Genomic DNA, 56,134 nt, shown 5'->3' with positions numbered 1-56,134 from the left:
CGCGATGTCGTCGGTGCCGCCGTCCTCCTGGGGGCCGAGGAGGACGGACGTGACGAGGGCGCGTCCGGACGGGGCGCGGGAGGGGTCGAGTTCGCTGGCCGGGAGGGTGTGCGAGACGGGACCGTGCCGGTCGGCGTCGAGGACCAGGAGGGGCTCGCGCAGCGGGGACCGCGGCGCGGCGTGGTGGACGACGGTCACGGCGTGGAAGCCGGGTACCCGCAGCCCGGGGAGGAGTTCGCCGGCGGCGCGGGCGCCGGTGGCCACCACCACGGCGCGGCAGGGCAGTTCGCCGGTGCCGCGGCCGTCGGTGGCGACGGTGTTGACGGAGACGGCGGTGGCCCGGACGCCGAGCCGGACGGTGCCCGGCGGCAGGGCGGCGGCGAGGTGTTGCGGGACGGTGGCCGCGCCGGAGGCGGGCAGGCACGTTCCGCCACGGGCGAAGCCGCGCAGCACGAGGTCGGCGCACCGGCTGGAGGTGGTGAGCTCCGGGTCGCAGAGCAGGGCGTTGAGCAGCGGCCGGACGAAGCCGTCGAGGAGGCGGGGGGCGAAGCCGCGGGCGGCCAGTGCGGCGGCCGTGGTGGTCTCGGGCCGGGCGAGGAGCCGGGCGGTGGAGGTGGCGGCCAGCCGGTTGAGCGCGGTGCCGAGCCCCGCCCGGTCGAGGGTGTCGCCGAGCGGGGTCCTGGCGGCGGAGAGCACGGCCCGGGCCCGGGTGCCGCGGGTGTCGCCGACGCGGTAGCCGCGGCCACCGGCCCGCACCAGGGCGCCCGGGGCGAACGGGCGCAGCCGCAGCCCCTGGAGCCCCGGGGTGCGCCGGAGTTCGGGGTACGACATGTTGAGCAGCTGTGGACCGTGGTCGAGCCGGAAGCCGTCCACGGTGTCGGTGGCCATCCGGCCGCCGACCCGGGATCCCGCTTCCAGCACGGTGACGGTCAGCCCCGCACCGATCAGATGGTGCGCCGCGGCGAGGCCCGCGAGCCCGGCCCCGATCACGACGACGTCCGCTTGCCGTGCTGTTGAGAGCACGATGCCCCTCCCGGAGGTTGGCTTCGTTCCCCGCTCGCGTCAGCTGGCGCTGGTAGGGGTCATGCCCTCATCACACGTGGCTGATGCACCGGGTGCACGGTGCGATTCAGCCTTTCGGCACTCAGTGCCCGCGCGCGGCCCGGATGCTGTCCTCGATGCCCGGGAACGCGAAGGAGAAGCCCGAGTCGAGCAGCCGCCGCGGCACCACGCGCTGGCTCATCAGGACGTCCTGGGAGAACTCGCCGAGCGCGATGCGCAGGGCGAACGCGGGGACGGCGGCGAGGGTGGGCCGGTGCATGACGCGGCCCATCGCGGCGGTCACCTCGCGGTTGGTGAGGGGTTCCGGTGCCGTCAGGTTCACCGGTCCCGAGAGGCTCGCGGTGTCGATGATGTGGCGGAACGCGGCGATCTCGTCGTGCAGGGAGATGAAGCTCCAGTACTGCCGCCCGTCGCCGAGCCGGCCGCCGAGACCGGCGTTGAAGAGCGGGAACAACCGTCCCCAGGCGCCGCCCCGGCGGGACACGACGAGCCCGGTGCGGGCGAAGACGGTCCGGATGCCGGCCGCGGCCGCGGGTTCCGCGGCGGCCTCCCAGTCCTGGACGACACCGGCGAGGAAGCCCTCGCCGGCCGGGCCGTCCTCGTCGGTGCGGCGGTCGCCGGTGTCGCCGTAGTAGCCGAGCGCGGTGCCGCAGACGAGGACCTTGGGCGGGGTGTCGAGGGACGCGACGGCCCGGGCGATCGCCGTGGTGCCGAGCACCCGGCTGTCGTGGATCTCCTTCTTGTACGCGGCGGTCCAGCGGTGGTCGCCGACGCCCGCGCCGGCGAGGTGGACGACCGCGTCGCAGCCCGCCAGCCCCTCGGTGTCCACGGACTGCCGCGCGGGGTCCCAGCGGACCTCGTCGGGGCCGGCGGGTTCCCGCCGGACCAGGCGGACCACCTCGTGCCCGTCGGTGCGGAGGGAGTGGACGAGGGCGGAGCCGATCAGGCCTGACGCGCCGGTGACTGCGATACGCATGGGGCCCATTCTGCCGCCGCCGGGACCCGGCGGGGCGCTCTGGGGGCGCGGCGCCGCGCGTGGCAGAGTTGCCGGCATGTCAGATGTGATTGTCCGTTCGGCGAGCTACGCCGACGAGGCCGACCTCGCCGGGATCGACGTCCGCACCTGGTCCTCGCTGCACGCGGTGCAGCCGCCGCCCGACCCCGGCAAGCCGTTCTACGACGAGCGCCATACGCCGGAGGAGATCCTCATCGCGCAGGTCGACGGGCGGGTGGCCGGTTATGTGCGGATCGTGCCGCCCACCCCGCTGCCGTGCAACGCGCACGTCCGCCAGATACAGGGGCTCGCGGTGGACACCTGGTGCCGCGGCCGCGGCATCGCCCGCAGGCTGATGGACGCGGCGCTGCACGAGGCGGGCCGGCAGGGCGCGACCCGGATGACCCTGCGGGTGCTGGGCCACAACGCCCCGGCGCGGCGGCTCTACGAGTCGATGGGGTTCGCGGTCGAGGGCGTGCTGCCGGGCGAGTTCCTGCTGGAGGGCGCGTACGTGGACGACGTGCTGATGGGCCGGCCGCTGGGCTTCGCCGCGGCGTAGCGCTTCCGCGTAGCCGGGCCGGTCAGCCCGCCCGCCCAGGCGGTCCGCTCGGCCGGCCTGCTCGGGCGGGCCTGTGGGCGGTCCGGTAGGCGGTTCCTTCAGCCGGGCCGGCCGGTCAGCCGAAGCGGGCCCACAGCTTGGGAAAGCGGTCCGCCATGAGGTCCGTGTCGTCCATGTCCAGCTGCTCGCCCTCCGGGTCACCGGGCGGCGGCAGCTCCAGGTCGGGCAGCCGCACCCCGGTCAGCTGCTCGTACGCCTCGTCCGCCGCGTACCCCAGCTCCTCGGCGTCGCCGTCGACCTCCGGGTCGAACTCCGCGACGAGGAAGGCCAGGTCGTCGGGGCTGTGCAGGGCGCCCTCGAAGACATGCCGGCCCTGTCCGATCAGCCAGCAGCGGAAGAAGTCGAACGCCTCGTCGTCGGCGCCGCCCAGCATGATGTCCGCGGCGTTCCACACGTCCCAGCGGAAGGCGCGCGCGAAGCGGGTCTCGAAGTGCCGCGCGAAGTCCGTGACCGAGTCCGGATCGAGCAGCGCGAGCCGCTCGATCAGCAGATCGGCCTGTTCCTCCGGATCACCGTCCGCGGCCGTGCGCGTACTGTCGATGATCTCCCAGAACTCCGTCTCGTCCATCACGCGTCCAGCTTCCCGGTTGCCGGGGCCGGACGCACGCGGAGTGCCCCGTATGCGCCCGTGTCGTTACGCACGTTTGGGCTCAATGGCCGGATGACGTCGCAGCGCGCTCCCCGGCGGTCGCGGAACGGATCGGAGGAAATCATTCCGCCAGGCTCAGCCGGTACTCCACCGTCTGCCGGACGGGCACGAAGCCGAGCCCCGCGTTGACCGCCACCATGTGCCGGTTGTCGTCGGCGTTGTCGGTCTCGATCTCCGTCACTCCGGGCAGCTCGGCGGTGATCCGCTGGATCATCGACGCCTTCATCCAGCGCCCGAGCCCGTGTCCGCGGTGGCCGGGGACGACGGCCGTGTCGTACTGCAGCGCGCGGCCGGCGCCGTCGGCCGGTACGACCAGCTCGGTGTACCCGGCGACCGAACCGTCCGCGGCACTGATCGCGGCCACGGTGATCAGCTGTTCGCCGCGCTTGGCGAAGAGCTCGGAGGCGGACCGGACCCGCTCGGCGTTCCACGGCACATGGCCGTGGGGGATCCCGCCGGCCGGCCCGGCGCCCATGGCCCGCTTGGCGAGCGCGAAGCCGTCGATCAGGGCATCGGGGGCGACGCCCTCCCAGGTCTCCAGCCGGTAGCCCGGGTGCTGCTCGCCGGCGAGCGCGCCGATCGCGGCGGTGTCCATGCTGTCGAACCGCAGCCGCCGCCAGGTGAGCTTCAGCGCCGGGGTGAAGGCGCGGGTGGCCAGGAACCGGTCGCCGGGGGTCCCGACCGTGGTTCTGGTGACGAGGCTGCGGCGCCCGTCGCCGCGGGCCGCGCCCACGGCGGTGTCCAGCAGCAGGGAACCGGCGCCGAGGCGCCGGTGGGCGGGGTGCGAGTACAGCTCCAGCGCGGCGAGGTGGGAGCGTCCAGGCTCGTCGAACAGCCGCAGCGCGGCGGTTCCCACCGGCGCCCCCGCGGTGTTCCGCGCCAGCCACAGCAGCGTGCGGCTGTCGGCGCTCGGCGTCGTGAGCTGGGCCGACACATCGTCCGACGAGGGCACCGGATCACCGGGCAGGTCATGGCCGAGGGCGGCGGTGAGCACCTGGTGCCAGTCGTGGAGCTGCGCGCCGGTGGGCTCGGTCAGCAGATCTATGTGAAGCGGCAAGATGCCTCCGGAGGAAACCTGGCACAGGGTGCCGGGTATGGCTGCGACGGTCATGCAGTACGTACCACTACAGGAGGTGCGGCGTGGCCGACAAGGCGAATGACAGGCCCGAGGGCAAGGTAGTCCGCTCTGCCGGAACAGTCCTCTCTGTCGGACAGTCCTCACCGCCGTAACGCCGACGCCCCCGTCCACCGCAACGCCGACGCCCCCGGCCCGGCGTACCGGGTCGGGGGCGTCGCACTGCGATCACCTCGCCGCGTCAGGGACGCGGCAGGAGTCTCAGAGACCGATCTCGGTCTCGAACTCGGCGGCTTCCAGGATCTCCTTGACGGCCGTCAGGTAACGGGCCGCGTCGGCACCGTCCACCAGGCGGTGGTCGTAGGAGAGCGCCAGGTACGTCATGTCGCGGACGCCGATGACGGTGCCCTCGGGCGTCTCGATGACCACCGGACGCTTGACGGTCGCGCCGATGCCCAGGATGGCGGCCTGGTTCGGGGGCACGATCACCGTGTCGAACAGCGCACCGCGCGAGCCGGTGTTGCTGATCGTGAAGGTGGCGCCGGACAGCTCGTCCGGGCTGATCTTGCTCGCCCGGACCTTGCCGGCCAGCTCCGCGGTCCGCTTGGAGATACCCGCGATGTTGAGGTCGCCCGCACCCTTGATGACCGGAGTCATCAGACCCTTCTCGGAGTCCACCGCGATACCGATGTTCTCGGAGTCGAAGTAGGTGATGGTGCCCTCGTCCTCGTTGATCCGGGCGTTGACGACCGGGTGGGCCTTCAGCGCCTGGGCCGCGGCCTTGACGAAGAACGGCATCGGCGAGAGCTTGACGCCCTCGCGTTGCGCGAACGCGTCCTTGGCCTTGTTGCGCATCTGCATGACCTTGGTGACGTCCACCTCGACCACGCTGGTGAGCTGCGCCTGGCTGTGCAGCGCCTTCATCATGTTGTCGCCGATGACCTTGCGCATCCGGGTCATCTTGACCGTCTGGCCACGCAGCGGGGACGCCACCAGGGCGGCCTTCGGAGCGGGCGCGGACGCGGCCGGGGCCGCGGTGGCCGCGGCCTTGGCGGCCTCGGCGGCGGCGAGCACGTCCTGCTTGCGGATACGGCCACCGACGCCGGTGCCCTTGACCGAGGACAGGTTCACGCCGTTCTCGGTGGCGAGCTTACGGACCAGGGGGGTCACGTAGGCGCCGTCGTCACCCGAGGTGGCCGGTGCCGGAGCGGCGGCCGGGGCCTGGGCGGGAGCGGCGGGTGCCGGAGCCGGGGCGGCGGGCGCGACCGGAGCCGGTGCCTGGGCCTGCGGGGCCGGGGCGGCCGGTGCCGGAGCGGCCGGTGCCGCGGCGGGGGCCGGAGCGGCGGGAGCCGGTGCCGGGGCGGCGGCCGGAGCCGGAGCCGCGGCGGCCGGGGCAGCCGCCGGAGCGGAACCCGCGGCGCCGATGATGGCGAGCTTGGCGCCGACCTCGGCGGTCTCGTCCTCGTTGATGAGGATCTCCAGGAGGACACCACCGGTCGGGGCCGGGATCTCGGTGTCGACCTTGTCGGTGGAGACCTCGAGCAGCGGCTCGTCGGCCTCGACGGTCTCGCCGACCGACTTGAGCCAACGGGTGACGGTGCCCTCGGTGACCGACTCGCCCAGTGCGGGCAGCAGGACCGGGGTGCCCTCGGCGGAACCCGAAGGAGCGGCGGCCGGGGCCGGGGCCGCGGGGGCCTCGGCGGCCGGAGCCGGCGCGGCGGGGGCCTCGGCCTGGACGGGAGCCGGGGCCGGAGCCTCGGCAGCGGCCGGGGCGGCGGCGGGCGCGCCCGAGCCGTCGTCGATGATGGCCAGCTCGGCGCCGACCTCGACGGTCTCGTCCTCGGCCACCTTGATGGAGGCCAGAATGCCGGAGGCGGGCGACGGGATCTCGGTGTCGACCTTGTCGGTCGACACCTCGAGCAGCGGCTCGTCTGCCTCGACGCGTTCACCCTCGGCCTTGAGCCAACGGGTGACGGTGCCCTCGGTCACGCTCTCGCCGAGCGCCGGAAGGGTTACGGAAACCGCCATGGTTGCGGTTGCTCCTAACGATCTGTGCGGATGGGGTGCGTGGTGAGGGGCTTAGTCGTGCGAGTGCAGCGGCTTGCCCGCGAGGGCCAGGTGGGCCTCGCCGAGCGCCTCGCTCTGGGTCGGGTGCGCGTGGATGAGCTGGGCGACCTCGGCCGGCAGCGCTTCCCAGTTGTAGATCAGCTGGGCTTCGCCGACCTGCTCGCCCATACGGTCACCGACCATGTGGACGCCGACGACGGCACCGTCCCTGACCTGGACGAGCTTGATCTCGCCCGCGGTCTTGAGGATCTTGCTCTTGCCGTTGCCCGCGAGGTTGTACTTCAGGGTGACGACCTTGTCGGCGCCGTACAGCTCCTTGGCCTTCGCCTCGGTGATACCGACGGAGGCGACCTCCGGGTGGCAGTACGTGACGCGCGGAACACCGTCGTAGTCGATCGGCACGGCCTTGAGACCGGCCAGCCGCTCGGCTACCAGGATGCCCTCGGCGAAGCCGACGTGCGCGAGCTGGAGCGTCGGGACGAGGTCGCCGACGGCCGAGATGGTCGGCACGTTGGTCTGCATGTACTCGTCGACGAGGACATAGCCGCGGTCGAGCGCGACACCGGCCTCCTCGTAGCCCAGGCCCTGCGAGACCGGGCCGCGGCCGACGGCGACGAGCAGCAGCTCGGCCTCGAACTCCTTGCCGTCGGCGAGGGTCACCTTCACACCGTCGGCCGTGTACTCGGCCTTCTGGAAGAAGGTGCCGAGGTTGAACTTGATGCCGCGCTTGCGGAACGCGCGCTCCAGGATCTTGGAGCTGTTCTCGTCCTCGAGCGGGGCCAGGTGCGGCAGGCCCTCGATGATCGTGATGTCCGCGCCGAAGGACTTCCACGCGGAGGCGAACTCGACGCCGATGACGCCGCCGCCCAGCACGATCGCGGACTTCGGGACGCGGTCCAGGACCAGCGCGTGGTCCGAGGAGATGATGCGGTCGCCGTCGATGTTCAGACCCGGCAGCGACTTCGGCACGGAGCCGGTCGCCAGCAGGAGGTGGCGGCCGGTGTAGCGCTCGCCGTTCACATCGACGGTGGTGGGGGAGGACACCCGGCCCTCACCCGTGACGTAAGTGATCTTGCGGCTGGCGACCAGCCCCTGCAGACCCTTGTACAGGCCCGCGATCACGTCGTCCTTGTACTTGTGGACACCCGCCATGTCGATGCCATCGAAGGTGGTCTTGACACCGAACTGCTCGCTCTCACGAGCCTGGTCGGCGATCTCGCCCGCGTGCAGCAGAGCCTTTGTGGGGATGCAGCCGTTGTGCAGACACGTGCCACCGAGCTTGTTCTTCTCGATCAGGGCGACGTCCAGGCCCAGCTGCGCCGCGCGCAGCGCCGCGGCGTAACCGCCACTGCCGCCGCCGAGGATCACTAGGTCGAAAACGGTGCTGGCGTCGTTCGCCACGTCACGTCCTCCATGCATGGGTACGCCGGAGCCGGTCTGTGGTGACCGGGCGGCGGCTGTTAATTCGGCCGCTATGTCTGAAAACTTTGAAAACTGGGCCCTGTCGTGCCGACCAACATCTTCGCACTTGTTCGCGGCGGACGGGCCACCGGGCCGGGGTCTGAGACGGACTTAAGCCTCATCCCGGGAGGCTACTGGCCCGTAAGGGGCACTCCGGGCGCTGGAATCTCGCTCAGGGCGAACACCTGCCCGGTCGCGCGTACGGCCCCGGGCGTGCTAGCCCGGGGCCGTACCTTCGTACGAACGAGCACTGGATTCCGGCTGAAACGCGGGGCCGGAAGCGCGTCCGCTCGGGGTTCCGTCGGGTGTCTAGAGGACGTCGCCCGAGGCGGTCTTCTCGACCAGCCGGACCAGGGTGCGGACCGCCGTGCCGGCGCCGCCCTTGGGGGTGTAGCCGAACGGCGCGCCCTCGTTGAACGCCGGGCCCGCGATGTCCAGGTGCGCCCAGGTGATGCCCTCGCCCACGAACTCCTGCAGGAACAGACCGGCCACCAGGCCGCCGCCCGCCCGCTCGCCCATGTTCGCGATGTCCGCGACCGGGGAGTCCATCGCCTTGAGCAGCTCCGGCGGCATCGGCATCGGCCACGCCTGCTCGCCCGACTCCGTCGCCGTCTCGTGCAGCACGGTACGGAAGCCGTCGTCGTTCGACATGATCGCGAACGTGCGGGTACCGAGCGCCAGCACCATCGCGCCGGTCAGCGTCGCCACGTCCACGATCGCGTCCGGGTTCTCCTCCGAGGCGCGCGCCAGCGCGTCCGCCAGGACCAGCCGGCCCTCGGCGTCGGTGTTGAGCACCTCGACGGTCTTGCCCGAGTACATCTTCAGCACGTCGCCGGGGCGCGTCGCGTTGCCGCCCGGCATGTTCTCCGCCAGCGCCAGCCAGCCGGTCACGTTGACCTGCAGGCCCAGCTTGGAGGCGGCCACGACGGTCGCGAACACGGCGGCCGCACCGCTCATGTCGCACTTCATCGTCTCGTTGTGGCCCGGGGGCTTCAGGGAGATGCCGCCGGAGTCGTACGTGATGCCCTTGCCGACCAGCGCGACGGTCTTCTTCGCCTTCGGGTGGGTGTACGCCACCTTCACCAGCCGCGGCGGGGTCGCCGAGCCCTGGCCGACGCCCATGATGCCGCCGAAGCCGCCCTTGAGCAGCGCCTTCTCGTCGAGCACCTCGACCTTGAGACCGTGCTCCTTGCCCGCGGCCTGGACCGCGGACGCGAACGCCTTCGGGTTCAGGTCGTTCGGCGGCATGTTGATCAGGTCGCGCGCCCGGTTGACCTCCTCGGCCACCGCGGTCGCCCGCTCGGCCGCGGCCTTGTGCGCCTTGTCGCGCGGCTTGGCGCCCACCAGGGCGATCTCGCCCAGCGGACCCTTGCCGCCGGCGCTGTCCACCCGGTACGCCGTGTACGCGTAGGCGCCCAGCAGTGCGCCCGTCGCCACCGCCTCCACGCCCGCCGCGTCCGTCGCCGGCAGCGCGAACGCCGCCTTCTTCGTCCCGCTCAGCGCACGCGCAGCGGCACCGGCCGCCCGGCGCAGCGCCTCGGCGTCGTAGCCGGCACCGTCGGCGGGCGTCTCACCCAGGCCCACAGCGAGCACCACCGCCGACTTCACGCCGGACGGAGCCGGCAGCTTCGTCACCTCGCCCTCGCCGCCCGAGGCGCCGAGGAGTTCCAGCGTCGCGGCGAGCTTGCCGTCGAACGCCGCGTCCACGGCTTCCGCACCAGCGGCGACCTCGGGGCCCTTGGCGCCCTTGGTCACTCCGATGACGACGGCATCCGCGCGCAACGCTGCGCCGGAGGAAGTGCTGAGTGTCAGTGCAGTCACGGTGACGGTGGTCCTGTTCCGTTGAATGGTGTCGGCCAAGGGGTGGGCCGGCCGCGCCCCTGGCATCGTATTCCGCCACGCCCGCGGGGCGGCACGCCAGGGCTGCGCCGCCTGTGCCGCGGTCGAGCCTACGCCTGGCGCGGCGCGTCGAGGGCCCCCGCCTTGACGCTGTCCAGGAACACCCGCAGCCGGGCGGGGGTGGTCGTCACGATCGCCCCGGGTTCGGTGCTTTCGCGTATGGATACGCGGGGGCCGACGGTGGCGAGCTGTATGCAGTTGCTGCTCTCGGCACAGTGCGAAGACTTCTGCCAGTCCGACGTGGACAAGGGTCCTGCCTTTCAGAGGCTCTGGGCGATCTCACGGATGAAGTCCCGGGACTCGCCGGGCTTGAGAGCCACCCGGTCCAGCCGGTCCAGAATGTCGCGGTACTTCGCCAGCTGGGCCTCGGCGTCCAGGAGCGACGGGCCGTGTGACTGGTCGAGCAGGACGGTGTCCAGCTGGGGGACGGCGCCCGACGCGTAGGCGATCGTCTGGCCGGAGCCGGGGAAGCCTCCGGCGGCGAAGGGGATCGCCATGACGGTGACGCCGGCGCGCTCGCTCATGTCCAGGATGTGCTGCAGCTGCTCGCGGGAGGCCGCCCGGCCGCCGAACTGCATCCGCAGGGCGGCCTCATGGATGACCGCGGTGTAGGGGAGCGGGGCGTCCCGGTAGAGGACGGCCTGCCGCTTGATCCGGTGGGAGAGCCGGTGCTCGATCTCCGGCGGCGGCAAGGCGGGCACCGCCTCGCGGAAGACGGCCCGCGCATGGTCGACGGTCTGCAGCAGGCCGGGCAGGCTCACGGTCTGCGCGGTCCGCAATTCGACCGCGTAGTGCTCCAGTTCGGCGATGTCGAGCATGCCGGGCGGCAGAACGCCCCGGTACTCCTCCCACCACTGGCGCTTGCGTTCCCCGGTCATCCCGGTCAGGGCCTCGATGAGCCCGCCGTCCGAGCAGTCGTAGTTGCAGGCGAGCGTCCTGACCCGGTCCGCGCTGAGCCCCACCCGGCCGGTCTCGATGTTGCTGATCCGCGCCTGGTCCCCGCCCAGCAGCGCTCCGGCCTCGCGAGCGGACATCCCCGCCTTCTCCCGAAGCTTGCGCATCTCGGCACCCAGGCGCTGCTGACGCGCAGTTGGCGTTGTCCTCGGCGGCATTGGCCCCTCTTTCCGATCACGGCCAAGTCTGCCGTTCTGAGTCCCGAGGGTCCATCGGACGACAGATCTACCGTGTTCGGTAGAAACCATCTAACTTTGGGCTCTACTGTGTGACCCACGCCACTCAACCCGGCCCGGAGGGCAACATGTATGCCGTGCAACCGTCGTGCCCCGACCCCGCCCGCCGCGAAGCGGAACCGTGGGAGTACTACCTCCAACTGCCGCACGATCCACGCGCGCCCGGGATCGCCCGGACGACCGTACGGGCGATCCTCGTGGCGCACGGCTTACGTGAACTCGTCGACACGGCAGCTCTGTTGACCTCCGAGCTGGCGACGAACGCGTACCGCTATGCGCAGGGCCCCGCTTCGCTGCGGCTCAACTGGGAGCCGCACCGGCTGCGGGTGGCGGTCCGGGACAACAACCCGGAGCTCCCGGCGGCGCTCGCGCCGGATCCGGACGCGGACGGCGGGCGCGGGCTCTTCCTGCTGGACCTGTTCTCGGACCGGTGCGGCGGATACGCGCTGGGGGAGGAGCCGTTCGGGCTGTGCGGCAAGCTGATGTGGTTCGAGCTGGCGGCAGGGTGACCAGCAAGGATGACCGGGGTGGAAATCCTGAGGAGAGGCGACACTATGACGGCCGAGGCAGATTTCGAGGCATTGATGCAGATCATGCCTCCCCACGCCGGTGCGGGCGATGTCGTGGACTGGGCTACGGTCGAACAGGGCTGGGGATTCTCGTTTCCTGCGGACTACAAGCGGTTCATAGAGGTGTACGGCGGGGGCGGCATCGACGATTACTTGGAAGTGATCCCGCCGGAGCCGTTTGGTTCGGACGCCGCATTTCAAGGCATGACTTCTGAGACGCTCAACGCCCGCGCAACCTGGGATCGCCGTCCCGGTGACCGTGAGCTGGTGGCGGCATCTTCGTCCCTCGTGACGTGGGGGATTGATGCCAGTGCCGACTTGCTCTGCTGGGTTACGGACGGTGCAGACCCCGACCGTTGGCCGGTGACGGTATGGAATCAGGATGATCGACAGTGGACCGTGTTCGACTGTGGCATGGCCGAGTTTCTACTTCGCGTGTTCCGGGCGGAGTTCGATGAATGTCCTTTGGGAGACCTCTCTATGTGGGGACGGGCCGATCCGCGATTCCTGCATGTGAATGAGGAAAAACGCCTGCGAGACGCTGGGCTAGATCCTTGGACCGGTGAGCCGGACCCGTTCGCCGATGAGGAGTACGGCTGAGCGGCGCAGGCGATGAGGTTCGGCGCCCCTAGTGCGACGGAATTGTCCGCAGCCAGGACCTGGAGAGGCCTGATGGCTCCCGGGTGTCCGGAAGAGGACGCTTGTCCTGTTCGCCCTCGTCCGGGAGGACTTCGGCTGGTGGGATCGGGGGGTCCCAGCAGACAGTCGAAGGGAATCGCAGATGTCTTCGCTCAAGCGCCGGATCGCCGCAGGAATCGGAAGTACCGCCATCGTCGTGGCGGGTGCCGTCACCCTCGCCCCAGCCGCGAGCGCGGCGCCCAGCGCGCCGGCGGCGTGCAGTACGAGCAACGCGGTGAGCAAGAAGGCCGTGCACAACGGCAGCATGTACATCGAGCTGCGGTACAGCACGTCCAGCCGGTGCGCGTGGGGGCGGATCAGCAACTCCGACGTGGGCAACAAGGTGTGGGTCGACCGGTCGAGCAACGGCGGGTCCACGTGGACCGGTCCGATGGGGATGACGACCCAGCAGTCGGGCAGCGACACCCACACACCGGCGTATGACGACGCGGGTTACGTCATGCGGGCGTGCGGATGGAACGGCACCACCGTGTGTACCGGCTGGTACTAGAGGGCCCAGTGGGCCTAGACGGCTCGCCGGTCGTAGGCCGGTAGCCAGCCGAGGCGGGCTGCGGCCAGTGCCAGGGTGAACCTGTTGCTGGCTCCGGCCCGTTCGGCGAGGGAGCCGACGTGGCGGCGGACGGATCGTTCGCTGACGCCTAGCCGGCGGGCGATCGCGCTGTCCTTGGTGCCGTCCGCGAGGAGCAGCAGGATGTGGCGCTGCACGAGCGTCGGCGGCAGGACTGGTGGGTCGCAGCGGGAGACTTCGGTCGGTGACGGTGCGGCGGCCAGGGCGGTGAAGGCCTGAATACGTTCCAGCAGGACGTTCTGCTCGGCGAGCAATCGGTTCTGGTCCGCGAGCAGTTCCTGGTACCGCCGCAGTGCCGCCGGAGCGGACGGGGCCGTTCTGATGTCGTACACCTCGGCAGGCTCGCAGAGCCGCGGTCGCGCCGTATTGAAGAAATTCGCACCCGCACCAGGAACGGTTCGGCGCAGGTCGGCGTCAGGTCAGGATGATGCTGGTGACCTGGCCGTCCACCCGGTCCACGGTGGGCGGGCCCGCGAAGTCGAGCCCCCGGGCGTGCAGGAACTGGCGGGGGGTGCGGCCGATCATCGCCTTGAACTCGCGGTTCAGGTGCGCCTGATCGCTGAACCCGCACTCGGCGGCGATGCCTGCCACCGGCAGGTCCGCCGCCATCAGCCGCAGCACCTTGCGCAGCCGCATGACGCGGGCCGCGCCCTTCGGCGTGAGTCCGATCTCCGCGCGGAAGCGGGTGTCCAACTGCCGCCAGCCCCATCCGGTGGCGGCGACGAGCTCGCCGATGGGCAGGGCGCCGGAGGTCCTGGCGAGTTCCCGCCAGGCGTACCGGACGCGGTCCGAGACGGGGAGCGCGTCCTCGGACCAGCGCAGGAACGCGGTGTCCAGCAGGTCGAAGCGCTGGGCCCAGCCGGGGGCGCAGGCGAGGGCGTCGGCGAGATCGCGGTAGCGGGGGCCCAGCAGGTCGATGGGGTCGGTGATGGTGTCGGCCAGCTCGTGCATCGGGATCCCGAACAGCGCATACGCCTGCCACGGCGAGAGGATGACCTCCAGGCCGTACAGCCGGCCGCTGTGCCGCCCGAGTCCGGCGGTGGTGCGCAGCCCGACCAGCATCGAGCGGTGGGCGCTGCCGGGGGCCGACGGCGTCAGGGCCTCCGTCACCCGCACTTCCTGGTCGAAGGAGAACAACAGCGTCACCGCGCCGTCCGGAACCTCCAGCCGCTGCCGCGGCAGGTCCAGGTTCAGCCGGTACCCCCGATACCGCTGCACCCCCGGCCGCAGCCGGGCGTGCGGCAGCGCCGTCGCCACCTCCCAGCGGCCCTCAGGACACGCCAGATGCTGCATCGTCCGTCCCCCGTAACGTCCCCCGAAACCGTGTACTCGCAGTCATCCTGCGGGGTGCGGTAAGGGAACGGACCACCGTTTCCGGTCAGATGTGCCGTCAGCCCAGGGTCAGGACGACCAGAACCGCCGTAGCCGCCGTTTCCGACAGGGCGCCGAAGACGTCGCCGGTGATGCCGCCGAAGCGGGTGCGGCAGTGGCGGAGGAGGAGTTCGGCCGTGGTGAGGGCGAGGAGGGCGGCCAGGGCGAAGTGGAGGGCGGGGGAGAGGCCGAAGAGGGCGCCGGCCGCCGCCGCGACCGCGAGGGTGGCGGGCATCACGAGGGCCGGGGTGCGCGGCGGGACGGCTCCGGCCACGGCGGCGCCCAGGCCGTCGGGGCGGGCCGGGGGGACGCCGTCGCGGCAGGCCAGGGTCATGGCGGTACGGGCCACCACGGCGGAGACGGCGGCCGCGGCGGCGCCGTGGGACCAGCTGTCGGCGTAGAGGGCGGCGAGGCAGGCGACCTGGGTGAGGAGGACGAAGAGCAGCGTCAGGACGCCGAAGGGGCCGATGTCCGACTGCTTCATGATCCGCAGGGCGTCCTCGGCGGGCTTGGCGCTGCCGAGCCCGTCGGCGGTGTCGGCCAGGCCGTCCAGATGCAGACCGCGGGTCAGGGCGGCGGGCACGGCCGCGGTGGCGACGGCGGCGAGCAGCGGGGACGCGTCCAGGAGCAGCAGCAGTCCGCCGACCGCGGCGGCGCACAGGCCCACCACCGCACCGACGACCGGCGCGCACAGCATCCCGCCGCGCGCGGCGGACCGGTCCCAGCGGGTGACGGTCACCGGCAGCGCGGTGAGGGTGCCGAAGGCGAAGCGGAGCGCGTCCGCGACGGAGGCGGCGGGCGCGGGTCCGGCCTTCGAGGGCTCAGCGGAGTCGGTCACCGCGTGAGGCTACCCCGGGGGGCTAACCCGGGGGCTGCCGCGGTGACTCCCGTTGCAGCTCCGCCTCCCGGCGCCGCCGGAGGTGGCCCTCCAGGGCGCACAGCAGGAGCGTCGCCACGATCGCCGTCAGATGCTCGAAGCCCGCGAGGTTCACGATGAGGACGACCTCGACGAGCATCGCGAGGATCAGCACGCCCCCCGTCCACCAGGCGCGGTACCGGCAGGCCACGTACACGCCGAGGGCGACGACCGCCGCCGACGGGCCGGTGTCGCGCACCACGAGGGTGGAGACCGGGAGCCCGAGGAAGCCGTCGGGGCCGACCGCGAGCGAGTAGCGGGCGAACGACGTGCCGGCGAGCGTCGCGAGGAGCCCGATCCCGAGGGTGTGCCGGCGGCCGACCGTCATCTCGGCGATGCCGAACATGAAGACGACCTGGGCGATCAGCCCCCACACCGGCAGGGACGGGTCGGGGACGAAGAGCGAGAGCGGCGTGCGCAGCAGCGCCTTCCACCACGGGAGCGTCGCGTAGACACCGCCGAGCCGGTTGACCCACTCCGTGCCGGTGCTCCCGGAGTGCTGGATCACCTGGAGGGTCAGGATGGACAGGCACGCGGAGAGCGTCAGCGGGATAGCGCGCAGCTTCTTCGTCCGCAGCTCGAACCAGACGTCTCGGGAGATTCCGCCCCATTCGACGTAGGCGAAGTCGCGGAGGCGCTTGTTGAAGGGGCTCACCGGGCAGCGGTCCGCTCTCGGTCGCGTCTGCGCAGCGGGGACGGCAGCCGCGGCGCTTCGAGGAAGCCCTCGGCACGGGCACTGGCGATACCGATCCGCGGCAGCTCGCTGCTCTTGCCGAACAGCAGGTAGCGCGGCTCCCAGATGGGCCGGTACTTGGCGTTGGCCCGGTACAGCGACTCGATCTGCCACCAGCGCGAGAAGAACGTCAGCAGGGAGCGCCAGAACCGCAGCACCGGCCCGGCGCCCAGCTTCGAGCCGCGTTCGAACACCGAGCGGAACATCGCGAAGTTCAGCGAGATCTGCCGCACGCCCACCTCGTCGGCACGCTGGATCAGCTCGATGACCATGAACTCGATCAGCCCGTTCTCGGAGTCGCGGTCGCGGCGCATCAGATCCAGCGACAGCCCCTGCGGACCCCACGGCACGAAGCTCAGCAGCGCGCGCGGCACGCCCTCGCCGTCATGGCACTCGACCATGACGCAGCGCCCGTCGGCGGGGTCGCCGAGCCGGCCGAGCGCCATCGAGAACCCACGCTCCGTCTCCCCGTCCCGCCAGGCGTCGGCGCGCTCCAGCATCGCGTCCATCTCGTCCGCGGGGATGTCGTCGTGCCGCCGCATCCGGACGGTGTAGCCGGTCCGCTTGACGCGGTTGTACGCCTGCCGCACGGTCCGCATGGCGCGGCCGTCCAGGGTGAACTCGGCGGTCTCGACGATCGCCTCGTCCCCGATCTCCAGGGCGTCCAGGCCGTGCCGGGCGTAGATCACGCCCGCTTCCTCGCTGGCGCCCATCACCGCGGGCACCCAGGCGTGCTCACGGGCCTCGGCGAGCCAGGCGTCGATGGCGCCGGGCCACGCCTCGGGGTCGCCGATCGGATCGCCGGACGCCAGCGACACCTCCCCGACGACCCGGTACGCGATCGCGGACTTCTCGCTCGGCGACCAGATGACGCTCTTGTCGCGGCGCAGCGCGAAGTAGCCGAGCGAGTCCCGGTCGCCGTAGCGGTCCAGGAGCCCGCGCAGCTTGGCCTCGTCCTGCGGGCCGAGCAGTGCCCGGCCGCGCGGCGAGCGGAACGCCACGTACAGCACGAGCAGGAAGAGCAACGCACTCATGACGTTGATGACGACATCCACCCACCCGGGCGTTGAGATGTTCGCGTAATTGTCGTCATTCGGGTCGAGCGCGATCATCCGCATGATCGCGTAGCGGAAGCTGGCGCCGAAGTCCGAGCCGTGCTCGCTGTTGGTCGCGGTGACCAGCAGCGCGCTGATCAGCGAGCCCACGATGAGGCCGCCGACGGCGGTCAGGATCGCGTGCTTCGGATTGGAGCGGTCGCCCTTGGCCCGGAACTCACGGCGGCCGACCAGCAGGGCGGCCACGAAGGAGCCGGTCAGCCCCAGGGTGATCCAGTTCTGGACGTGGTCCCGGTACTCGGGGAAGCCCATCGTCAACGCCAGCACCAGCAGGAACAACGAACTGAGTACGAGATTGAGCACCCAGGCGGCCCGTTTGCGCCGCCGCATCGTGATGGCGAAGAAGAGCGCGAACACACCCGTGGTGAAGCCCGCGGTCAGCAGATACGGGGTGAAGAGGTCCTCGATGTTGTGCCGCCGGATGTCGGCCCCGAAGGAGACCCACACCGCCCCGAGGAAGTTGAGGAAGGCGACGGTCCGCAGATACCAGACGGCGTAGGCGGCGGAGCGCTGCCCCCAGACATGCGGACGGCCCTCCCCGTCCTGCGGTGTGCGACCCGGTGTCGTGCTGCCCATTCCCATGGTTGTGGATCTTATGACGGAATGTCCGGATCCTCGTCGCAGGGGCGGTGGCCGGATCCGGCTACGCCCCGCAGGTCCCCCCGCAGGGGCGGGCGGAACGGCGCTCTACGGAGTGTCGGTCGCGTCGCGGGGCGGGTCCGCGGGCGGCTCCTCCGACGTGACGGCGACGGGCTCCCTGACGGGTTCCGGGGCCCGTTCCACCACCGGCTCGCCCGACACGTCCGGCAGCTCCGCCGCCAGCGCCGCCGCGGCCTGCAGCAGCGGCAGCGCGAGCAGCGCGCCGGTGCCCTGGCCGAGCCGTACGCCGTGGTCGAGCAGCGGCTCGATGGAGAGCCGGTCCAGGGCCTTGGCCTGCCCCGGCTCACCACTGGCCTGACCCGCCAGCCACCAGTCGGGAGCCCGGAACGCCACGCGCTGCGCGACCAGGGCGCAGGCGGCGGTGACGACGCCGTCCAGCACGACGGGCAGCTTGCGCACGGCGGCCTGCAGCAGGAAGCCGGTCATCGCGGCGAGGTCCGCACCACCGCTCGCGGCCAGCAGTTCGAGCTGGTCGCCCAGGACCGGACGGGCCCGGCGCAGCCCGTCGCGGATCGCCGCGCACTTGCGCATCCACGCCAGGTCGTCGATCCCGGAGCCGCGGCCGGTCACCACGGAGGCGTCCGTACCGCACAGCGCTGCCACGAGGATGCCGGCGGCCGTGGTGCCACCGACGCTGATGTCACCGAGCAGTACGAGGTCGGTCCCGGAGTCGGCCTCCTCGTCGGCGATGGCCATGCCCGCACGGAAGGCCAGTTCGGCCTCCTCGACGGTGAGCGCGTCCTCCACGTCCACCCGGCCGGAGCCGCGGCGCACCCGGTGCACGGTGACGTCGGCCGGCAGCTCCGCCGGATCGCAGTCCAGGCCCATGTCGATCACCCGGACCTGCGCCCCGAACTGACGCGCCAGCACGTTCACCGGCGCCCCGCCGTCCAGCACCGACCGGACCAGCGCCACCGCGGTACCGGCCTCGTGCGCCGACACCCCCAGGCTCGCGACCCCGTGGTCCCCGGCGAACAGCAGCACCCGCGGCCGGGCGATCGGCCGCGCCGGAACCCGCCCCTGAGCGGCCGACAGCCACTCGGCCAGCTCCGCAGGCTTGCCGAGAGCCCCCGGAGGGCTCACCAGACGCTGCCACCGGTCTTGCGCGTCACGCCGCACACCGGCGTCGGGACGCTCCACCAGGGAGCCGAAGTCATCGAGATTCAGGCCGCTCATTCGCCGCACAGTACCGGCTCCCCCTCGGGCCAGGGGAAGCGGGCGCCCGCCGGCGCCGGCCGGCACGGGCCGCGCGGGCGCGGGCCGGCCTCCGGCCGTGGGGTGCGGGCCGCAGGGCCGCTTGTCGGCGCGGGACAGACCGGCTGCGGCCCGGAGTTCCCACCTCCAACCCGCACGTGGCGCGGGCCCCTACCCACCACCACCGGGGCCTGAACGTGAGGGGCCGGTACAACCCGCACGTGGCGCGGGCCCGTCACCCAACCTCCACCGGGGCGTGGACGCGAGAGGGCAGGCATCCGCACGTGGCGCGGGCCCGTCACCCAACCTCCACCGGGGCGTGGACGCGAGAGGGCAGGCATCCGCACGTGGCGCGGGCCCGTCACCCAACCTCCACCGGGGCGTGGACGCGAGGGGCCGGGATCGCAGGCAGGGGGGTCCGAAATGCTGCCGAGCTATTTGTGGGCCGCTGGGGGCACCCCCGGCCGAAGGTTGGGGGACCGTAAATAGTCGATTTCGGACCCCCCTGCCGGAGAGCCCGGCCCCGACCAGGACACAGCCCCATCAGCCGCGCAGCGAAACCGCCTGACCCGCCACCACAAGAAGCACCTGCTCCGACTCGCCCGCAACACCGGCGTTCAACCGCCCCAACTCGTCCCTGAACCGGCGCCCCGACGCCGTCCCCGGAACCACCCCCGAGCCCACCTCATTGCTCACCGCGACCACCGTCCGCCGCGTCCCTCGCCACGCCGCCGTCAACCCGGCGACCCGGGCGTGCAGTTCGCGTTCGCCGCCCGACGACCACTTCTCGTCGTCCCAGGCGCCGACGGAGTCCATCGCGGACGTCAGCCACAGCGCGAGGCAGTCGATGAGCAGCGGCGGGCCGTCCACGGCGAGCAGCGGCACCAGGTCGCAGGTCTCCTGCGTCGCCCACGTACCCGGCCGGCGGTCGCGGTGCAGCGCGACGCGGCGCGCCCACTCCTGATCGCCCTCGCGGGCGCCGCCGGTGGCCACGTACAGGACGTCGGAGAACGCGGCGAGCCGACGTTCCGCCTCGGCGGACTTGCCGGAGCGGGCACCACCGAGCACCAGCGTGCGGCGGGGCACGTCCGGTACGTCGTGGTAGTCGCCGGCCACCAGCGTCGTGCCGTCGGGGACGGCACGCACGCCCAGCGCGGCGAGCCGGCGCCGCAGCTCGGCGCCGGGCGGTGCGCTGTGGTCGAGGTGCACCGCGACGACGTCGGTGGTCGGGCCGACGGCGCCGGCGGCGCGTAGGCGCCCCAGCGCGTCGGGCCGGTCGACCGCGTCGAACAGCACCACGTTGTACGGTGCGGCGGCCTCCTGGACTCCGGCGGGGGCGCAGCCCGGTGGCAGGTACAGGGCGCGCATGCCGTCCGGCCCCTCGATCTCGTAGCCGGTGCCGGGTGCGTCCGTGGGGACGGCGCGTACCCGGTGCCCGGTGAGGAGCGTCAGCTCCTGCCCGTCGGGGACGCGGCCGGGCGCCGGCAGGCCGACGGGGATCTCCACGGCGGGCCCGTCGTGCGGGTGGGACAGCAGTGCCTGCCGCACGCCGCCGAGGGAGTGCCCGGAGCGGGCGGCGGCGAAGGCCAGACCGGGGGTGAGGTCGAGCAGCAGCACGCCGTCCACGAGGACGGCGGTCGCGGCGCGCGGCCCGTCGCGGTCGCCGATGGCGCCCGCACAGGAGGCGCAGGGGCAGTCGGGCAGGGGCAGGCCCTCGGGGCCTCCGGTGCCGAGCAGTGTCAGTTCCACCCCCCGATCGTCTCGCGTCCGCGTACGGCGGGCTCGCCGGGTCCGCCATGCGGTTACCCTGCGGGACAGGCACACGACGGACAGCAGCAGCTGTGGACCGAGGACCGAGGAGAATTACATGGCGTGGACGTGGCGGTTCGAGAAGGCCGACGGCACCGAGGTTGCGCCCGCGGTGCAGCCGGAGGAGTTCACGACGCAGGGGGATGCGGAGTCCTGGATCGGTGAGCTCTGGAAGGACCTGGTGGAGGGCGGTGCGGACCAGGTCGTGCTCTTCGACGGGGAGACCAAGATCTACGGCCCGATGAGCCTGCACGGGAACGAGGAGTAACTCCGTAGGGGTTGCGGGTTCGGTACCGGCCGGTGCGGGGTCGGGGGCGGGCTCTCCGGCGTGGGGGTCCGAAATCGACTATTTACGGGCCTGGCGGCCCACAAATAGCTCGGCAGCATTTCGGACCCCCACGCCTGCGATCCCGGCCCCTCGCGTCCACGCCCCGGTGGGAAATGGGTGACGGGCTCACGCCACGTGCGGGTTGTGCGGCCCGGCATTCCGGGGCCTGGCTGTGACGTAAGGGGCGCTCTCCCTTGGCGGCGCCCCCTACGCCGTCAGATCGAGCCCAGTGTGACCTCCGCCGTCTTCGTCGCGCCGTCCCGTTCGTAGGTCACCTGGACCTTGTCGCCCGGTTTGTGCGCGGCCAGCGCCTCCGTGAGGGACTGCAGCGTCGAGATCCCGGTCGTGTCGATCTTGGTGATGACGTCGCCCGCCTTGAGTCCGGCCTTCGCGGCGGCCCCGCCGCCCGTCACCGAGACCACGGCGACGCCGGACGGCTGGAGGTCGTCGCCGATCACGGTGCGGGCGGTGATGCCGAGGGCGGCGCGGCCGGAGTCGGTGACGCGGCCGTCCTTGATGATCTGGCCGGCGATGTTGGTGACGGTCGAGGCCGGGATCGCGAAGCCGATGCCCGGCGCCGCTCCCGCGCCCATCTGGGGATCGGTGGCGGCCAGGGTCGGGATGCCGATGACCTCGTTGTCGAGGTTGACCAGGGCGCCGCCGCTGTTGCCGGGGTTGATCGCGGCCGAGGTCTGCACCAGGTTCGCGATCGTGGCCCCGGTACCGCCGTCGCCCTGGCCGCCTTCGCTGACGGTCCTGCCGACCGCCGAGACGATGCCCTGGGTGACGCTGCCCGAGAGTCCCAGCGGATTGCCCATGGCCAGCACGATCTGGCCGACCTCCACCTTCGCGGAGTCGGCGAACCTCGCGGGCTTCAGGTCCTTCGGGGGACTGCTGAGCTTGATCACCGCGAGGTCCTCCGCCGGGTACGAGGAGACCAGTACGGCGTCCAGCGGGTTTCCGCCGGTGACCAGGGTGACGCTGAACTTCTGGGCGTCGCCGACGACGTGCGCGTTGGTGACGATGTGGCCCTGGTCGTCGTAGACGATGCCCGAGCCGAGGTCCGAGTCCGTGGTGATCTGGACGACGGACGGGAGCACGTTCCTCACGACGCGCTGGTACTCGTTCTGCAGCTGGTCGGACGAGGTGGGTGCGGCGACGGAGGACGTCGCGGAGGACGAGCCCGTCGTGGAGGCGGCCGGTTCGTCCGAGCCGGAGGTGCATCCCACCAGCAGCGCCGCCGCGCAGAGGACGGCGGCGCAGGGGCGTGCCAGGCGGGTGGCCAAAAGGCGTGTCATGGATCCACTCATGACCGAAGTGTCCCTTTTGTAGGGGCGGAAAGAGTGGATCCCGTGGCCGGTCGAGACTAGGCGCGTACCCCGCACAGGTGCAGCAGGGCCGCCACCGCGCGGTACGGGTCCGTTCGCCCGGCCTGTTCCTCGGCGGCCAGCAGCGGTTCGAGATCCGCCGGTACCGGCGCGTCGTTCGGTGCGGCGTCGGTGAGGACCCGGACCCCGTACCAGGTGTGCACCGGGGTGCCCAGGCCGTTCAGGGTCGCGGTCACGGCCTCCCGGCGGTCGGCGCGCACGTCGAGGCCGATCCGGTTGGTGTACGTCTCGCTGCCGAAGGCGTCGAGCGCTCCGGGCCAGTCGCCGAGCAGCCCCGGCCGCATGGCCAGCGCGTCGGCGTTGCGCACGAGCAGCGACAGCAGACCGCCGGGCGCGAGTACCCGGGCCAGCGCGGCCAGCATCGGGTCGGGCTCGGCCATGTACATCAGCACCCCGTGGCACAGCACGAGGTCGAAGCTGCCGGGGCCGAAGTGTCGGCCGGTCTCCCGGCCGTCACCCGCGATCAGGGCGACCCGCTCGCGTATGCCCTCCGGTTCGACGGCCAGCGCGGTCCGCAGCGCGTCGAGCATCGCCGGGTCGGACTCCAGGCCGGTGACCTGGTGCCCCGCGCGGGCCAGCCGCAGCGCCTGGGTGCCCTGGCCGGGGCCGACGTCGAGCACCCGCAGCCGGCGGCCCACGGCGAAGCGCGCCGTTATCTGCTCGTCGAGCTGCCGCGCCACCAGTTCCTGGCGGACGACGTTGCGCAGTCCGCCGAGACCGCCCAGCCAGCCGGCCGCGCCGCCCTCGAACCCGGATCTGCCGGTGCTCAGAGCTTCACGCCGCGCTTGACCATCGGCTTCGGCAGCCGCAGCCGGCGCATCTGGAGCGTCCGCATCAGGGCGTACGCCACCGCACCGCGCAGGTTCTTGTCCGGGAAGCGGGTGCGCAGCTGCTTGCGCAGCAGGATCGTCGTGATGACGGAGTCGACGAGGATCAGGACGATCACGACCATCCACAGCAGCAGCGAGAGGTTCCGCAGCTGAGTGTTCTGGATCATGCTCAGGACGAGGATGACCACCGCGAGCGGAAGGAAGAACTCCGCGACGCGGTAGCGCGAGTCGACATAGTCCCGGACGAACTTGCGCACCGGTCCCTTGTCTCGGGCGGGCAGGTAGCGCTCGTCGCCACCGGCCAGCGCTTCGCGCTGCTTGGCCATCTCGGCACGGCGCGCTTCGCGTGCCTGCTTGCCGGCGGCCTTGCGGTCGGTCGGCACTACGGCACGGGTGCGGCGCTGGCCCTGGGCCTCGTTGCGCTTGGGCGTGGGGCGACCCTTGGGAGCCTGCGGGTCGCGGGGCTGGTCCTCAAGCACCGTGGTGGTTGAGGCCTGCTCATCTGGGGAACGACGTCGGAACACGACTCCAGGTTACGTGCCCCGGGGCGGGAACCCCAGCCTTCACCTACTCCTTGGGCCTTAGGTCACCGAACCGTGATCGTCCCTAGGGAGGAGCGCATCCATCGCCGAACAGTGCGGTAATGGAACCAGGGCCCGTACTGTGGGGTCTGTAGAGGTGCTGGAGCTGTAGTCCGAGAAGGGGGCGCGCGAGGCCCATGAGCGGTGTCATGAAGCGGATGGGATTGATTTTCCGCGCGAAGGCCAACAAGGCCCTGGACAGGGCCGAGGACCCGCGCGAGACGCTTGACTACTCGTACCAGAAGCAGCTGGAACTGCTGCAGAAGGTACGTCGGGGTGTGGCCGATGTCGCCACCTCGCGCAAGCGCCTGGAGCTGCAGCTGAACGAGCTGCAGAAGAAGTCGTCGACCTACGAGGACCAGGGCCGCAAGGCGCTGGCGCTGGGTCGTGAGGATCTGGCCCGTGAGGCGCTGTCGCGCCGGGCCGCGCTGCAGCAGCAGGTCACGGACCTGGAGACGCAGCACCAGACGTTGCAGGGCGAGGAGGAGAAGCTCACTCTCGCGTCGCAGCGGCTGCAGGCCAAGGTGGACGCCTTCCGCACCAAGAAGGAGACCATCAAGGCCACGTACACGGCCGCCCAGGCCCAGACCAAGATCGGCGAGGCGTTCTCCGGCATCTCCGAGGAGATGGGCGACGTCGGCATGGCGATCCAGCGTGCCGAGGACAAGACCGAGCAGCTGCGCGCGCGGGCCGGTGCCCTCGACGAGCTGATGGCGTCCGGCGCCCTGGACGACCAGAGCGGCCTGCAGAAGGACGACATCCAGGCCGAGCTGGACCGGCTGTCCGGTGGCACGGACGTCGAGCTGGAGCTGGCCCGCATGAAGGCCGAACTGGCCGGCGGCACTCCGCAGCAGGCCATCGAGGGCGGAAAGCAGCCCGAGGACAAGCCGCGGATGGACAAGCAGTAACGCAGGACAGCAGTAACGCAGGACAGCAGTAACGCAGGACCACCGCCGGGCCGTAGCCGAACCGACTAGGAGGCGCCGTCATGATCGTCAGGATCATGGGGGAGGGGCAGCTGAAGGTGGCCGACGGCCATCTCACCCGCCTCAACGTGCTGGACGACGAACTGCTCGCCCAGATCGAGACCGGTGACGAGGAAGGCTTCCGCAAGACCCTGGGAGCCCTGCTCGACGCCGTACGGGAACTGGGCGAACCGCTGCCCGACGCCTCCCTGGAGCCGTCGGAGCTGATCCTGCCGTCTCCCGACGCCTCCCTCACGGAGGTCCGGGAGATGCTCGGCGACGACGGGCTCATCCCCGGCTGAGCCGCGCGATCGCACCTCGCACCTCGTACCGCTCATGAACGGGCGGGCCGGAACCCCCAGGGGTCCCGGCCCGCCCGTTCAGCGTTTCCACGGCAGAGCCGGTGGTTACGGCAGCGCCAGCATCTGCTCCAGGGCGAGCTTGGCGAACCGCTCGGTCTCCTCGTCCACCTGGATGCGGTTGACGAGCTTGCCGTCCGCCAGCGACTCCAGCGTCCACACCAGGTGCGGCAGGTCGATGCGGTTCATCGTCGAGCAGAAGCAGACGGTCTTGTCGAGGAAGACGATCTGCTTGTCCGGGTGCGCCTTGGCGAGCCGGCGGACCAGGTTCAGCTCGGTGCCGATCGCCCACGCGGAGCCGGCCGGGGCCGCGTCCAGCGCCTTGATGATGTACTCCGTCGAGCCGACGTAGTCGGCGGCGGAGACGACCTCGTGCTTGCACTCGGGGTGCACCAGCACGTTGACCCCGGGGATCCGGGCGCGGACGTCGTCGACCGAGTCGATCGAGAAGCGGCCGTGCACGGAGCAGTGGCCGCGCCACAGGATCATCTTGGCGTCGCGCAGCTGCTGGACGGTCAGGCCGCCGTTCGGCTTGTGCGGGTTGTAGAGGACGCAGTCGTCGAGCGACAGGCCCAGGTCGCGTACCGCGGTGTTGCGCCCCAGGTGCTGGTCGGGAAGGAAGAGCACCTTCTCGCCCTGCGAGAACGCCCACTCCAGCGCGCGCTCGGCGTTCGAGGACGTGCAGATCGTGCCGCCGTGCCGGCCGGTGAAGGCCTTGATGTCGGCGGACGAGTTCATGTACGAGACGGGGACGGTGGTCCCGGCCACGCCCGCCTCGGTCAGCACGTCCCAGCACTCGGCGACCTGCTCGGCGGTGGCCATGTCGGCCATCGAGCAGCCGGCCGCCAGGTCCGGGAGGATCACGGCCTGGTCGCCGGACGTGAGGATGTCCGCGGACTCGGCCATGAAGTGCACACCGCAGAAGACGATGTACTCGGCCTCCGGGCGGGCGGCCGCGTCCCGCGCGAGTTTGAAGGAGTCACCGGTCACATCGGCGAACTCGATGACTTCGTCGCGCTGGTAGTGGTGGCCCAGGATGAAGACCCTGCTCCCGAGCTTCGCCTTGGCGGCGCGGGCGCGCTCGACCAGGTCGGGATCGGACGCGGCCGGCAGGTCGCCGGGGCAGTCAACTCCGCGCTCGCTACGGGGATCGGACTCCCGCCCGAGCAGCAGCAGGGCGAGCGGCGTGGGCTGAACATCCAGCACATCCAGCGGTTCTGTGGTGGTCACGGGCCCGGAGCCCTTTCTGTGCAGCACAGCCTTTTCGTCTACCTGACGTTATCTATGATAGCCCGTTCGTGTCAGATTGACGATGGGGGTCGCGTCAATGTGACGCATTCCGTTCCCGGCCTCCGGTGTGCGAGCATTGTTGGCGGCAAGACGTATCGGACCCGGAATGAATCCGGGGGGTCATCGGTTACCAGTCGGTGGCAGCAGTCCGAACAACCCGGGAGTGAAGCAGATGACGGTTCAGGACGAGACCACCGCGAACGACGGACTTCTCCTGTCGGATTCCGCCGCGGCCAAGGTCAAGGGCTTGCTCGAGCAGGAAGGCCGCGAGGACCTGGCGCTGCGCGTCGCCGTTCAGCCCGGTGGCTGCTCCGGCCTGCGCTACCAGCTGTTCTTCGACGAGCGTTCGCTCGACGGCGATGTCGTGAAGGACTTCGACGGTGTGAAGGTCGTCACCGACCGGATGAGCGCCCCGTACCTGGGCGGCGCCTCCATCGACTTCGTGGACACGATCGAGAAGCAGGGCTTCACGATCGACAACCCGAACGCCACCGGCTCGTGCGCCTGTGGCGACTCGTTCCACTGATCTTGCACTGATCGCACGCGAAGGCGGCGGCCACCCGAGAGGGTGACCGCCGCCTTCGTCGTTCCGTCAACCGTCGGGCAGGCTACTTCTTCAGCGGCACGACGGTGCCGTCGTACAGGTCGACGACCTTGCGGTCACCGAGCGGCTTGGCCAGCTGCACGGTCCTGGTGGTGTCCTTCGCGATCATGATGCACACCCGCTTGGCCGGGTCGTGCGTCCCCGTGATCCGCACGGTCACCGCCGTGTCGGACTCCTCGGCGGTCGCCGCGTAGGTGGAGCAGACCCCGGCCCAGAAGTGCAGCTCCAGGACGTTGCCGCGCACGGTGTACGAGACGGCCTTCTGCTTCTGCGGCGCGTTCGGGTCGGCCGGCTTCGCGGGGTCGGCGGGCTGCGTCGGCGCGGTCGTCGCACCCGGACCGCCCGGCTCGCCCGGCTCGCCCGGCAGTCCGGTGCCCGGCGCCGTCCGCTGGATGTAGCGCGCCTCCACGGCGGGCTGCGCCACGGTGTGCGCCTTCACCACTCCGGCCTGTGCCACGTCGAACAGCCAGGACGGCACCAGCGCCCGCGCGCCCGAGACGAACTGCGCCGACAGCCCGAACGTGGCGCCGCGGACCTCGAGCTTCTGCTCGCCGCCCGGCACACACGGCATCGACCGCGGCAGCGTCTTGTCGTCGCTCGGCGCCGTCGGCTGCTGCGGGAGCGGCGACGGGCAGGTGCCGCCGACACCGTGGTCCATGCCGCCGGCTCCGGCGGTCTCCAGCTGCTTCAGCGCCTGCGCCGCGTCGATCACCGGGTACTGGTCGCCCTTGTCGAGGGCCGCCAGCAGACCGTAGCCGCCGCTCAGCTGCCCGTCCGCGCCGATCCGCAGGGTGGTGCGCCAGCCGTGCGTCGGCAGACCGCCCACCACCGGGTCGGCGTTCACCATGCGCACCGCGCCGGCGGTCTCGCTCGCGTCCACCGTGGCTCCGGTCAGTCCGAGAGCGGCCAGGGCGGGCGCCGCGGCCTGCTTCGCCCGGTCCTCGGACACCGCGCTGTCACTCGTGCCGGCCGGCCCGGAGGACGACGTCGAGGTCCCGCCGGCGCCGTCGGCCGAGGCGACCGGGGGCCCGGAGCAGACCGGGGAGTCGGGACCGCCCGCGCTGGGACCGCCCGCGCTCGGAGCGCTCGGCACCCCCGGCTTCATCGGCGTGGTGCGGTAGCACTTGGCGATCGGGCCGAGCCGGGAGTACGACCAGTTGCCCTCGCCCGACCGGTTGACCTGCAAGAAGGGCCCGCTGCCGTCGGGGGTGCCGCCCGCCCGCCAGAAATCATGGTCCAGCTTGACGGGGCCGGGCACGTCCAGGGCCTTCGCCAGCTTCTCGACGGCCGCCTGCGTCACGTCGCCGTGCGGCCGGTAGACCGCTGCCGCCTTCGGGCCGGTCGGCAGCGGCTTCGTGACCTGGTACTGCGCCCCGGCGGGGGCCGCCGCGGCGCTGTCCGTGCCGGCCGCCACCCCGTTCTTGGCGCCGTCCAGCGCCAGTGGCGCCGGTGGCTTGCTCTCGCTCCTGTCGGGGGCGCTGCTGCCCGCGTTCGCCGTCGCCCAGTAGGCCCCGCCGCCGCCAGCCACCAGGACCGCCGCGGCCATCGCGGCGACGGCCAGTGGTGACCGGATGCGGCGGCGGGGGACGGGATGCTCCATCGTGTCTTCGTTGCGTTCGGTGCTCACCGTGCTGCTCCCTCGGCTCCGTACCGTCAGATGCAGCTGTGACGGAGCCGGAGCCCGCGCGGTTCCCACCGCGCGGTTCCGCGACCGGCCGGGATCAGGCGCCGTACTCCGCCATACCGTCCACGACGTGCGCGGACGCGAGCGGCACGGTGATTCCGTGCAGGCTCGACGGAGCGGCCGCCGAGGGGGCCGCATGGGCGGGAACCGTCCAGTGCGGCGCCATCCGACGGCAGTCGCCGAGCAGTTCGGCGAGCGATTCGGAGCGGGATTCAGGTTCGACGACGGGGGGCAGTGGGGACGAAGTAGAAGCCATGTCTTCGACCCTAGGCACTTGATCAGGAAGGGGTAAGCCCTACTATCGGGTAGTTTCTCCGTCTCCGGCGGCCGGTTCCCCCGTGCGGCGGAGCACCCCATACGATGGCTGTGCCTTTTCCGTGTTGCCCAGGGCCTCCTTCCGGCCCTTGCCGACCTTCGCCGCCGCCCCCGCAGGAGCATTCAGTCGTGCGTATCGCTGTCACCGGATCCATCGCCACCGATCACCTGATGACCTTCCCCGGCCGCTTCGCGGACCAGCTGGTCGCGGACCAGCTGCACACGGTCTCGCTCTCCTTCCTCGTCGACACCCTCGACGTCCGGCGCGGCGGAGTCGCTCCGAACATCTGCTTCGGCATGGGTGTGCTCGGCCTCCGGCCGGTCCTCGTGGGCGCGGCGGGCTCCGACTTCGCCGAGTACCGCGCCTGGCTGGACCGGCACGGCGTCGACACCGCGTCCGTCCGCATCTCCGAGGTGCTGCACACCGCGCGCTTCGTCTGCACCACGGACACCGACCACAACCAGATCGCGTCCTTCTACACCGGCGCGATGAGCGAGGCCCGGCAGATCGAGCTGCAGCCGATCGCCGACCGGGTGGGCGGTCTGGACCTGGTCCTCATCGGCGCGGACGACCCCGAGGCGATGATCCGGCACACCCAGGAGTGCCGCAGCCGCGGCATCCCGTTCGCGGCCGACCCCTCGCAGCAGCTCGCCCGCATGGACGGTGAGGACATCCGCCTCCTCGTGGACGGTGCCACGTACCTCTTCACCAATGAGTACGAGAAGGCGCTCATCGAGTCGAAGACGGGCTGGACCGGCGAAGAGATCCTCGCCAAGGTCGGCACCCGCATCACCACCCTCGGCGCGCAGGGCGTCCGCATCGAGCGGGTCGGCCAGCCGGTGATCGAGGTCGGCTGCGCCGAGGAAGAGGCGAAGGTCGACCCGACCGGCGTCGGCGACGCGTTCCGCGCCGGCTTCCTGGCGGGCCTGGACTGGGGCCTGTCGCTGGAGCGCTCCGCCCAGCTCGGCTGCATGCTGGCGACCCTCGTCATCGAGACGCTCGGCACCCAGGAGTACGAGCTGCGCCGCGGCCACTTCATGGACCGCTTCACCAAGGCCTACGGCCACGAGGCCGCCGCCGAGGTCAAGATCCACCTTTCCTGACCTCCGAGGCCTCCGACGCCACCGTCCCCCGGACTCCACGGCGGAGTCCGGGGGACGCTGCCGTCCTCCTCACGTTCTGCGCCGCACCAGGTACGCCGTACCCCGCTCCGCCGCGCGCTCGCCGACGTACTCCTGGTCCCGCATCTGGCACCACGCAGGGATGTCCAGCCGCGCCGCCTCGTCGTCGGACAGCACGGAGATCACCGCGCCCACCGGCACCTCGCCGATGACCTTGGCGAGCTCGATGACCGGGATCGGGCAGCGCTTGCCGAGCGAGTCGACCGTCAGCGCGGGCTCGTCGGAGGCGCCGGAGACATCGGCCGGGCGGGCGGCGGAGTCCGCCGCGGGGGATGCCGGGGCGCCGAGCTGGTCGCGGACCGAGCGGACGACCTCCGGCAGCACGCCCAGGAACCGCTCGACGTCCTCCGCCGGGGTGCCCGGCGGCAGCGACACCCGGACGTTGCCCTCCGACAGGACGCCCATCGCGCGCAGCACATGGCTCGGGGTCAGTGTGCTGGAGGTGCAGGACGAGCCGGAGGAGACCGAGAAGCCCGCGCGGTCGAGCCCGCCGAGCAGCGCCTCCCCGTCGACGTAGAGGCAGGAGAACGTCACGAGGTGCGGGAGCCGCAGCGTGGGGTGGCCGACGACCTCCACATCGGGGACGAGTACCGGCACCCGGGAGCGGATCCGGTCGACCAGCTCCGACAGCCGCGCCCCCTCGGCCGCGGCCTCCTCCCGTACGGCGCGCAGCGACGCCGCCGCGGCCACGATGGCCGGCAGGTTCTCGAAGCCGGGGGAGCGCCCCGACTCCCGTTCGTCCGTGGGTCCCTGAGCGGCGAAGCGCGTGCCCTTGCGGACCGCGAGCAGCCCGACCCCGGGCGGCCCGCCCCATTTGTGGGCGCTGGCGGTGAGCAGCGACCAGCCGTCCTCCACCGGCCCCCAGGCCAGCGACTGCGCCGCGTCCACCAGCAGCGGCACTCCCGCCGCCCGGCACAGCCCGGCGGCCTCGGCGACCGGCTGGACCGTGCCCACCTCGTGGTTGGCGGACTGCAGGCAGGCCAGCGCGGTGTCCGGCCGCAGCGCCGCGGCGAACGCGGCGGCGTCCACCCGCCCCGTACGGTCCACCCCGACCTCGGTGGCCTCGTACGCCTCGGCCGCATGGAGGACCGACGAGTGCTCGACGGCCGACACCACGAGGTGACGCCCCGTCCGCCGCCGCCCCGCCATGGCCCCTGACACGGCCGTGTGAACGGCGCGGGTTCCCGAAGGAGTGAAAACCAGTTCGTCGGGGCGGCAGCCCACGGCTTCGGCGGCGGCCTCCCGGGAGGCGTCCAACAGCAGCCGGGCGCGCCGCCCCTCGCGGTACAGGCGGGCCGGGTCCGCCCACCCCTCGTCCAGCGCGGCTACCAGCGCCTGGCGGGCGACGGGGTGCAGGGGAGCGGCCGAAGCCGCATCGAAGTAGGACACGCCCGGCACGCTACGCCTGTCGCCCGGCGGGCCGTCAGGCGGCATGCGGAGCATGCCGGTCCATCCCTTCGGGAAGTGCCCCGGCGCGTTGGACCCCCTCCCCGCGCGACCCCAAATAGCGTCCAGTAGGGTTTGGTCCGCATAAACATCCACACCTACCTGCCCGCGCCAGGGCCGACCGACCAGCTGACGGCCGGGCACCCGGACGCGTGGGCGAGACTCTCGGGAAGGCGCTACGTGAGTCCCAACGGCTCCGACCGCTCGTCGCGGCGCCCGGTGCGGCGGAAGCTGCCGCAGGCGCTGGCCGCGGCGCTGGTCCTTGTGACCGCTACCGGTTGTGAATACCCCCGCCTTGGCATGCCCAGCCCCGCTACGGAACAAGCCCCCCGGATCCTGGCGCTCTGGCAGGGCTCCTGGGCCGCCGCGCTGGCGACCGGTGTACTTGTCTGGGGTTTGATCATCTGGAGTGTGATCTTCCACCGGCGAAGCCGGACGAAGGTCGAGGTTCCTCCGCAGACCCGGTACAACATGCCCATCGAGGCGCTGTACACCGTGGTCCCGATCATCATCATCGCGGTGTTCTTCTACTTCACCGCGCGTGACGAATCCAAGATTCTGGCGACCTCGGAAAAGCCGGACCACGTGGTGAACGTGGTCGGCATGCAGTGGAGCTGGGCCTTCAACTACGTCGAGGACGTGGACGGCAACAAGTCGTCCCCTGCGGTGGCTCCCAAGGAGCTCGAGCAGATCCCCGTCGACAAGCTGAAGTTCCCGGTGGGTGCCGAGGGCGTCTACGACTTCGGCACTCCCGCTTCGAAGAACCAGGACACCGGTAACCCCGGTCCGACGCTCTGGCTGCCGAAGGGCGAGACGGTGCGGTTCGTCCTCACCTCGCGCGACGTCATCCACTCGTTCTGGGTGGTGCCGTTCCTCATGAAGATGGACGTCATCCCGGGGCACACCAACGTCTTCGAGGTGACTCCGAGCAAGGAGGGCACCTTCCTGGGCAAGTGCGCGGAACTGTGCGGCATGGACCACTCCCGGATGCTCTTCAACGTGAAGGTCGTCACCCCGGAGCAGTACCAGCAGCACCTGCAGGATCTGGCGAAGAAGGGCCAGACCGGTTACCTCCCGGCGGGCATTGCCACCACGGGCAACGCCAAGAATGCGGAGCCCAAGACCACATGAGCATTCTCAACGAACCCCATCAGGGCGCGGCCGCCATCGGCGAGTCGTACGAGGACGAGTTGCCGGTGAAGCGGGCACAGCCCGGCGCCGTGGTCATCAAGTGGCTCACCACCACCGACCACAAGACGATCGGGACGATGTACCTGATCACCTCGTTCTTCTTCTTCATCCTCGGCGGCATCATGGCGCTGCTCATGCGCGCCGAACTGGCCCGCCCGGGCACCCAGATCATGTCGAACGAGCAGTTCAACCAGGCGTTCACGATGCACGGCACCGTGATGCTGCTGATGTTCGCGACGCCGCTCTTCGCGGGCTTCGCGAACTGGATCATGCCGCTGCAGATCGGCGCGCCCGACGTGGCGTTCCCGCGGCTGAACATGTTCGCCTACTGGCTGTACCTGTTCGGCTCGCTGATCGCGGTGGCCGGCTTCCTGACGCCGGCGGGCGCGGCCGACTTCGGCTGGTTCGCGTACTCCCCGCTGTCGGACGCCGTCCGGTCGCCGGGCGTCGGCGCCGACATGTGGATCATGGGTCTGGCCTTCTCCGGCTTCGGCACGATCCTCGGTTCGGTCAACTTCATCACCACGATCATCTGCATGCGCGCACCCGGCATGACGATGTTCCGCATGCCGATCTTCGTCTGGAACGTCCTGCTGACCGGTGTGCTGGTCCTGCTGGCCTTCCCGGTGCTCGCCGCCGCGCTCTTCGCCCTGGAGGCCGACCGGAAGTTCGGGGCGCACGTCTTCGATGCCGCGAACGGCGGGGCGTTGCTATGGCAACACCTGTTCTGGTTCTTCGGGCATCCAGAGGTGTACATCATCGCGTTGCCGTTCTTCGGCATCATCAGCGAAGTGATCCCGGTGTTCAGCCGCAAGCCGATGTTCGGCTACGTCGGCCTGATCGGCGCGACCATCTCCATCGCCGGTCTGTCGGTCACCGTCTGGGCGCACCACATGTACGTCACCGGCGGTGTGCTGCTGCCGTTCTTCTCGTTCATGACGTTCCTCATCGCCGTCCCGACCGGTGTGAAGTTCTTCAACTGGATCGGCACGATGTGGAAGGGGTCACTGAGTTTCGAGACCCCGATGCTGTGGGCCGTCGGCTTCCTGATCACCTTCGCGTTCGGTGGTCTGACCGGTGTGATCCTGGCGGCGCCGCCGCTGGACTTCCACGTCTCGGACTCGTACTTCGTGGTGGCGCACTTCCACTACGTGATCTTCGGGACCGTGGTCTTCGCGATGTTCTCCGGCTTCCACTTCTGGTGGCCGAAGTTCACCGGCAAGATGCTGGACGAGCGGCTCGGCAAGATCACCTTCTGGACGCTGTTCTTCGGCTTCCACGGCACGTTCCTGATCCAGCACTGGCTGGGCGTCGAGGGCATGCCGCGCCGTTACGCGGACTATCTGGCGGCCGACGGGTTCACCACCCTGAACACCATCTCCACCATCAGTTCGTTCCTGCTCGGCCTGTCGATGCTGCCGTTCTTCTACAACGTGTGGAAGACCGCGAAGTACGGCAAGAAGGTCGAGGTCGACGACCCGTGGGGCTACGGCCGTTCCCTCGAATGGGCGACCTCCTGCCCGCCGCCGCGGCACAATTTCCTCACGCTGCCGCGTATCCGGTCCGAGTCGCCGGCGTTCGACCTGCACCACCCGGAGATCTCCGCGATGGAGCTCGAGCAGAACCTCGACCCTGAGCGCGGCGCCCTCGTCGCCGGCGGCGAGGAGCACGAGGAGAAGGGGAAGCAGCTGTGAGGGTCCAAGGAAAGATGTTCCTCGGCCTGGCGGTCTTCATCCTCGCCTCGGCCATCGTCTACGGCTACTGGTCCAAGGAGCCCGCGGGCACCACCGCGCTGTTCCTGGCCTTCGGCCTCAGCGTGATGATCGGGTTCTACCTGGCCTTCACCGCCCGCCGGGCGGACACCGGAGCCCAGGACAACGAGAACGCGGACGTCGCGGACGACGCCGGCGAGGTGGGCTTCTTCAGCCCGCACAGCTGGCAGCCGCTCTCGCTCGCCATCGGCGGCGCGCTGGCGTTCCTCGGTGTGATCTTCGGCTGGTGGCTGCTGTACTTCTCCGCCCCGATGCTCCTCATCGGCCTGTACGGCTGGGTGTTCGAGTACTACCGCGGTGAGGACCAGACGCAGTAGGACCGGCGGACGACCGCCGCGACGCAGCACGGGCTGGGCCCGGACACCGCACGGTGTCCGGGCCCAGCCCGTTCGCATGCGCTCAACGCGCCGATCCGGGCGAATCTTCATACCTTGTGACCATGAGTCACTTCTCGACACGCCGGACGGCGATGCGATACGCGCTTCTCGTAGCCCCTCTCGCGGTGGGGCTGACCTCATGCGGCGGTGACGGCGGGGATCCGCTGGCCGCCTCTCCCTACGACGCGGCGGGCGAGGTTTCGTACAGCCTCGCCGACGGCGGCAAGGTGGACCCGAACAAGCCCCTGGAGATCACCGCCAAGAACGACGACCGGATCACCGACGTCACGGCCACGGACGCCGCAGGACGCTACGTCAGGGGCGAACTCTCCCCGGACGGCATACGTTGGCACAGCACCGCTCCACTGGCCGCAGGAGCCCACTACACGGTCCGGGTGAGCACCGAGGACGGCGCGGGGCGGCCCGGCCGGGAGACCGTCGGATTCGACACGACGGCCGCCGACAACCTGCTGCGGGTCACCTTCGGCCCCGACGCCGGCACCTACGGTGTCGGACAGCCCGTCACCGCCATGCTGACGGTGCCCGTCAAGGACCCCGCGGCACGCGCCAAGGTCGAACAGAACCTGCAGGTCACCGCCAGTCCGGAGGCCGCCGTCGGCTCCTGGTACTGGGTGGACGACCGCACGCTGCACTACCGGCCGGAGACCTTCTGGCCCGCGAACGCGAAGATCGAGGTGCGCAGCACCCTCGACGGCGTCCACATCAAGGACAGCCTCTACGGCGGATCCTCCAAGGCGCTGTCGCTCACGACCGGTGACCGGGTCGAGGCGATAACGGACGCGGGCTCCCACGAGATGACGTTCAAGCGCAACGGCAGCGTCGTCCGCACCATACCCGTGACCACCGGAAAGCCCGGCTTCTCCACGCGCAACGGCGTCAAGGTCGTCCTGGGCAAGGAGAGCTTCGTCCGGATGCAGAGCGAGAGCATCGGCATAGCCGCCGGCAGCTCCGAGGGCTACGACCTCCCCGTGTACTGGGCCACCCGGGTGACTTGGAGCGGCGAGTACGTGCACGCCGCGCCCTGGTCGGAGGGCTCGCAGGGGGTCGACAACGTCAGCCACGGCTGCACCGGGATGAGCACCGAGAACGCGCACTGGTTCTTCGACCAGGTGCGCATGGGCGACGTCGTCCAGGTCGTCAACAGCGCGGGCTCGACGATGACTCCGTTCGACAACGGGTTCGGCGACTGGAACCTGAACTGGTCCGACTGGAAGAAGGGCAGCGCGCTGGGCAGCGCGGGCAAGGCGGCGGCGGTGCAGAACAACACCGCCGCCCCGGCCAGGCTCCGCCCCGAGGTCTAGCCGCCCCGGGCCGTGGCTGCCGCGCCGGCTAGGCCGGCGCGGTCACCGCGAGGCGCTTGCGCAGCAGCCCCGCCAGGGCCTGCGTGAGCGCCACCGGGTCGACGGGGTGCGTCACCGCCGCCTCGGCCCGGCTCCAGGTGGCCAGCCACGCGTCCTGCGGCCGGCCGATCAGCACCAGTACCGGCGGTGCCTGGAAGATCTCGTCCTTCACCTGCCGGCACACGCCCATGCCTCCCGCGGGAGCCGTCTCACCGTCGAAGACGCAGGCGTCGATACCGCCCCGTTCCAACTCCGTGAGGACGGCCGGCAGTGTCGCGCACTCCAGGAATTCGACCGGCGGCAGGTCGGGCGCCGGCCTGCGCCCGACGGCGAGCCGGACCTGCTCCCGGGTGTTCGCGTCGTCGCTGTAGACCAGCACCGTGGCAGTCGCCCGCATCGTGCCTCCTGATCGTCGAGGAATCGTCGTCGAGTCCGTCGTCAAGTGGCTCGGATGCTACTCCCGTGAAGAGCTCCGCGAGGAGCCTTCGGGCCAGGACAAGATCCGTCCGATGCTCCGTCATCCCTCCTTCGGGGGACGGCTTCGGTAGGCCACGCGGGTCTCCTGCGGGGCCGGACACACCGAATGGCACCCCCCGGAGTGAGCGCGAGATAAGGGACCGACATAATGTCGGACGTGGCGACAGCAACAGCAGTAGATACCGGGCACGCGCACCCGTCGGTCAACCGGCCGAACCTCACCAGCGTCGGAACCATCATCTGGCTGAGTTCCGAGCTGATGTTCTTCGCGGCCCTCTTCGCGATGTACTTCACCCTTCGCTCGGTGACGGGTGCCGAGTTCTGGAAGGAACACGCGTCGGCGTTGAACGTTCCGTTCTCGGCGACGAACACGACGATCCTCGTGCTCTCCTCCCTCACCTGCCAGCTCGGCGTGTTCGCCGCCGAGCGCGGCGACGTGAAGAAGCTCCGCGCGTGGTTCATGCTCACGTTCGTGATGGGCGCGATCTTCATCGGTGGCCAGATCTTCGAGTACACCGAACTGGTCAAGAACGACGGCCTCTCGCTGTCGTCCGACCCGTACGGATCGGTGTTCTACCTCACGACCGGCTTCCACGGGATGCACGTGACAGGTGGTCTGATCGCGTTCCTGCTGGTCCTCGGCAGAACGTACGCGGCCAAGAGGTTCACTCACGAGCAGGCCACGGCGGCCATCGTCGTGTCCTACTACTGGCACTTCGTCGATGTCGTCTGGATCGGCCTCTTCGCCACGATCTACCTGATCAAGTAACCGGCGGGCCGGCCACGGGCCGGAACGACGTTCAGACAGACACAGACAGAAGCATCGACACAGATCCTGACCGGGGTAATCCGTGAAAAAGCTCTCCGCACGACGGCGCCATCCGCTGGCGGCGCTTGTCGTCCTACTTCTCGCGCTCGCGGCCACCGGGGGCTGTACGCCGCGTTCGCGCCGGCGCAGAAGGCGCAGGCTGACGACACAGCCCAGTCCCTCGCGATCGAAGAGGGCAAGAAGCTGTACGCCGTCGGCTGCTCCAGCTGCCACGGCACGTCCGGCCAGGGAAGTAAGAACGACGGCCCGAGCCTGGTGGGCGTCGGCGCCGCAGCCGTCGACTTCCAGGTGGGCACCGGCCGCATGCCGGCCCAGCAGCCGGGATCGCAGATCCCGAAGAAGAAGAACATCTACACGCAGGCTCAGATCGACCAGCTCGCCGCGTACATCGCTTCGCTGGGCCCGGGTCCCTCGGTGCCCACCAAGGAGCAGTACAGCCCGGACGGCGCTGACGCCGCCAGGGGCGGGGAGCTGTTCCGCACGAACTGCGCGCAGTGCCACAACTTCACGGGCAAGGGCGGTGCGTTGACCAACGGCAAGTACGCGCCCAGCCTGGAGGACGTGGACCCCAAGCACATCTACGAGGCCATGCAGAGCGGCCCGCAGAGCATGCCGTCCTTCCCCGACACCACGATGCCGGAGGACGCGAAGGCCGACATCATCGCGTACCTCGACGCCGTGAACGGCGAGCAGACCCCCAGCCCCGGCGGCCTTGAGCTCGGAGGCATCGGACCGGTTTCGGAGGGTCTGTTCGCCTGGGTCTTCGGCCTCGGAGCCATGATCGCTGTCGCCATCTGGGTTGCGGCCCGGACCACGAAGGCCAAGAAGTCATGAGTCAGGACATGTCAGAGTCAGAAGAGAACCTGCCGAGTGAGCCGTCACACGCTCACGGGGGCGACGAGCCGGCAGTCCGCGGACACCACGAGTTCGCCGACCCCGGCCTTCCGCCCCACGAGCACCGCCGTCAGGACATCGACGAGCGTGCCGCGAAGAGCTCGGAACGCACCATCGCGTTCCTCTTCCTCCTGTCGATGCTGTCCACGATCGGCTTCATCGCCTGTTTCGTGGTCTTCCCCGTCGACAAGATCATCTACGTCTTCCCGTTCGGCCACGTCAGTGCGCTGAACTTCTCGCTCGGGCTGACGCTGGGTCTTGCCCTCTTCTGCATCGGCGCCGGCGCGGTCCACTGGGCCCGCACGCTGATGTCCGACGAGGAGCACGCCGCCGAGCGTCACCCGATTTCGGCCGAGCCCGAGGTCAAGGCCCAGGTGCTGGCCGACTTCGCGCAGGGCGCGAAGGAGAGCGGCTTCGGCCGCCGGAAGCTGATCCGCAACACGATGTTCGGCGCGCTGGCCCTGGTGCCGCTCTCCGGTGTCGTGCTCCTTCGTGACCTGGGACCGCTGCCGGGCGACAAGCTCCGGCACACCCTGTGGTCCAAGGGCAAGGTGCTGATCAACCAGAACACCAACAAGCCGCTCCGGCCCGAGGACGTTCCCGTCGGATCGCTCACCTTCGCCATGCCCGAGGGCCTGGAGGAGAACCAGGAGCGGTTCCAGCAGGAGATCGCCAAGGCCGCCCTGATGATCATCCGGCTCGAGCCGAACGACATCAAGGACAAGCGGGAGCGTGACTGGGCCCATGAGGGCATCGTCGCGTTCTCCAAGATCTGCACCCACGTCGGCTGCCCGATCAGCCTCTACGAGCAGCAGACGCACCACGTCCTCTGCCCGTGCCACCAGTCGACGTTCGACCTGTCCGACGGCGCCCGGGTCATCTTCGGCCCTGCCGGTCACGCCCTTCCGCAGCTGCGGATCAGCGTGAACGAGGAGGGCAACCTCATCGCCCTCGGCGACTTCACGGAGCCCGTCGGCCCGAGCTTCTGGGAGCGCGGATGAGTACCACCGCTGAAAACCCGCAGCGCCGGGGCAAAGCCCCGGCCGGCGAGCGGGTCGCCGACTGGGCGGATGGCCGTCTCGGCATCTACGGCCTGGCCAAGGCCAACATGCGCAAGATCTTCCCGGACCACTGGTCCTTCATGCTCGGTGAGATCTGCCTCTACAGCTTCATCATCCTCATCCTCACGGGTGTGTATCTGACGCTGTTCTTCCACCCCAGCATGGCCGAGGTCGTCTACGACGGCCCCTACGCTCCGCTGCAGGGCCAGCGCATGTCCGACGCGTTCGCGTCGACGATGCACATCAGCTTCGAGGTGCGCGGCGGCCTGCTGGTCCGCCAGATCCACCACTGGGCCGCGCTGATCTTCGTGGCCGCGATGCTCGTGCACATGATGCGCGTGTTCTTCACGGGCGCGTTCCGCAAGCCCCGCGAGGTCAACTGGGTCTTCGGCTTCCTGCTGCTGGTCCTCGGCATGTTCACCGGGTTCACCGGTTACTCACTGCCGGACGACCTGCTGTCGGGCACCGGTGTCCGGTTCATGGACGGCGCGGTGCTGTCCATGCCGGTCGTGGGCACGTACCTGTCGTTCTTCATGTTCGGCGGGCAGTTCCCCGGCACCGACTTCGTACCGCGCTTCTACTCGGTGCACATCCTGCTGCTGCCGGGCATCATGGCCGGTCTGCTGGTGGCCCACCTGATCCTGGTCTTCTACCACAAGCACACCCAGTTCCCGGGTGCCGGCAAGACGGAGAAGAACGTCGTCGGCATGCCGCTGCTGCCGGTGTACATGGCGAAGGCGGGCGGCTTCTTCTTCCTGGTCTTCGGTGTCATCGCCGCGGTCGCCTCGATCGCGTCGATCAACCCGATCTGGGCGATGGGCCCCTACCGGCCGGACCAGGTGTCCACCGGCGCCCAGCCCGACTGGTACATGGGCTTCTCCGAGGGCCTGATCCGTGTCATGCCGGGCTGGGAGATCAACGCCTGGGGCCACACCTTGTCCCTGGGTGTGTTCATCCCGCTGATGATCTTCCCGCTGGTACTCGTCGCGATCGCGGTCTACCCGTTCGTCGAGTCCTGGGTCACCGGGGACAAGCGGGAGCACCACCTGCTGGACCGGCCGCGCAACCACCCGGTCCGCACCGGCTTCGGTGCGGCCTGGCTGAGCTGGTACGGCATCCTGCTCGTCGGTGGCGGCAACGACCTCTGGGCGACGCACTTCCACCTGTCGCTCAACCAGATCACCTGGGTCGTGCGCATCGGGTTCTTCGTGCTCCCGGTGCTCGTGTTCGTCGCGACGAAGCGGATCTGCCTCGGCCTCCAGCGCCGCGACCGCGACAAGGTCCTGCACGGTCGCGAGACCGGCCTGATCAAGCGGCTGCCGCACGGTGAGTTCATCGAGGTGCACGAGCAGCTCTCCGCGGAGGCGCTGCACACGCTCACCGCGCACGACCAGCCGAAGCCGCTCGAAACCGGCCCCGAGGTCGACGAGAACGGCGTGGAACGCAAGATCGGCCCGATCACGAAGCTGCGCACCAAGCTGTCGCACGGCTTCTACGGCGAGGCCAGCCAGATCCCCAAGCCGACCCCCGAGGAGCACGCGGAGATCACCAGTGGCCACGGCCACCACTGATCGCCCGCTGATCCCTCACGCCGGCTGACGGCAACCTCGAAGGGCCCCGTCCATGACATGGACGGGGCCCTTCGCCGTGCCCGGCCACCGATAGGCTGGGCCCGCAGTATCGACCCGACCACCAGGAGTGTGGACCATGAGCGTTGTGACCCCGGCAGGCGGCGACAGCTCGGCGAACCCCTCATGGCCGGGCGTACTGAACCAGCTGCTGCGCGGCCATGACCTGACGGCCGACGACACCGCCTGGGCGATGGACCAGATCATGACCGGCGAGGCGACCGACGTCCAGATCGCCGGCTTCGCCATCGCGCTGCGCTCCAAGGGCGAGACCGTCGACGAGATGTCGGGCCTGGTCCGGGCGATGTACGCGCACGCCAACCTCATCGAGGTGCCGGGCCGGACGGTGGACATCGTCGGCACCGGCGGCGACCTCGCCAGGACGGTGAACATCTCCACCATGTCGGCGATCGTCGTGGCGGGCACCGGCGCCAAGGTCGTCAAGCACGGCAACCGCGCCGCGTCGTCGCAGAGCGGCTCGTCGGACGTGCTGGAGCGGCTCGGGGTCAATCTGGAGCTCACCCCGAAGCGGGTCGTGGAGGTCGCCGAGGAGGCGGGCATCACGTTCTGCTTCGCGGTGAAGTTCCACCCGGCGCTGCGGTACGCGGCGAAGGCCCGCAGGGAGCTCGGCGCCCAGACCACGTTCAACTTCCTCGGCCCGCTCACCAACCCGGCCCGGGTACGCGCCCAGGCCACCGGGGTCGCCGACGCCCGGATGGCGCCGATCATGGCCGGTGTGCTGGCCGAGCGGGGCTCCTCCGCGCTGGTCTTCCGCGGCGACGACGGGCTGGACGAGCTGACCACCACCGCGACCTCCCAGGTGTGGGTGGTCCGGGACGGCAAGGTCGACCAGGTCGCCTTCGACCCCCGTGACGTCGGGATCCCGCTGGTCCCCGTCGAGGCCCTGCGCGGCGCCGACGCCGCCTACAACGCCGAGGTGGCCCGCCGGCTGCTGGCGGGCGAGCGCGGCCCGGTCCGCGACGCGGTCCTCCTCAACTCGGCCGCCGCCCTGGTCGCCCTCGACCCCGGATCCGCCACCCTGGAGGTCCAGATCGCCGAGGGCATCAACCGCGCCGCCGAGGCCATCGACTCGGGCGCGGCCAGAATCGCACTGGAACGCTGGGTAGCGGCGAGCAACGCGTAACGCCCTTCCGGCGGATCATGAAGGGTTCTTTCCCGGCCTTCGGCCGGAGGGAGCCCCGCCGAGGCTTCCCCCGCCTTCGGCCGGGGAGAACCCCTGCAGCAGACGGCGCCTGGACCGCCCACGGCCCGCCGGACAGGCCCCAGCACCCGTCCGGTGGGTCACTCCCCGCTCCGCCGGACAGGCCCCCAGCGCCCGTCCGGTGGGTCACTCCCCGCTCCCCGCTCCGCTGGGCAGGCTCCGAGCACCCGCTCGCCGGGTCGCCTCCCGCTCCCCGGTCCGGGGGTCTCCGCGCCCCCGGACCGGGACGGTGCCTGCCCGTCCTGACGGCGGGCTTCCCCGCTCCCGGACCGGGACGAGGCCTGCTCGTCCTGACGGCGCGCTTCCCTCCGGCCCGTCCGGAGGACCGTCCGCATCGCGGAATGCCGCTTGCCGTCGGCAGGACAGCTGGCATACTTCTCGTCAGGTCACGAGTGACAGCGATTTGGCCCTGGCTTGCTGTCCGGCAACCCTCCGTCCGTGGCGGGGTGCCCCAGGTGATGACCGGGCCGTAGGCGAGGTGTCTACGGCAAGCGCGGGCCCCTTCGCGATGCTTCCGGGGTCCAGGTCCCTGAGGAGCTCCGTCATGTCCGTGCACCCCGTTTCCACCTGCACCCCCGGTTCCGTGGCCACCGCTCCCCTCGAGGTGCTCGGCCGTGACGTCCGGGTCCCGCTGGTGACCGGCGGCGAGGTCACCTACGCCGCCCTGGACTACGCGGCCAGCGCGCCCGCCCTGCAGCGGGTCTGGGACGACGTCGCCGCGTACGCGCCCTACTACGGCAGCGTGCACCGCGGGGCCGGGTACCTGTCGCAGCTCTCCACCGACCTGTTCGAGCAGAGCCGGGCGACGGTGGCCGACTTCCTGGGCTGCCGGGAGGGCGACCAGGTGGTCTTCACCCGCTCGACCACCGACTCGCTGAACCTGCTGGCCTCGGTGCTCCCGGCCGGCACCCAGGTCTTCGTCTTCGAGACCGAGCACCACGCGTCGCTGCTGCCGTGGCGGGACGCGCGGGTCACCTACCTGACCGCGCCCCGCACCCCGGAGCAGGCCGTCGCCTCGCTGGAGTCGTCGCTCGCGCGGCGCGACCCCGATGCGCCCGCGCTGGTGTGCGTGACCGGCGCCTCGAACGTCACCGGTGAGCTGTGGCCGGTCCGCGAGCTGGCCGACGCGGCGCACGCGCACGGTGCCCGCATCGTGCTGGACGCCGCGCAGCTCGCCCCGCACCACCCGGTGGACATCGCGGAGCTGGACGTGGACTGGGTGGCGTTCTCCGGGCACAAGCTCTACGCACCGTTCGGCTCCGGCGTGCTGGCCGGCCGGGCGGACTGGCTGCAGGAGGCCGAGCCGTACCTGGCGGGCGGCGGCGCGAGCCGCAAGGTCGCGCGGCGCGCCGACGGCGGGGTGGACGTCGAGTGGCACACCACCGCGGCCCGGCACGAGGCCGGATCGCCGAACGTCATCGGCGTGTACTCGATCGCCTCGGCCTGCCGGGCGCTGACCGAGGCGGGCTTCGACTCGCTCGTGGAGCGGGAGCAGGGCCTGGTCACCCGGGTCCGCGCGGGACTGGCAGAGGTGCCGCAGGTCAGGGTGCTGTCGCTGTTCGGCGACGACGCGCCCCGGGTCGGCGTCATCTCGTTCGTCGTGGACGGCTGGAACAGCTCGCACTTCGCCGCCGCGCTGTCCGCCGAGTACGGCATCGGGGTGCGCGACGGCCTCTTCTGCGCCCACCCGCTGGTCCGCACCCTGCTGGGCAGCGAGCCGACCGAGCCGGGCGAGTGCGGATCCCCGGAGACCGAGCCGGGGGAGAAGTCGCTCAACGCGATCCGCGTGAGCTTCGGGGCGGGCACGCCCGACGAGCACGTGGACCGCTTCCTGGGCGCCGTCACGGAACTCGTGAGGGACGGCGCCCAGTGGAACTACCGCACCGAGGACGGCCGCTGCGTGCCCGCCCGCGACTGAGCGGCCGGCTGCGCCGGGAAGCGGCCGGACGCGTCAGCCTTCGAGGCCGATCGCGAAGGCCGCTTCCAGGTCGTGCTGCGAGTACGTGCGGAACGCGACATGCGTGTCGGTGGCCTCGACGCCGGGGATCTTGCTGATCCGGCCCGGGATGACGTCCGCGAGGTCGTCGTGCCGGGAGACCCGGACCATGGCGACCAGGTCGTACGTCCCGGTGACCGAGTAGACCTCGCTGACGCTGTCCAGGGCGGCGATCGCCTCGGCGATCTCCGGGATCCGGTCGACGCTGGTCTTGATGAGCACGATCGCGGTGATCACGGCTGTAGGTCTCCTTGGGTCGCCCTGGCTGCGGTCTCCAGCTTAGGGCTTCGGCGGAAGCACACCCAGGCGGCCAGGAAGCCGAAGACGAAGCCCACCACGTGGGCCAGATAGGCGACCCCGGGCCCCGACTGGCTGGTCTGGGCGGCCAGCCACTGCAGCGCGAACCAGAAGCCGAGGACCATCCAGGCCGGGAAGCGCAGCGGGAGGAAGAAGAGGAACGGGAACAGGCTCGTCACCCGTGCCCTGGGGTAGAGGTAGAGGTACGCGCCGAGCGTCCCGGAGATCGCGCCGGAGGCGCCGATCAGGCTCTGCGTCGAGTCGGCGCCGGCGAGCGCGAAGCCGTACGTGGCGAGGTATCCGGCGGCCAGGAAGAACAGCAGATACCGGAAGCGGCCCATGCGGCTTTCGACGTTGTCGCCGAAGACGTACAAAAACAGCATGTTGCCGATCAGATGCAGCCAACTTCCATGGACGAACATCGCGGTGAGCACCGACGGGAAGGCCGTTTTGGTGAACGCGTGCGGGGTCGGGCAGCCGGCGGGGAGTCCCAGCCGGTCCAGCGGCAGCTGGCCGTGGAACAGCTCGGCGGGGATGACTCCCCAGCGGTCGAAATAGACCGCCTGGGCGCACTGGAGCTGGTCACCCGTGCCGTAGGAGGGGTTGAACCCCGAGATCGGACCGAGCAGGAACACCACCGTGCACAGGGCGATCAGGGCGTACGTCACCACGGGAGTGCGGCGGACCGGGTTCTTGTCGTAGACCGGGATGACCATGTACCGATCATGACGGACCGGGCGTATCGGTCAGGGGGCGCCTCGCCGCAGCGCCGCCCGCCGTGGAGGCCGTAGGGTAACCGGAACGCGCGCGTACGCCACGTGCCGACCCGAAAGTCCCGAAAGAGGTGTCCGCCCGATGCCGGTTCCCCTGCCGACCGCGACGACCCGGTGGCGCTGCACGCTGTGCGGCAACCTGACCCGGTTCGATGTCACGCGTTCGACCAAGGTCGTCGAGTACGTCCACCTGGACCTCGCCGGTGAGGCGAAGGTCGAGGAGACCGAGGTGCTCAGCGAGACCGTGGAGTCGGTGCGCTGCCGCTGGTGCAACGCGGCCGACCAGGTCGAGTTGGTCGACCGGCCCAGTGCGGGAGCCGAGGACGGCGCCGACGCCGGTGTCGAAGCGGAAGCGGATTCGACGCAGGGTTGACCCTGTACGGCGACAATGGACTTGTACGGCGGCGGCCAGAGGGATCGAAGGGGGCCGGGGAGGCGCCGACAGCACTGGACGGGAGTGACTGGTGGATGGGACCGGCGGGCACCCGCAGGCCGAGAGCAGCGGCGCCGACGAGGCGGCCGAGCCGGCCCTGGACCGACCGCTGCCCGAAGGCGTGCGGCACCGGGTCGTGACGATAGCCGCTGATGCCTTCGGCGGCCTCACCCTCGCCGAACTGCCGTCCCCGCTGCGGCCCTACGCCCGGTTCACCCCGTCGCGGCGCGCCAAGTTCGCGGCGACCGCGCTGGCCACCGCCCTGGAGACCGACCCCGCCTTCCGGCAGAAGATCGCCGCCCGGCTGCGCGAGTCCGAGCCGGAACTGGCCGAGGCGCTGGAGGCGGGCACCCCGCCGCCCGCCGCGGACCCGCTCGACGTGGCCGCGGCCGCCTATCTGCTGCGCCCGGCCGGCTGGGCCAAGATCGTCGCGACCGCCGGCGAGGAGGCGCAGCGCGCGCTGGCCGAACGGGCCGACGGTGAGACCACCCGCGAACTGCAGCACCTCAGGGACGAACTGGCCGATTTCCAGCTCCAGGCCCGTGACGAGGCCGCCCGCGGCCGCGGCGAGCTGGAGGCGGCCCGCAAGGAGATCGACACGACGCAGCGCAGGCTGCGCAGCGCGGTCAGCGACATGAAGCGTGCCGAGGCGGCGCTGCGCAAGGTGGAGACCGAGCTGGAGGAGGTCCGGGCCGCGGCCGCCGCGGACAAGGCCGCCGCCGAGAACGAGGCGCGCCGGCTCAGGACCCGGGTCACCGAGGCCGAGGCGGCCCTGGAGGCGGGCCGCAGGTCCGTGCGCGAGGGCCGCAGCGCCGAGGGCGTACGGCTGCGGCTGCTGCTGGACACCGTGCTGGACGCGGCCACCGGGCTGCGCCGTGAACTGGCGCTGCCACCGCGCGACACCATGGGCGTCCGGCCGGCCGACACCGTCGAAGCGGTCGCGCCCGGCACGATCAGCCCCAAGGACATCGCGCAGCGCGCCCTGTCCGAGAACGACCCGGCGCTGCTCGACCAGTTGCTGGCGCTCCCGCAGGCGCACCTGGTAATCGACGGCTACAACGTCACCAAGACCGGTTATCCGTCCCTGCCGTTGGAGAAGCAGCGGCTGCGGCTGCTCGGCGGCCTCGCGGTGCTGGCGGCGCAGAGCGGCGCCGAGGTCACCTGTGTCTTCGACGGGGCCGACCTGGACGCCCCGGTGCTGCTGGCGCCGCCGCGCGGGGTGCGGGTGATGTTCAGCAAGGCGGGGGAGACCGCCGACGAGTTGATCCGCCGCCTGGTGCGGGCGGAACCGCCGGGGCGGGTCGTCGTGGTGGTCTCCGCGGACCGTGAGGTGGCCGACGGTGTCGCCAAGGCCGGTGCGCGGCCCGTCGCTTCGACGCTGCTCCTCAAGCGGCTCGCGCGCGGCTGAGCCGGGTCCCGGATCGGGGCGCACCGCGTCCGCAGGTGCGCCCTTGTCGGTGTTTGCGGTCAACTCAGCGTCAGATGACCGCTACTGCACGTTCGATGTTCGTAAAGAAAACGTGTCGCGACCGAAGTTTTACCTACAAGGATTTGAACCGATCACAGGAAGGTCACTAAGGTCGGGGCTCGAACCTCCGCGCCGTTGATCAAGCCGCACCACGAGAACCGTGGGACCAGCGGCCGAACGATGTGGCGCAGGGGGAACCGCCGACCAACCGGGTAGGCGGCTGAAGGAAGAAGGAGCTCGCCTTCGTGGCGTCCCACCGTCGTCCCAAGCCGACAAGCCGCATGCGGGTGACCGTACTCACCGCTACCGCTGCCGCAGCCGTCGCCCTCACTTCCCAGGCCGCGAACGCCGCCCCCGCCAAGCCCGACATCAAGGACGTCAAGTCCCAGGTCGACAAGTTGTACGACGAGGCGGAGCAGGCCACCGAGAAGTACAACGGGGCCAAGGAGCAGCAGAGCAAGCTGGAGAAGGAGGTCGGCGACCTCCAGGACCAGGTGGCGCGCGAGCAGGGCACGCTCAACACCCTGCGCGACGGCCTCGGCGCGATGGCCAGCGCCCAGTACCGCAACGGCGGCATCGACCCGACGCTCCAGCTCCTCCTGTCGACGGACCCGGACACCTACCTGTCCAAGGCGTCCACGATGGACCAGCTCTCCTCCCAGCAGGCCGAGTCGCTGAAGCAGATCCAGGAGGTCAAGCGCACCCTGGACCAGCAGCGCGCCGAGGCCACCACCAAGATGGCCTCGCTGGAGGGCGCCCGCACCGAACTCGGCAAGCAGAAGGAAGCGGCCCAGAGCAAGCTCGCCGCGGCCCAGAAGGTGCTCAACTCGCTGACCGCGCAGCAGCGTGCCGCCATCGCGGACCAGGACGCCCGCGCGAGCCGCAGCAACGAACGGCCCAACCTGGGTGACATCCCGGCGCCCTCGCAGCGCGCCGCCGCCGCGCTCGCCGCGGCGAAGACCCGGATCGGCATGCCGTACAGCTGGTCCGCGACGGGTCCCAGCAAGTTCGACTGCTCGGGCCTGACCATGTGGTCCTACGCGCAGGCCGGCGTGAACATACCCCGGATGTCCCAGGACCAGGCCAACTACGGCCCCCACCTGTCGATGAGCCAGCTGGCCCCCGGCGACCTGGTCATCTTCTTCGGCGACCGCCACCACGTCGGCTTCTACGCCGGCAACGGCATGGTGCTGCACGCTCCCAAGCCGGGCGCGTACGTGCGCTACGAGGCGATCGGCAACATGCCGTTCCAGTTCGGCGTACGGATCTGATCCCGTTCACTCTGCCGCCCGGCCGGAATCACGTCTCCTCCGGCCGGCGGCGTGGTTCATTCGAGTGATATCGGAGGGTGACCGCTGACGCCCGAGCGGCAGTGACCTGGGCATCGAGAAGGACGCCCGTCCGTCATGGCCGCGCGGTTTTTGAACTCAGCGTGATGGTCTGACTACTGTCTCAGCCGTGGCAACACATCGGCGGTCCCCGCAGCCCGGCTTCACCCGCACCTCCCGCGTCACCGTGCTCTCCGCGGCGGCCGCCGCGGCGGCGCTCTCCGGGGGCGCGGCGGCCCAGGTCGCGGCCGCCGACCCGGCGGGCCCCGCGACCGACACGTCGTCCCGGGTGGGACAGCTCTACCAGCAGGCGGAACAGGCCACCGAGCAGTACAACGCGGCGCAGGAGCGCGCCACCCGGCTGCGGCACGAGGTGGCCTCCCTCCAGGACCAGGCCGCCCGGGGCCAGGAGCGGGTCAACCGGATGCGGGACGATCTCGGCGCGATCGCCGGGGCCCAGTACCGCAGCGGTGGCATCGACCCGACGATGGCCCTCATGCTGTCCTCCGACCCGGACAGCTATCTCGAGCGGGCCGAGGCGCTGGAGCGGATCAGCACCCATCAGGCCGCCGACCTGGCGCAACTGCGGGAAGCGCAGCGCTCGCTGGAGCAGAAGCGGTCGATGGCGGCGGCCAAACTGGCCGATCTGGAACGCGCCAGGTCCACGATGAAGGACCGCAAGCGCAGCGTGCAGGGCAAACTCGGCGCGGCGCAGCGGCTCCTCAACGAGATGCCGGCCGCGCAGCGCGCCGGATTCGTCCGCGGCCTGGACGGCCGGGCCTCGCGCTCCAGCCGTTCCATGGCCGACCTGCCGGATCTGCCGGCCTCCTCGTCGCGCGCCGCGATGGCCGTGGCCGTCGCGCGGGCGGCGATCGGCTCGCCCTATGTGTGGGGCAGCACGGGGCCGTCGTCCTTCGACTGTTCCGGCCTCATGCAGTACTCCTACCGGAAGGCAGGGGTGTCGCTGCCGCGGACCTCGCAGGGGCAGAAGCACGCCGGCCACCAGGTCCCGCTCGACCAGGCCCGCCCCGGCGACCTGGTGATCTACCGGGACAACGCGAGCCATGTGGGGATGTACGTCGGCGGCGGCCGGGTGGTGCACGCGCCGTACCCGGGCGCGCGGGTGCGCTACGACCCGGTCGACATGATGCCGATCTCCGCGGTCACCCGGCCCTGACCTGCCCGTCGACCGCCCGGCCCTGATCCGAGCCAGGGGGCGGCGCCCGTACGATCGGGCGTATGGCGGCAGCGCGCACACGACCCGGGACCGCCGCGCCGTGGTGCGCGGCGGTCCTCGTCGTGCTGACCCTGCTGGCACTGCTCACCGGGTGCGGCGGTGGCGGGAGCGGTGCTGCCGTCGTCCCCGCGGGCCCTGGCGCTCCCGCCGTCCAGTCGGTGCTCGACCGCCAGGCGGCGGCGCTGCTGCACCGCGACGAGACGGCGTTCCTCGCGGACGTCGACCCGGGATTCCGGGACCGGCAGCGGCAGGTGTTCCGGAACCTGGCACAGGTGCCGCTCGCCTCGTGGTCGTACCGGGTGACGGGTGTCGGCCCCGACGGCGATGGCGGTGGTGGCGGTGACCGGGCGCTGGCGCGGGTCCAGGTCGGGTACCGGCTGACCGGCTACGACACTTCGGCGGTCACCTCGGACGCCGATCTGACGCTCGTCCGGCGCGGCGGCCGCTGGTACGTCGCCGGGGACCGGCACGACGCCCAGCAGCTGTGGGACCAGGGCCCGGTGCGGGTGGTGCGGGGAGCGCACAGCCTCGTGCTGGGGACGGACGGGCCCGCGGCGCTGCGGACCTACGCCGACGCCGCCGACCGTGCGGTGCCCACGGTGGGGCGGGCCTGGGGGAACGGCTGGAGCGGCCGCGTCGTCGTCGAAGTGCCGTCCTCGCTGGCGCGGATGGCAGCGCTGCTGCACGCTGCCCCCGACACCTACCGTGGCATCGCCGCCGTGACCACCGGCGAACTCGGCGGGTCCTCCGGGGCGCCGGCCGACCGCGTGATCATCAACCCCGAGGCGTTCGGGGAGCTGTCCGCCTTCGGCCGCCAGGTCGTGCTCACGCACGAGACGACCCATGTCGCGACCCGCGCCGCCACCACCGCGACCACCCCGCTGTGGCTCTCCGAGGGCTTCGCCGACTGGGTCGGCTACGGCGGCACCGGCCGCACCGCCCGCCAGGACGCGCCCGAACTGAGCCGCGACGTGGCCGCGGGCAGGGCCCCGCGGAACCTGCCGTCCGACGCCGGCTTCGGCACGACGGCCGGCGGTCTGGCGCAGGCGTACGAGGGAGCCTGGCTCGCCTGCCGGCTGATCGCCGCCGACTGGGGCGACGCGAAACTCACCGAGCTGTACCGGGCCGCCGGCACCGGCGGCTCCCTCGACACGCACCTGCGGGCGGTCCTCGGGACCGGCCTCGACGACTTCACCGCGCGCTGGCGCGCCTATGTACAGCGGGAGTTGGCATGACGACGGGTGGAAGCAGTGCTGGTGACGGGGTGCCGGACGCGGATTTCACCCCTGAGGAGATCGCGCGGGGACGCGCTCTGCGGCGCGGGCAGTGGCCGCCCGCCCTCGCCGGCCGGCTGGCGTCCCTGCTGCTCCTGCTCGCCCTCGGGCTGACCCCCGCCGGCGCCGGCCTCGTCGGGCTCTTCGGCGACTCCTGGGCCGCGCGGATCGCCGGCGGCGGGCTCGCCCTGGTGCTGCTGCGACAGCTCGTCGCGCTGCCCTTCGCCGCCCGGGTGCGGATCGTACGGGCCCGGTTCGGACTGGTCACCCAGGGCTGGGGCGGCTGGGGGGTGGATGTGCTGCGCGGGCTGCTCGTCTCCGTACCGCTCGCGCTCGGCGCGCTCTTCGCCGTCTACGCGCTCGCCGGGACCACCTCCCGGTGGTGGACCTGGACGGCGCTCGGTGCGGCCGTCGTCACCGTCGCCCTTTCGTGGCTGGCCCCCGTCGTCCTCGAACCGCTCTTCAACCGCTTCACCCCGATGGAACCGGGTCCGCTGCGCGACGCGCTCCTCGCCCTGGCGGCGCGCGACGGGATCGCCGTACGCGACGTCCTCGTCGCCGACGCCTCCCGGCGCACCACCGCGCTCAACGCGTACGTCTCCGGCTTCGGCCGGACGCGGCGGATCGTCGCCTACGACACGCTCCTGACGACCGCCGAGCCGCGCGAGGTCGAGCTCGTCGTGGCGCACGAACTGGGCCATGTGAAGCACCGGGACGTGGCGCGGGGCACGGTGCTCGGCGCGGTGGGGGCGGCCGCCGGGGCGTGCGTGCTGGCGGCGGTGGTCAGATGGCAGCCGCTGCTCGACGCCGCGGGCGTGTCCCGCTTCTCCGACCCGCGGTCGATGATGCTGCTCGCGGCGGTGGCCGCGCTGGGGTCGGCGCTGGCCGGGCCGTTCGGATGCGCACTGAGCCGGCGGGTGGAGCGCCGGGCGGACGCGCACGCGCTGCGGCTGACGGAAGATCCGGCGGGGTTCATCGCGATGCAGCGCCGGCTGGCGGTGGCGAACATCGCCGATCCGGAGCCGCCGCGGGCGCTGCATGTGCTGTTCGGTACGCACCCGACATCGGCCGAGCGGATCGCCGCGGCGCGCGGGGTCGGCGCGAGGTGAGCCGGAGTGACCCGAGGGAGCCCACGACGCGGCGGCGGCGCCCAGTAGGGTGAAGGCTCGTTCACGAGGGAGGGCGTCGAACGGTGGCACAGCTCGTCGTATCCCCGTCCGCGCGCGAGAGCGCGGCGGCCGCGCCGGCCGCGCGGCAGCAGGACCGAATACGTACGGTCGCCCTGACCGTGCTCTGCTTCACCGCCGTGCTGGCCGTGGGGCTGCAGCAGTGGGCGACCGTCCGGATCGGCGGGTTCGACCTGGGGATATTCGACCAGGCGGTCCGCGGGTACGCGCACTTCCAGCTGCCGCGTTCGCCCATCAAGAACTACCACCACGAGTTCCCGCCCGGCTTCTCCCTGCTGGGCGACCACTTCTCGCCGGTCCTCGCCCTCCTCGCGCCGCTGTACTGGGTGTGGGACGACCCCCGCATGCTGATCGGCGCCCAGGCGGCGCTCTTCGCGGCGGGCGTGCCGATCGTGCGGCGGATCGCCGGGCACTGCTTCGCCCAGGCGCCGCCGGCCACCGTCCGCCGGGCCGCCGACCTGAGCTGCCTGGTCTACGGGCTGGGCTGGCCACTGCTGCGCGCGTCGGGGGTCGGCTTCCACGAGGTCGCCTTCGCCGTCCCGCTGACCCTGCTGATGCTGGAGCGCGGGCTGGCCCGGCGCTACGGCGCGGTGCTGGTCTGCGCCGTCCTGCTGTGCTGCACCAAGGAGGACCTGGGGCTGCTCGTGGCGGCGTACGGGGCCGTCCTCATCGGCCGCGGCCGACGGGACGGGGACCGTCCCGCGGTGCGTACCGGGCTCACCCTGTTCGTGCTGGGGCCCGTGGCGGCGCTGCTCGCGATCCGGGTGCTGATACCGGCGATGGGCGGGGTGCCCGGCTACTACTGGAACTACAGCGCGCTCGGCCCGGACATGGGGACCGCGGCGATGCGCTTCCTGACCGATCCGATCGCGGCCTTCGCGGTGACCGTCGACCACCCGGAGAAACCGGTTCTCCTGCTGTGGCTGCTGGGGCCGCTGCTCCTGCTGCCGCTCGGGTCCGCCACCTTGTGGTGCGCGGTCCCGCTGCTCGCCGAGCGGGTCTTCTCCGACAACCCCAGCCACTGGGCGACCAGCCACCACTACGACGCCTTCCTGTGGCCGGTCCTGCTGGTCGCCGCGGTGGAGACGGCGGCGCGGCTGCACCGCAGACACACCGGGCGGCCGGTCCGGCGCTGGACGCTGGGGGCGGTGGCCTGTTCGCTGCTGATCTCGGTCGTGTGCGGGCTGGGCAGTCTGCTGCTGCCTGCCGCCTGGACGCCCAGCCCCTCGGAACGGGCGCTCGCCGAGGGCGCGCGCCTGGTGCCGACGGGGGCCACCGTCGAGGCCGACAACAACGCGGCGCCCCGGCTGACCCGCCGCACCCGGGTCGTCATCGCGGACGCGACCCCGCGCGACGCCGAGTACGTCCTGATCCAGACCGTGCGGAAGATGTTCCCCTTCACGACCGTGGACGACCAGCGCGACCGCGTCCTGCTGCTGCTCGACAACGGCTACACCCTGCTGTGGGCGAAGGACGGCGTCGTCCTGCTGCACCGGACCGATACCGGCCGCCCGGTACCCGGCGCGCATGTGCCGGGCGACGACAGCGTGCCCGTCAAGGAACCGGAAGTCCGTTCCTGACGCCGGGCGGCGGGGCGGGACGCGGACCGGTGCGGACCGGCGGGGACCGGCACCGGTCGGCTACTCTCGGCGGCGATGGACAAGACCTTGATCGTCACCAATGACTTCCCGCCGCGGCCCGGCGGCATCCAGGCCTTCGTGCACAGCATGGCGCTGCGGCTGGATCCCGGACAGGTCGTCGTGTACGCCTCGACGTGGAAGGGGCCGGACGGCGGCGAGGTCGAGCGCTTCGACGCCGAGCAGCCGTTCCCGGTGATCCGCGACCGGACGACGATGCTGCTGCCCACCCCCGGGGTGATCCGGCGCGCGGCCGGGCTGCTGCGCGAGCACGGCTGCTCGTCGGTGTGGTTCGGAGCGGCGGCGCCGCTGGGGCTGATGGCCCCCGCGCTGCGGCGCGCGGGCGCCCGCCGGCTGGTCGCCACCACGCACGGCCACGAGGCGGGGTGGGCCCAGTTGCCCGCGAGCCGGCAGCTGTTGCGCCGGATCGGCGAGGGCACCGACACCATCACGTATCTCGGCGAGTACACGCGGTCGCGGATCGCGAAGGCGCTCACGCCCGCCGCGGCGGCGCGGATGGTGCAACTGCCGCCCGGCGTCGACGAGAAGACCTTCCACCCGGCCTCGGGCGGCGCCGCGGTACGGGCCAGGCTCGGGCTCGCGGACCGGCCGGTGGTGGTGTGCGTCTCGCGGCTGGTGCCGCGCAAGGGACAGGACACGCTGATCCTGGCGATGCCGCGGATCCTGGCCGCCGTGCCCGACGCGGTGCTGCTGGTGGTCGGCGGCGGACCGTACGCCAAGGACCTGGCCGAACTCTCGGCGCGGACCGGTGTCACCGGCTCCGTGCGCTTCACCGGACCGGTGCCCTGGGAGGAGCTGCCCGCCCACTACGGCGCGGGCGACGTCTTCGCGATGCCGTGCAGGACCCGCCGCGGCGGGCTGGACGTCGAGGGCCTGGGGATCGTCTACCTGGAGGCCTCGGCGACCGGACTGCCGGTGGTCGCGGGCGATTCGGGCGGCGCCCCGGACGCGGTGCTGGACGGCGAGACCGGCTGGGTGGTGCCCGGGGGTTCGCCCGCCCAGGCGGCGGACCGGATCGTCACCCTGCTGGGCGACCCGGAGCTGCGCCGGCGGATGGGCGAGCGCGGCCGGCGCTGGGTCGAGGAGGCGTGGCGCTGGGATCTGCTGGCGGAACGTCTGAAGTCGTTGCTGTAAGGGCACTTGACGCGAAGCGGCTCCCCCGGACGAGGTCCGGGGGAGCCGCTTCGCCGTGCCTGCGCTCCGTGCTGGTCGCTCAGTGCTGGTAGAGCGCCTCGATCTCGCCCGCGAAGTCCTTCATGACGACGTTGCGCTTCAGCTTCAGCGACGGCGTCACATGGCCGGACTCCTCGGTGAACTGGTTCGGCAGGATCTGGAACTTGCGCACCGACTCGGCCTTGGAGACGGCCGCGTTGCCCTGGTCCACCGCGTGCTGCACGGCGGCCAGCAGCTCCGGGTCCCTGGCCAGTTCGGCCACGCTGCGGCCGACCTTGCCATGCTGTTCGGCCCAGCGGGGCAGGAACTCCTCGTCCAGGGTGACCAGGGCGGCGATGAACGGCTTGCCGTCACCGACGACCATGCACTCGGCGATCAGCGCGTCGGCCCGGATCCGGTCCTCGATCACGGCGGGGGCGACGTTCTTGCCACCGGCCGTGACGATGATCTCCTTCTTGCGGCCGGTGATGGACAGATAGCCGTCCTCGTCGACCGTGCCCAGGTCACCGGTATGGAACCAGCCGTCGGAGACCGCGTCGGCGGTGGCCGCCTCGTTGTTCCAGTAGCCGGAGAACAGGTGCTCGCCGTGCAGCAGCACCTCACCGTCGTCGGCGATCCGCACCGTCGAGCCGGGCAGCGGCTGGCCGACCGTGCCGATCTTCGTACGGTCCCAGGGGTTGAACGCGGTCGCCGCACAGGACTCGGTGAGGCCGTAGCCCTCCAGGACGGTGAAGCCGATGCCCCGGTAGAAGTGCCCGAGCCGCTCGCCCAGCGGCGCGCCGCCGGAGATGGCGTGCGTGGCGCGGCCGCCGAGGACGGCGCGCAGCTTGCTGTAGACCAGCCGGTCGAAGACCTTGTGCTTGAACTTCAGGCCGA

The 56,134-nt window shown here is 71.3% G+C and carries 52 protein-coding genes, 2 pseudogenes and 1 riboswitch (2 of these 55 only partly in view); of the genes and pseudogenes, 27 read left to right on the top strand and 27 right to left on the bottom strand.

The features are described from left to right. Both LNW72_RS12775 and LNW72_RS12770 read right to left on the bottom strand, forming a co-directional pair. A pseudogene (locus LNW72_RS12775) lies at nt 1-1,035 on the bottom strand (NAD(P)/FAD-dependent oxidoreductase); its annotated part reaches 285 nt to the left of the window's first position; the annotation flags it as partial. A gap of 109 nt (nt 1,036-1,144) precedes the next feature. Beyond that, the gene (locus LNW72_RS12770) at nt 1,145-2,047 is read right to left on the bottom strand and encodes a TIGR01777 family oxidoreductase (protein WP_250975509.1); all 903 of its coding nucleotides are present in this window, start codon (nt 2,045-2,047) and stop codon (nt 1,145-1,147) included. Between the two features lie 67 nt (nt 2,048-2,114). Here LNW72_RS12770 and LNW72_RS12765 point away from each other — a divergent pair, with 67 nt between their 5' ends. Beyond that, nucleotides 2,115-2,615, top strand: a complete 501-nt coding sequence (locus LNW72_RS12765; RefSeq protein ID WP_250975508.1) for a GNAT family N-acetyltransferase — start codon at nt 2,115-2,117, stop codon at nt 2,613-2,615. 115 nt (nt 2,616-2,730) lie between these two features. Here LNW72_RS12765 and LNW72_RS12760 read toward each other — a convergent pair whose 3' ends face one another. The 7 genes from LNW72_RS12760 to LNW72_RS12730 form a co-directional block, all read right to left on the bottom strand. Further along, the gene (locus LNW72_RS12760) at nt 2,731-3,243 is read right to left on the bottom strand and encodes a DUF4240 domain-containing protein (RefSeq protein WP_250980132.1); all 513 of its coding nucleotides are present in this window, start codon (nt 3,241-3,243) and stop codon (nt 2,731-2,733) included. Nucleotides 3,244-3,385: 142 nt separating this feature from the next. Then, nucleotides 3,386-4,381, bottom strand: a complete 996-nt coding sequence (locus LNW72_RS12755) for a GNAT family N-acetyltransferase (protein ID WP_250975507.1) — start codon at nt 4,379-4,381, stop codon at nt 3,386-3,388. Between the two features lie 279 nt (nt 4,382-4,660). After that, a complete protein-coding gene (gene sucB / locus LNW72_RS12750) occupies nt 4,661-6,427 on the bottom strand; it encodes a 2-oxoglutarate dehydrogenase, E2 component, dihydrolipoamide succinyltransferase (RefSeq protein ID WP_250975506.1) in 1,767 nt (588 codons plus the stop codon). Nucleotides 6,428-6,478: 51 nt separating this feature from the next. Beyond that, on the bottom strand, nt 6,479-7,867 hold the full coding sequence (gene lpdA, locus LNW72_RS12745) for a dihydrolipoyl dehydrogenase (protein WP_250975505.1): 1,389 nt from the start codon (nt 7,865-7,867) through the stop codon (nt 6,479-6,481). Between the two features lie 369 nt (nt 7,868-8,236). Beyond that, nucleotides 8,237-9,748 carry a leucyl aminopeptidase gene (locus LNW72_RS12740; RefSeq protein ID WP_250975504.1) on the bottom strand — a complete coding sequence of 504 codons (1,512 nt, stop codon included), beginning with the start codon at nt 9,746-9,748 and terminating at the stop codon, nt 8,237-8,239. Nucleotides 9,749-9,876: 128 nt separating this feature from the next. After that, entirely contained in the window at nt 9,877-10,074 is a 198-nt protein-coding gene (locus LNW72_RS12735; RefSeq protein ID WP_250975503.1) for a DUF397 domain-containing protein, read from the bottom strand. A 12-nt stretch (nt 10,075-10,086) separates the two neighbouring features. Beyond that, complete coding sequence (locus LNW72_RS12730; protein WP_250975502.1) at nt 10,087-10,938, bottom strand: helix-turn-helix transcriptional regulator; 852 nt, start codon at nt 10,936-10,938, stop codon at nt 10,087-10,089. A 146-nt stretch (nt 10,939-11,084) separates the two neighbouring features. Here LNW72_RS12730 and LNW72_RS12725 point away from each other — a divergent pair, with 146 nt between their 5' ends. The 3 genes from LNW72_RS12725 to LNW72_RS12715 all read left to right on the top strand — a co-directional run bounded on the left by LNW72_RS12725 (nt 11,085) and on the right by LNW72_RS12715 (nt 12,774). After that, nucleotides 11,085-11,525 carry an ATP-binding protein gene (locus tag LNW72_RS12725; RefSeq protein WP_250975501.1) on the top strand — a complete coding sequence of 147 codons (441 nt, stop codon included), beginning with the start codon at nt 11,085-11,087 and terminating at the stop codon, nt 11,523-11,525. A 45-nt stretch (nt 11,526-11,570) separates the two neighbouring features. After that, on the top strand, nt 11,571-12,185 hold the full coding sequence (locus LNW72_RS12720) for an SMI1/KNR4 family protein (RefSeq protein ID WP_250975500.1): 615 nt from the start codon (nt 11,571-11,573) through the stop codon (nt 12,183-12,185). Nucleotides 12,186-12,366: 181 nt separating this feature from the next. Continuing rightward, the gene (locus LNW72_RS12715; protein WP_250975499.1) at nt 12,367-12,774 is read left to right on the top strand and encodes a DUF2690 domain-containing protein; all 408 of its coding nucleotides are present in this window, start codon (nt 12,367-12,369) and stop codon (nt 12,772-12,774) included. 14 nt (nt 12,775-12,788) lie between these two features. On the opposite strand, the gene LNW72_RS12710 is transcribed toward LNW72_RS12715, so the two are convergent. From LNW72_RS12710 to LNW72_RS12680, 7 genes are all read right to left on the bottom strand, one after another. Continuing rightward, nucleotides 12,789-13,184 (bottom strand): LuxR C-terminal-related transcriptional regulator, encoded by a 396-nt coding sequence (locus LNW72_RS12710; protein ID WP_250975498.1) that lies wholly within the window; start codon nt 13,182-13,184, stop codon nt 12,789-12,791. An 82-nt stretch (nt 13,185-13,266) separates the two neighbouring features. Next, nucleotides 13,267-14,145: a helix-turn-helix domain-containing protein gene (locus LNW72_RS12705; RefSeq protein ID WP_250975497.1), complete on the bottom strand. Its 879-nt coding sequence runs from the start codon at nt 14,143-14,145 to the stop codon at nt 13,267-13,269. Nucleotides 14,146-14,242: 97 nt separating this feature from the next. Further along, nucleotides 14,243-15,061 carry an adenosylcobinamide-GDP ribazoletransferase gene (locus LNW72_RS12700; RefSeq protein ID WP_250975496.1) on the bottom strand — a complete coding sequence of 273 codons (819 nt, stop codon included), beginning with the start codon at nt 15,059-15,061 and terminating at the stop codon, nt 14,243-14,245. A 22-nt stretch (nt 15,062-15,083) separates the two neighbouring features. Beyond that, entirely contained in the window at nt 15,084-15,794 is a 711-nt protein-coding gene (locus LNW72_RS12695; protein ID WP_250975495.1) for a hypothetical protein, read from the bottom strand. After that, nucleotides 15,791-17,563, bottom strand: a complete 1,773-nt coding sequence (locus LNW72_RS12690) for a phosphatidylglycerol lysyltransferase domain-containing protein (RefSeq protein WP_250980131.1) — start codon at nt 17,561-17,563, stop codon at nt 15,791-15,793. Before LNW72_RS12690 ends, LNW72_RS12695 begins: the two co-directional genes overlap by 4 nt. 111 nt (nt 17,564-17,674) lie before the next feature. After that, nucleotides 17,675-18,823 carry a nicotinate-nucleotide--dimethylbenzimidazole phosphoribosyltransferase gene (gene cobT / locus LNW72_RS12685; RefSeq protein WP_250975494.1) on the bottom strand — a complete coding sequence of 383 codons (1,149 nt, stop codon included), beginning with the start codon at nt 18,821-18,823 and terminating at the stop codon, nt 17,675-17,677. 561 nt (nt 18,824-19,384) lie between these two features. Then, nucleotides 19,385-20,590 carry a bifunctional adenosylcobinamide kinase/adenosylcobinamide-phosphate guanylyltransferase gene (locus tag LNW72_RS12680; RefSeq protein ID WP_250975493.1) on the bottom strand — a complete coding sequence of 402 codons (1,206 nt, stop codon included), beginning with the start codon at nt 20,588-20,590 and terminating at the stop codon, nt 19,385-19,387. A gap of 118 nt (nt 20,591-20,708) precedes the next feature. On the opposite strand from LNW72_RS12680, the gene LNW72_RS12675 reads away from it, so the two are divergent. Beyond that, nucleotides 20,709-20,918 (top strand): hypothetical protein, encoded by a 210-nt coding sequence (locus LNW72_RS12675; protein WP_138356213.1) that lies wholly within the window; start codon nt 20,709-20,711, stop codon nt 20,916-20,918. Nucleotides 20,919-21,193: 275 nt separating this feature from the next. Here LNW72_RS12675 and LNW72_RS12670 read toward each other — a convergent pair whose 3' ends face one another. The 3 genes from LNW72_RS12670 to LNW72_RS12660 all read right to left on the bottom strand — a co-directional run bounded on the left by LNW72_RS12670 (nt 21,194) and on the right by LNW72_RS12660 (nt 23,720). Next, nucleotides 21,194-22,288, bottom strand: coding sequence for a S1C family serine protease (locus LNW72_RS12670; RefSeq protein WP_374117228.1), 1,095 nt, complete (start codon nt 22,286-22,288; stop codon nt 21,194-21,196). Nucleotides 22,289-22,344: 56 nt separating this feature from the next. After that, on the bottom strand, nt 22,345-23,046 hold the full coding sequence (locus LNW72_RS12665; protein WP_250975491.1) for a methyltransferase domain-containing protein: 702 nt from the start codon (nt 23,044-23,046) through the stop codon (nt 22,345-22,347). 86 nt (nt 23,047-23,132) lie between these two features. After that, on the bottom strand, nt 23,133-23,720 hold the full coding sequence (locus tag LNW72_RS12660) for a DUF3043 domain-containing protein (RefSeq protein ID WP_138356211.1): 588 nt from the start codon (nt 23,718-23,720) through the stop codon (nt 23,133-23,135). A gap of 194 nt (nt 23,721-23,914) precedes the next feature. Here LNW72_RS12660 and LNW72_RS12655 point away from each other — a divergent pair, with 194 nt between their 5' ends. Next, a complete protein-coding gene (locus LNW72_RS12655) occupies nt 23,915-24,685 on the top strand; it encodes a PspA/IM30 family protein (RefSeq protein ID WP_138356210.1) in 771 nt (256 codons plus the stop codon). A gap of 80 nt (nt 24,686-24,765) precedes the next feature. After that, nucleotides 24,766-25,044: a hypothetical protein gene (locus LNW72_RS12650; RefSeq protein WP_250975490.1), complete on the top strand. Its 279-nt coding sequence runs from the start codon at nt 24,766-24,768 to the stop codon at nt 25,042-25,044. A gap of 105 nt (nt 25,045-25,149) precedes the next feature. Here the strand turns inward: LNW72_RS12650 and nadA are convergent, their stop codons facing one another. Continuing rightward, a complete protein-coding gene (gene nadA, locus LNW72_RS12645; RefSeq protein WP_250975489.1) occupies nt 25,150-26,331 on the bottom strand; it encodes a quinolinate synthase NadA in 1,182 nt (393 codons plus the stop codon). A gap of 232 nt (nt 26,332-26,563) precedes the next feature. Here nadA and LNW72_RS12640 point away from each other — a divergent pair, with 232 nt between their 5' ends. Continuing rightward, on the top strand, nt 26,564-26,917 hold the full coding sequence (locus tag LNW72_RS12640; RefSeq protein ID WP_138356207.1) for an iron-sulfur cluster assembly accessory protein: 354 nt from the start codon (nt 26,564-26,566) through the stop codon (nt 26,915-26,917). Between the two features lie 82 nt (nt 26,918-26,999). On the opposite strand, the gene LNW72_RS12635 is transcribed toward LNW72_RS12640, so the two are convergent. Both LNW72_RS12635 and LNW72_RS12630 read right to left on the bottom strand, forming a co-directional pair. Next, nucleotides 27,000-28,622: a hypothetical protein gene (locus LNW72_RS12635; protein ID WP_250975488.1), complete on the bottom strand. Its 1,623-nt coding sequence runs from the start codon at nt 28,620-28,622 to the stop codon at nt 27,000-27,002. Nucleotides 28,623-28,716: 94 nt separating this feature from the next. Further along, on the bottom strand, nt 28,717-28,935 hold the full coding sequence (locus LNW72_RS12630) for a hypothetical protein (protein ID WP_250975487.1): 219 nt from the start codon (nt 28,933-28,935) through the stop codon (nt 28,717-28,719). Nucleotides 28,936-29,123: 188 nt separating this feature from the next. Between LNW72_RS12630 and LNW72_RS12625 the strand changes: the two genes are divergently transcribed. Next, nucleotides 29,124-30,098 carry a carbohydrate kinase family protein gene (locus LNW72_RS12625; protein WP_250975486.1) on the top strand — a complete coding sequence of 325 codons (975 nt, stop codon included), beginning with the start codon at nt 29,124-29,126 and terminating at the stop codon, nt 30,096-30,098. Nucleotides 30,099-30,167: 69 nt separating this feature from the next. Here the strand turns inward: LNW72_RS12625 and LNW72_RS12620 are convergent, their stop codons facing one another. Then, nucleotides 30,168-31,565 carry a cysteine desulfurase/sulfurtransferase TusA family protein gene (locus LNW72_RS12620; protein ID WP_250975485.1) on the bottom strand — a complete coding sequence of 466 codons (1,398 nt, stop codon included), beginning with the start codon at nt 31,563-31,565 and terminating at the stop codon, nt 30,168-30,170. Nucleotides 31,566-31,802: 237 nt separating this feature from the next. Between LNW72_RS12620 and coxB the strand changes: the two genes are divergently transcribed. The 4 genes from coxB (at nt 31,803) to LNW72_RS12600 (ending at nt 36,284) form a co-directional block, all read left to right on the top strand. Beyond that, on the top strand, nt 31,803-32,753 hold the full coding sequence (gene coxB / locus LNW72_RS12615) for a cytochrome c oxidase subunit II (protein WP_250975484.1): 951 nt from the start codon (nt 31,803-31,805) through the stop codon (nt 32,751-32,753). Beyond that, a complete protein-coding gene (gene ctaD, locus LNW72_RS12610) occupies nt 32,750-34,507 on the top strand; it encodes a cytochrome c oxidase subunit I (protein WP_138356202.1) in 1,758 nt (585 codons plus the stop codon). Before coxB ends, ctaD begins: the two co-directional genes overlap by 4 nt. After that, nucleotides 34,504-34,902 (top strand): cytochrome c oxidase subunit 4, encoded by a 399-nt coding sequence (locus tag LNW72_RS12605; RefSeq protein WP_250975483.1) that lies wholly within the window; start codon nt 34,504-34,506, stop codon nt 34,900-34,902. Before ctaD ends, LNW72_RS12605 begins: the two co-directional genes overlap by 4 nt. A 122-nt stretch (nt 34,903-35,024) precedes the next feature. After that, nucleotides 35,025-36,284 carry an Ig-like domain-containing protein gene (locus LNW72_RS12600; protein WP_250975482.1) on the top strand — a complete coding sequence of 420 codons (1,260 nt, stop codon included), beginning with the start codon at nt 35,025-35,027 and terminating at the stop codon, nt 36,282-36,284. 28 nt (nt 36,285-36,312) lie between these two features. Here LNW72_RS12600 and LNW72_RS12595 read toward each other — a convergent pair whose 3' ends face one another. Then, the gene (locus LNW72_RS12595; RefSeq protein WP_250975481.1) at nt 36,313-36,720 is read right to left on the bottom strand and encodes a hypothetical protein; all 408 of its coding nucleotides are present in this window, start codon (nt 36,718-36,720) and stop codon (nt 36,313-36,315) included. 228 nt (nt 36,721-36,948) lie between these two features. On the opposite strand from LNW72_RS12595, the gene LNW72_RS12590 reads away from it, so the two are divergent. From LNW72_RS12590 to LNW72_RS12565, 6 genes and pseudogenes are all read left to right on the top strand, one after another. Continuing rightward, nucleotides 36,949-37,569, top strand: a complete 621-nt coding sequence (locus LNW72_RS12590) for a heme-copper oxidase subunit III (RefSeq protein ID WP_138356198.1) — start codon at nt 36,949-36,951, stop codon at nt 37,567-37,569. An 82-nt stretch (nt 37,570-37,651) separates the two neighbouring features. Then, nucleotides 37,652-38,463 (top strand): annotated as a pseudogene (locus LNW72_RS12585) (c-type cytochrome). A gap of 8 nt (nt 38,464-38,471) precedes the next feature. Then, nucleotides 38,472-39,524, top strand: coding sequence for a ubiquinol-cytochrome c reductase iron-sulfur subunit (locus LNW72_RS12580; RefSeq protein ID WP_250975480.1), 1,053 nt, complete (start codon nt 38,472-38,474; stop codon nt 39,522-39,524). Then, nucleotides 39,521-41,155 (top strand): cytochrome bc complex cytochrome b subunit, encoded by a 1,635-nt coding sequence (locus LNW72_RS12575; protein ID WP_250975479.1) that lies wholly within the window; start codon nt 39,521-39,523, stop codon nt 41,153-41,155. The genes LNW72_RS12580 and LNW72_RS12575 overlap by 4 nt, the downstream gene beginning before the upstream one ends. Before the next feature lie 136 nt (nt 41,156-41,291). After that, the gene (trpD, locus tag LNW72_RS12570; protein WP_250975478.1) at nt 41,292-42,356 is read left to right on the top strand and encodes an anthranilate phosphoribosyltransferase; all 1,065 of its coding nucleotides are present in this window, start codon (nt 41,292-41,294) and stop codon (nt 42,354-42,356) included. A 462-nt stretch (nt 42,357-42,818) separates the two neighbouring features. Beyond that, nucleotides 42,819-42,934, top strand: a riboswitch (SAM riboswitch). Nucleotides 42,935-42,978: 44 nt separating this feature from the next. Next, on the top strand, nt 42,979-44,352 hold the full coding sequence (locus LNW72_RS12565; protein ID WP_250975477.1) for an aminotransferase class V-fold PLP-dependent enzyme: 1,374 nt from the start codon (nt 42,979-42,981) through the stop codon (nt 44,350-44,352). Nucleotides 44,353-44,385: 33 nt separating this feature from the next. Here LNW72_RS12565 and LNW72_RS12560 read toward each other — a convergent pair whose 3' ends face one another. After that, nucleotides 44,386-44,667 carry an Lrp/AsnC family transcriptional regulator gene (locus LNW72_RS12560; protein WP_250975476.1) on the bottom strand — a complete coding sequence of 94 codons (282 nt, stop codon included), beginning with the start codon at nt 44,665-44,667 and terminating at the stop codon, nt 44,386-44,388. Continuing rightward, a complete protein-coding gene (locus LNW72_RS12555) occupies nt 44,664-45,443 on the bottom strand; it encodes a rhomboid family intramembrane serine protease (protein ID WP_250975475.1) in 780 nt (259 codons plus the stop codon). The genes LNW72_RS12560 and LNW72_RS12555 overlap by 4 nt, the downstream gene beginning before the upstream one ends. A 139-nt stretch (nt 45,444-45,582) precedes the next feature. Between LNW72_RS12555 and LNW72_RS12550 the strand changes: the two genes are divergently transcribed. From LNW72_RS12550 to LNW72_RS12515, 8 genes are all read left to right on the top strand, one after another. Further along, the gene (locus LNW72_RS12550) at nt 45,583-45,873 is read left to right on the top strand and encodes a hypothetical protein (RefSeq protein ID WP_250975474.1); all 291 of its coding nucleotides are present in this window, start codon (nt 45,583-45,585) and stop codon (nt 45,871-45,873) included. Between the two features lie 91 nt (nt 45,874-45,964). Continuing rightward, complete coding sequence (locus LNW72_RS12545; RefSeq protein ID WP_250975473.1) at nt 45,965-47,341, top strand: NYN domain-containing protein; 1,377 nt, start codon at nt 45,965-45,967, stop codon at nt 47,339-47,341. Between the two features lie 305 nt (nt 47,342-47,646). Continuing rightward, complete coding sequence (locus LNW72_RS12540; protein ID WP_250975472.1) at nt 47,647-48,672, top strand: NlpC/P60 family protein; 1,026 nt, start codon at nt 47,647-47,649, stop codon at nt 48,670-48,672. A gap of 187 nt (nt 48,673-48,859) precedes the next feature. Next, a complete protein-coding gene (locus LNW72_RS12535) occupies nt 48,860-49,906 on the top strand; it encodes a C40 family peptidase (RefSeq protein WP_250975471.1) in 1,047 nt (348 codons plus the stop codon). Nucleotides 49,907-49,968: 62 nt separating this feature from the next. Further along, nucleotides 49,969-51,201, top strand: coding sequence for a hypothetical protein (locus LNW72_RS12530; RefSeq protein WP_250975470.1), 1,233 nt, complete (start codon nt 49,969-49,971; stop codon nt 51,199-51,201). Next, a complete protein-coding gene (locus tag LNW72_RS12525) occupies nt 51,198-52,349 on the top strand; it encodes a M48 family metallopeptidase (RefSeq protein ID WP_250975469.1) in 1,152 nt (383 codons plus the stop codon). The genes LNW72_RS12530 and LNW72_RS12525 overlap by 4 nt, the downstream gene beginning before the upstream one ends. An 83-nt stretch (nt 52,350-52,432) precedes the next feature. Continuing rightward, nucleotides 52,433-54,007 carry a DUF2079 domain-containing protein gene (locus LNW72_RS12520; RefSeq protein ID WP_250975468.1) on the top strand — a complete coding sequence of 525 codons (1,575 nt, stop codon included), beginning with the start codon at nt 52,433-52,435 and terminating at the stop codon, nt 54,005-54,007. A 75-nt stretch (nt 54,008-54,082) separates the two neighbouring features. After that, entirely contained in the window at nt 54,083-55,219 is a 1,137-nt protein-coding gene (locus LNW72_RS12515) for a glycosyltransferase family 4 protein (RefSeq protein ID WP_250975467.1), read from the top strand. A 79-nt stretch (nt 55,220-55,298) separates the two neighbouring features. Here LNW72_RS12515 and LNW72_RS12510 read toward each other — a convergent pair whose 3' ends face one another. Beyond that, a protein-coding gene (locus tag LNW72_RS12510; RefSeq protein WP_250975466.1) for an AMP-dependent synthetase/ligase crosses the window boundary here: on the bottom strand, nt 55,299-56,134 show its 3' end. The gene runs 961 nt beyond the window's last position; the window shows 836 of its 1,797 coding nt (coding positions 962-1,797); its start codon lies off the right edge, out of view; it ends in the stop codon at nt 55,299-55,301.

Origin of the sequence: Streptomyces sp. RKAG293 (assembly GCF_023701745.1) — a bacterium.
In the GTDB taxonomy this organism is placed as follows: Bacteria; Actinomycetota; Actinomycetes; order Streptomycetales; family Streptomycetaceae; genus Actinacidiphila.
Note: the sequence above shows the minus strand (reverse complement) of the source record. Positions and strands in the feature narration are given on the sequence as shown.

Bases quoted from the DNA above. Each gene is read 5' to 3' on its own strand.
- LNW72_RS12555 (WP_250975475.1), bottom strand. From the start codon at position 45,443: ATGGTCATCCCGGTCTACGACAAGAACCCGGTCCGCCGCACTCCCGTG.
- trpD (WP_250975478.1), top strand. From the start codon at position 41,292: ATGAGCGTTGTGACCCCGGCAGGCGGCGACAGCTCGGCGAACCCCTCA.
- LNW72_RS12650 (WP_250975490.1), top strand. From the start codon at position 24,766: ATGATCGTCAGGATCATGGGGGAGGGGCAGCTGAAGGTGGCCGACGGC.
- LNW72_RS12590 (WP_138356198.1), top strand. From the start codon at position 36,949: ATGTCGGACGTGGCGACAGCAACAGCAGTAGATACCGGGCACGCGCAC.
- LNW72_RS12670 (WP_374117228.1), bottom strand. From the start codon at position 22,288: ATGAGTGGATCCATGACACGCCTTTTGGCCACCCGCCTGGCACGCCCC.
- LNW72_RS12600 (WP_250975482.1), top strand. From the start codon at position 35,025: ATGAGTCACTTCTCGACACGCCGGACGGCGATGCGATACGCGCTTCTC.
- LNW72_RS12580 (WP_250975480.1), top strand. From the start codon at position 38,472: ATGTCAGAGTCAGAAGAGAACCTGCCGAGTGAGCCGTCACACGCTCAC.
- LNW72_RS12675 (WP_138356213.1), top strand. From the start codon at position 20,709: ATGGCGTGGACGTGGCGGTTCGAGAAGGCCGACGGCACCGAGGTTGCG.
- LNW72_RS12575 (WP_250975479.1), top strand. From the start codon at position 39,521: ATGAGTACCACCGCTGAAAACCCGCAGCGCCGGGGCAAAGCCCCGGCC.
- cobT (WP_250975494.1), bottom strand. From the start codon at position 18,823: ATGAGCGGCCTGAATCTCGATGACTTCGGCTCCCTGGTGGAGCGTCCC.
- LNW72_RS12565 (WP_250975477.1), top strand. From the start codon at position 42,979: ATGTCCGTGCACCCCGTTTCCACCTGCACCCCCGGTTCCGTGGCCACC.
- LNW72_RS12530 (WP_250975470.1), top strand. From the start codon at position 49,969: ATGGCGGCAGCGCGCACACGACCCGGGACCGCCGCGCCGTGGTGCGCG.
- LNW72_RS12770 (WP_250975509.1), bottom strand. From the start codon at position 2,047: ATGGGCCCCATGCGTATCGCAGTCACCGGCGCGTCAGGCCTGATCGGC.
- LNW72_RS12550 (WP_250975474.1), top strand. From the start codon at position 45,583: ATGCCGGTTCCCCTGCCGACCGCGACGACCCGGTGGCGCTGCACGCTG.
- LNW72_RS12515 (WP_250975467.1), top strand. From the start codon at position 54,083: ATGGACAAGACCTTGATCGTCACCAATGACTTCCCGCCGCGGCCCGGC.
- LNW72_RS12730 (WP_250975502.1), bottom strand. From the start codon at position 10,938: ATGCCGCCGAGGACAACGCCAACTGCGCGTCAGCAGCGCCTGGGTGCC.
- LNW72_RS12690 (WP_250980131.1), bottom strand. From the start codon at position 17,563: ATGGGCAGCACGACACCGGGTCGCACACCGCAGGACGGGGAGGGCCGT.
- LNW72_RS12655 (WP_138356210.1), top strand. From the start codon at position 23,915: ATGAGCGGTGTCATGAAGCGGATGGGATTGATTTTCCGCGCGAAGGCC.
- LNW72_RS12525 (WP_250975469.1), top strand. From the start codon at position 51,198: ATGACGACGGGTGGAAGCAGTGCTGGTGACGGGGTGCCGGACGCGGAT.
- LNW72_RS12760 (WP_250980132.1), bottom strand. From the start codon at position 3,243: ATGGACGAGACGGAGTTCTGGGAGATCATCGACAGTACGCGCACGGCC.
- LNW72_RS12640 (WP_138356207.1), top strand. From the start codon at position 26,564: ATGACGGTTCAGGACGAGACCACCGCGAACGACGGACTTCTCCTGTCG.
- LNW72_RS12725 (WP_250975501.1), top strand. From the start codon at position 11,085: ATGTATGCCGTGCAACCGTCGTGCCCCGACCCCGCCCGCCGCGAAGCG.
- LNW72_RS12715 (WP_250975499.1), top strand. From the start codon at position 12,367: ATGTCTTCGCTCAAGCGCCGGATCGCCGCAGGAATCGGAAGTACCGCC.
- LNW72_RS12720 (WP_250975500.1), top strand. From the start codon at position 11,571: ATGACGGCCGAGGCAGATTTCGAGGCATTGATGCAGATCATGCCTCCC.
- LNW72_RS12705 (WP_250975497.1), bottom strand. From the start codon at position 14,145: ATGCAGCATCTGGCGTGTCCTGAGGGCCGCTGGGAGGTGGCGACGGCG.
- LNW72_RS12630 (WP_250975487.1), bottom strand. From the start codon at position 28,935: ATGGCTTCTACTTCGTCCCCACTGCCCCCCGTCGTCGAACCTGAATCC.
- ctaD (WP_138356202.1), top strand. From the start codon at position 32,750: ATGAGCATTCTCAACGAACCCCATCAGGGCGCGGCCGCCATCGGCGAG.
- LNW72_RS12595 (WP_250975481.1), bottom strand. From the start codon at position 36,720: ATGCGGGCGACTGCCACGGTGCTGGTCTACAGCGACGACGCGAACACC.
- sucB (WP_250975506.1), bottom strand. From the start codon at position 6,427: ATGGCGGTTTCCGTAACCCTTCCGGCGCTCGGCGAGAGCGTGACCGAG.
- LNW72_RS12765 (WP_250975508.1), top strand. From the start codon at position 2,115: ATGTCAGATGTGATTGTCCGTTCGGCGAGCTACGCCGACGAGGCCGAC.